This is a genomic window from Luteimonas sp. A277, from assembly GCF_054052045.1.
In genome coordinates, this window is the sequence record NZ_JBSVRG010000002.1 from 283,538 (window position 1) to 339,095 (window position 55,558).

At 67.3% G+C, this 55,558-nt stretch carries 51 protein-coding genes and 1 tRNA gene (1 of these 52 only partly in view); 35 read left to right on the forward strand and 17 right to left on the reverse strand.

The genetic code is table 11. The annotated features are described in order from the left end of the window. Together metG and rnfB are read left to right on the forward strand one after the other, a co-directional pair. On the forward strand, positions 1-1,343 hold the 3' portion of the coding sequence (metG, locus tag ACW7G2_RS03415) for a methionine--tRNA ligase (RefSeq protein WP_456972715.1). The gene continues 718 nt to the left of window position 1, outside the view; the window shows 1,343 of its 2,061 coding nt (coding positions 719-2,061); its start codon lies off the left edge, out of view; the stop codon is at positions 1,341-1,343. Further along, entirely contained in the window at positions 1,340-1,768 is a 429-nt protein-coding gene (gene rnfB, locus ACW7G2_RS03420; protein WP_456972718.1) for an Rnf electron transport complex subunit RnfB, read from the forward strand. Before metG ends, rnfB begins: the two co-directional genes overlap by 4 nt. 49 nt (positions 1,769-1,817) lie before the next feature. On the opposite strand, the gene ACW7G2_RS03425 is transcribed toward rnfB, so the two are convergent. The 6 genes from ACW7G2_RS03425 to ACW7G2_RS03450 form a co-directional block, all read right to left on the reverse strand. Further along, positions 1,818-2,813, reverse strand: coding sequence for a TraB/GumN family protein (locus ACW7G2_RS03425; RefSeq protein WP_456972720.1), 996 nt, complete (start codon positions 2,811-2,813; stop codon positions 1,818-1,820). Positions 2,814-2,836: 23 nt separating this feature from the next. Then, entirely contained in the window at positions 2,837-3,769 is a 933-nt protein-coding gene (locus tag ACW7G2_RS03430; RefSeq protein ID WP_456972722.1) for a DUF1684 domain-containing protein, read from the reverse strand. 64 nt (positions 3,770-3,833) lie between these two features. Next, positions 3,834-5,666, reverse strand: a complete 1,833-nt coding sequence (gene mutL / locus ACW7G2_RS03435) for a DNA mismatch repair endonuclease MutL (RefSeq protein ID WP_456972724.1) — start codon at positions 5,664-5,666, stop codon at positions 3,834-3,836. Between the two features lie 97 nt (positions 5,667-5,763). Then, a complete protein-coding gene (locus ACW7G2_RS03440; RefSeq protein WP_456972726.1) occupies positions 5,764-7,218 on the reverse strand; it encodes an N-acetylmuramoyl-L-alanine amidase in 1,455 nt (484 codons plus the stop codon). A gap of 81 nt (positions 7,219-7,299) precedes the next feature. Next, a complete protein-coding gene (gene tsaE, locus ACW7G2_RS03445) occupies positions 7,300-7,791 on the reverse strand; it encodes a tRNA (adenosine(37)-N6)-threonylcarbamoyltransferase complex ATPase subunit type 1 TsaE (protein ID WP_456972728.1) in 492 nt (163 codons plus the stop codon). Beyond that, positions 7,788-9,281 carry an NAD(P)H-hydrate dehydratase gene (locus ACW7G2_RS03450; RefSeq protein ID WP_456972730.1) on the reverse strand — a complete coding sequence of 498 codons (1,494 nt, stop codon included), beginning with the start codon at positions 9,279-9,281 and terminating at the stop codon, positions 7,788-7,790. Before ACW7G2_RS03450 ends, tsaE begins: the two co-directional genes overlap by 4 nt. Before the next feature lie 25 nt (positions 9,282-9,306). Between ACW7G2_RS03450 and queG the strand changes: the two genes are divergently transcribed. From queG to ACW7G2_RS03470, 4 genes are all read left to right on the forward strand, one after another. Further along, a complete protein-coding gene (queG, locus tag ACW7G2_RS03455; RefSeq protein WP_456972854.1) occupies positions 9,307-10,389 on the forward strand; it encodes a tRNA epoxyqueuosine(34) reductase QueG in 1,083 nt (360 codons plus the stop codon). Positions 10,390-10,440: 51 nt separating this feature from the next. Beyond that, positions 10,441-12,000, forward strand: a complete 1,560-nt coding sequence (locus ACW7G2_RS03460) for a phospholipase D-like domain-containing protein (protein ID WP_456972732.1) — start codon at positions 10,441-10,443, stop codon at positions 11,998-12,000. 117 nt (positions 12,001-12,117) lie between these two features. Continuing rightward, the gene (locus ACW7G2_RS03465) at positions 12,118-13,218 is read left to right on the forward strand and encodes a Glu/Leu/Phe/Val dehydrogenase dimerization domain-containing protein (RefSeq protein ID WP_456972734.1); all 1,101 of its coding nucleotides are present in this window, start codon (positions 12,118-12,120) and stop codon (positions 13,216-13,218) included. A 145-nt stretch (positions 13,219-13,363) separates the two neighbouring features. Then, on the forward strand, positions 13,364-14,533 hold the full coding sequence (locus ACW7G2_RS03470; RefSeq protein ID WP_456972736.1) for an isovaleryl-CoA dehydrogenase: 1,170 nt from the start codon (positions 13,364-13,366) through the stop codon (positions 14,531-14,533). 102 nt (positions 14,534-14,635) lie between these two features. Here ACW7G2_RS03470 and ACW7G2_RS03475 read toward each other — a convergent pair whose 3' ends face one another. Next, on the reverse strand, positions 14,636-17,482 hold the full coding sequence (locus tag ACW7G2_RS03475) for a S8 family serine peptidase (RefSeq protein WP_456972738.1): 2,847 nt from the start codon (positions 17,480-17,482) through the stop codon (positions 14,636-14,638). 184 nt (positions 17,483-17,666) lie between these two features. On the opposite strand from ACW7G2_RS03475, the gene ACW7G2_RS03480 reads away from it, so the two are divergent. The 13 genes from ACW7G2_RS03480 (at position 17,667) to rnt (ending at position 31,231) form a co-directional block, all read left to right on the forward strand. After that, positions 17,667-18,842, forward strand: coding sequence for a thiolase family protein (locus ACW7G2_RS03480; RefSeq protein WP_456972740.1), 1,176 nt, complete (start codon positions 17,667-17,669; stop codon positions 18,840-18,842). A gap of 132 nt (positions 18,843-18,974) precedes the next feature. Beyond that, positions 18,975-19,325 carry a hypothetical protein gene (locus ACW7G2_RS03485; protein WP_456972742.1) on the forward strand — a complete coding sequence of 117 codons (351 nt, stop codon included), beginning with the start codon at positions 18,975-18,977 and terminating at the stop codon, positions 19,323-19,325. Between the two features lie 184 nt (positions 19,326-19,509). After that, positions 19,510-19,917, forward strand: coding sequence for a hypothetical protein (locus ACW7G2_RS03490; protein ID WP_456972744.1), 408 nt, complete (start codon positions 19,510-19,512; stop codon positions 19,915-19,917). Between the two features lie 81 nt (positions 19,918-19,998). Beyond that, a complete protein-coding gene (locus tag ACW7G2_RS03495) occupies positions 19,999-21,606 on the forward strand; it encodes a carboxyl transferase domain-containing protein (protein WP_456972746.1) in 1,608 nt (535 codons plus the stop codon). A 195-nt stretch (positions 21,607-21,801) separates the two neighbouring features. Then, entirely contained in the window at positions 21,802-22,368 is a 567-nt protein-coding gene (locus tag ACW7G2_RS03500) for a bactofilin family protein (protein ID WP_456972748.1), read from the forward strand. After that, complete coding sequence (locus ACW7G2_RS03505) at positions 22,365-22,757, forward strand: hypothetical protein (protein ID WP_456972750.1); 393 nt, start codon at positions 22,365-22,367, stop codon at positions 22,755-22,757. Before ACW7G2_RS03500 ends, ACW7G2_RS03505 begins: the two co-directional genes overlap by 4 nt. Positions 22,758-22,859: 102 nt before the next feature. Beyond that, on the forward strand, positions 22,860-23,645 hold the full coding sequence (locus tag ACW7G2_RS03510) for an enoyl-CoA hydratase/isomerase family protein (protein ID WP_456972752.1): 786 nt from the start codon (positions 22,860-22,862) through the stop codon (positions 23,643-23,645). Between the two features lie 2 nt (positions 23,646-23,647). Continuing rightward, positions 23,648-25,663, forward strand: coding sequence for an acetyl/propionyl/methylcrotonyl-CoA carboxylase subunit alpha (locus tag ACW7G2_RS03515; RefSeq protein ID WP_456972754.1), 2,016 nt, complete (start codon positions 23,648-23,650; stop codon positions 25,661-25,663). Continuing rightward, a complete protein-coding gene (locus tag ACW7G2_RS03520; protein WP_456972756.1) occupies positions 25,660-26,568 on the forward strand; it encodes a hydroxymethylglutaryl-CoA lyase in 909 nt (302 codons plus the stop codon). The genes ACW7G2_RS03515 and ACW7G2_RS03520 overlap by 4 nt, the downstream gene beginning before the upstream one ends. Position 26,569: 1 nt before the next feature. Further along, on the forward strand, positions 26,570-29,179 hold the full coding sequence (locus ACW7G2_RS03525; protein ID WP_456972758.1) for a sensor domain-containing protein: 2,610 nt from the start codon (positions 26,570-26,572) through the stop codon (positions 29,177-29,179). 33 nt (positions 29,180-29,212) lie between these two features. Next, entirely contained in the window at positions 29,213-29,983 is a 771-nt protein-coding gene (locus ACW7G2_RS03530) for an SDR family NAD(P)-dependent oxidoreductase (RefSeq protein WP_456972760.1), read from the forward strand. 11 nt (positions 29,984-29,994) lie between these two features. After that, positions 29,995-30,561, forward strand: a complete 567-nt coding sequence (gene yeiP / locus ACW7G2_RS03535) for an elongation factor P-like protein YeiP (protein WP_456972762.1) — start codon at positions 29,995-29,997, stop codon at positions 30,559-30,561. A 22-nt stretch (positions 30,562-30,583) separates the two neighbouring features. Continuing rightward, positions 30,584-31,231 carry a ribonuclease T gene (gene rnt, locus ACW7G2_RS03540; protein WP_456972764.1) on the forward strand — a complete coding sequence of 216 codons (648 nt, stop codon included), beginning with the start codon at positions 30,584-30,586 and terminating at the stop codon, positions 31,229-31,231. Between the two features lie 138 nt (positions 31,232-31,369). On the opposite strand, the gene sugE is transcribed toward rnt, so the two are convergent. The 7 genes from sugE to pcnB all read right to left on the reverse strand — a co-directional run bounded on the left by sugE (position 31,370) and on the right by pcnB (position 37,390). Continuing rightward, a complete protein-coding gene (sugE, locus tag ACW7G2_RS03545) occupies positions 31,370-31,687 on the reverse strand; it encodes a quaternary ammonium compound efflux SMR transporter SugE (RefSeq protein WP_456972766.1) in 318 nt (105 codons plus the stop codon). 119 nt (positions 31,688-31,806) lie between these two features. Continuing rightward, complete coding sequence (gene pgi, locus ACW7G2_RS03550; RefSeq protein ID WP_456972768.1) at positions 31,807-33,339, reverse strand: glucose-6-phosphate isomerase; 1,533 nt, start codon at positions 33,337-33,339, stop codon at positions 31,807-31,809. A gap of 2 nt (positions 33,340-33,341) precedes the next feature. Beyond that, on the reverse strand, positions 33,342-33,722 hold the full coding sequence (panD, locus tag ACW7G2_RS03555; protein ID WP_456972770.1) for an aspartate 1-decarboxylase: 381 nt from the start codon (positions 33,720-33,722) through the stop codon (positions 33,342-33,344). Between the two features lie 102 nt (positions 33,723-33,824). Next, entirely contained in the window at positions 33,825-34,691 is an 867-nt protein-coding gene (gene panC, locus ACW7G2_RS03560; protein ID WP_456972771.1) for a pantoate--beta-alanine ligase, read from the reverse strand. Positions 34,692-34,702: 11 nt separating this feature from the next. After that, entirely contained in the window at positions 34,703-35,512 is an 810-nt protein-coding gene (gene panB / locus ACW7G2_RS03565) for a 3-methyl-2-oxobutanoate hydroxymethyltransferase (RefSeq protein ID WP_456972773.1), read from the reverse strand. A gap of 67 nt (positions 35,513-35,579) precedes the next feature. Next, positions 35,580-36,077, reverse strand: a complete 498-nt coding sequence (gene folK, locus ACW7G2_RS03570; protein WP_456972775.1) for a 2-amino-4-hydroxy-6-hydroxymethyldihydropteridine diphosphokinase — start codon at positions 36,075-36,077, stop codon at positions 35,580-35,582. Then, a complete protein-coding gene (gene pcnB, locus ACW7G2_RS03575) occupies positions 36,077-37,390 on the reverse strand; it encodes a polynucleotide adenylyltransferase PcnB (protein ID WP_456972777.1) in 1,314 nt (437 codons plus the stop codon). The genes folK and pcnB overlap by 1 nt, the downstream gene beginning before the upstream one ends. Before the next feature lie 102 nt (positions 37,391-37,492). Between pcnB and ACW7G2_RS03580 the strand changes: the two genes are divergently transcribed. Both ACW7G2_RS03580 and fdxA read left to right on the forward strand, forming a co-directional pair. Beyond that, positions 37,493-37,568 (forward strand) — tRNA-Glu (locus ACW7G2_RS03580). 140 nt (positions 37,569-37,708) lie between these two features. Next, positions 37,709-38,032 (forward strand): ferredoxin FdxA, encoded by a 324-nt coding sequence (fdxA, locus tag ACW7G2_RS03585; protein ID WP_456972780.1) that lies wholly within the window; start codon positions 37,709-37,711, stop codon positions 38,030-38,032. A gap of 70 nt (positions 38,033-38,102) precedes the next feature. Here the strand turns inward: fdxA and ACW7G2_RS03590 are convergent, their stop codons facing one another. Continuing rightward, positions 38,103-38,618, reverse strand: coding sequence for a hypothetical protein (locus ACW7G2_RS03590; protein WP_456972782.1), 516 nt, complete (start codon positions 38,616-38,618; stop codon positions 38,103-38,105). Between the two features lie 16 nt (positions 38,619-38,634). After that, on the reverse strand, positions 38,635-39,531 hold the full coding sequence (dapA, locus tag ACW7G2_RS03595; RefSeq protein WP_456972784.1) for a 4-hydroxy-tetrahydrodipicolinate synthase: 897 nt from the start codon (positions 39,529-39,531) through the stop codon (positions 38,635-38,637). Between the two features lie 61 nt (positions 39,532-39,592). On the opposite strand from dapA, the gene ACW7G2_RS03600 reads away from it, so the two are divergent. The 7 genes from ACW7G2_RS03600 (at position 39,593) to ACW7G2_RS03630 (ending at position 46,034) form a co-directional block, all read left to right on the forward strand. Next, positions 39,593-40,237, forward strand: coding sequence for a glycine cleavage system protein R (locus ACW7G2_RS03600; protein ID WP_456972786.1), 645 nt, complete (start codon positions 39,593-39,595; stop codon positions 40,235-40,237). A 58-nt stretch (positions 40,238-40,295) separates the two neighbouring features. Beyond that, positions 40,296-40,766 (forward strand): peroxiredoxin, encoded by a 471-nt coding sequence (locus ACW7G2_RS03605; RefSeq protein WP_456972788.1) that lies wholly within the window; start codon positions 40,296-40,298, stop codon positions 40,764-40,766. 47 nt (positions 40,767-40,813) lie between these two features. Further along, entirely contained in the window at positions 40,814-42,214 is a 1,401-nt protein-coding gene (locus ACW7G2_RS03610; RefSeq protein ID WP_456972856.1) for a PhoH family protein, read from the forward strand. A gap of 92 nt (positions 42,215-42,306) precedes the next feature. Further along, positions 42,307-42,561 carry a helix-turn-helix domain-containing protein gene (locus ACW7G2_RS03615; RefSeq protein WP_456972790.1) on the forward strand — a complete coding sequence of 85 codons (255 nt, stop codon included), beginning with the start codon at positions 42,307-42,309 and terminating at the stop codon, positions 42,559-42,561. Beyond that, on the forward strand, positions 42,558-44,246 hold the full coding sequence (locus tag ACW7G2_RS03620; RefSeq protein WP_456972792.1) for a SulP family inorganic anion transporter: 1,689 nt from the start codon (positions 42,558-42,560) through the stop codon (positions 44,244-44,246). Before ACW7G2_RS03615 ends, ACW7G2_RS03620 begins: the two co-directional genes overlap by 4 nt. Before the next feature lie 145 nt (positions 44,247-44,391). Next, positions 44,392-45,201 carry a bifunctional hydroxymethylpyrimidine kinase/phosphomethylpyrimidine kinase gene (gene thiD, locus ACW7G2_RS03625; RefSeq protein WP_456972794.1) on the forward strand — a complete coding sequence of 270 codons (810 nt, stop codon included), beginning with the start codon at positions 44,392-44,394 and terminating at the stop codon, positions 45,199-45,201. Then, on the forward strand, positions 45,198-46,034 hold the full coding sequence (locus tag ACW7G2_RS03630) for an alpha/beta hydrolase family protein (protein ID WP_456972796.1): 837 nt from the start codon (positions 45,198-45,200) through the stop codon (positions 46,032-46,034). Before thiD ends, ACW7G2_RS03630 begins: the two co-directional genes overlap by 4 nt. On the opposite strand, the gene galE is transcribed toward ACW7G2_RS03630, so the two are convergent. Further along, on the reverse strand, positions 46,024-47,109 hold the full coding sequence (gene galE, locus ACW7G2_RS03635; protein ID WP_456972798.1) for a UDP-glucose 4-epimerase GalE: 1,086 nt from the start codon (positions 47,107-47,109) through the stop codon (positions 46,024-46,026). The two genes, ACW7G2_RS03630 and galE, sit on opposite strands and share 11 nt — an antisense overlap. Before the next feature lie 186 nt (positions 47,110-47,295). Here galE and ACW7G2_RS03640 point away from each other — a divergent pair, with 186 nt between their 5' ends. Genes ACW7G2_RS03640 through ACW7G2_RS03670 form a run of 7 tightly spaced genes read left to right on the forward strand, consistent with a single transcriptional unit; the run spans position 47,296 to position 55,314 of the window. Further along, positions 47,296-47,916, forward strand: coding sequence for an XrtA/PEP-CTERM system exopolysaccharide export protein (locus ACW7G2_RS03640; RefSeq protein WP_456972800.1), 621 nt, complete (start codon positions 47,296-47,298; stop codon positions 47,914-47,916). A gap of 9 nt (positions 47,917-47,925) precedes the next feature. Next, positions 47,926-49,467, forward strand: coding sequence for an XrtA system polysaccharide chain length determinant (locus ACW7G2_RS03645; protein WP_456972802.1), 1,542 nt, complete (start codon positions 47,926-47,928; stop codon positions 49,465-49,467). A gap of 7 nt (positions 49,468-49,474) precedes the next feature. Further along, positions 49,475-50,227: a polysaccharide biosynthesis protein gene (locus ACW7G2_RS03650; protein ID WP_456972804.1), complete on the forward strand. Its 753-nt coding sequence runs from the start codon at positions 49,475-49,477 to the stop codon at positions 50,225-50,227. Between the two features lie 9 nt (positions 50,228-50,236). After that, entirely contained in the window at positions 50,237-51,583 is a 1,347-nt protein-coding gene (locus ACW7G2_RS03655) for a hypothetical protein (RefSeq protein ID WP_456972806.1), read from the forward strand. A 37-nt stretch (positions 51,584-51,620) separates the two neighbouring features. Beyond that, positions 51,621-52,823 (forward strand): glycosyltransferase family 4 protein, encoded by a 1,203-nt coding sequence (locus ACW7G2_RS03660; RefSeq protein WP_456972808.1) that lies wholly within the window; start codon positions 51,621-51,623, stop codon positions 52,821-52,823. Beyond that, the gene (locus ACW7G2_RS03665) at positions 52,813-53,985 is read left to right on the forward strand and encodes a glycosyltransferase (protein ID WP_456972810.1); all 1,173 of its coding nucleotides are present in this window, start codon (positions 52,813-52,815) and stop codon (positions 53,983-53,985) included. The genes ACW7G2_RS03660 and ACW7G2_RS03665 overlap by 11 nt, the downstream gene beginning before the upstream one ends. Before the next feature lie 9 nt (positions 53,986-53,994). Continuing rightward, the gene (locus tag ACW7G2_RS03670) at positions 53,995-55,314 is read left to right on the forward strand and encodes an O-antigen ligase family protein (RefSeq protein ID WP_456972812.1); all 1,320 of its coding nucleotides are present in this window, start codon (positions 53,995-53,997) and stop codon (positions 55,312-55,314) included. The last annotated feature ends 244 nt before the right edge of the window (positions 55,315-55,558 follow it).

Genomic DNA, 55,558 nt, shown 5'->3' on the forward strand with positions numbered 1-55,558 from the left:
TCGAGATCCCCGGCCATCCGGGCAAGTTTTTCTATGTCTGGCTGGACGCGCCGATCGGCTACCTGTCCAGCCTGCAGGCGCTGAGCGAGCGCGAGGGGCTGGATTTTGAAAGCTTCCTGGTGCCGGACAGCAAGGCCGAGCTGCACCACTTCATCGGCAAGGACATCGTGAATTTCCACGGCCTGTTCTGGCCAGCCGTGCTGCACGGAGCCGGCAAGCGGGCCCCCAACCGCCTGCACGTGAACGGATACCTGACGGTGGACGGCGCCAAGATGTCCAAGTCGCGCGGCACCTTCGTGATGGCCCGCACCTACCTGGACAGCGGCCTGCGCCCGGAGGCGCTGCGCTACTACTACGCGGCCAAATCTTCCGGAGGCGTGGACGACCTGGACCTCAATCTTTCCGACTTCGTCAGCCGGGTCAACTCCGATCTGGTGGGCAAGTTCGCCAACCTCGCCAGCCGCTGCGCGGGCTTCATCAGCAAGCGCTTCGACGGCCGCCTGGCGGCGGAACTGCCAGAGCCGGAGATGTACGCGCGCTTCGTCGAGGCGCTGGGCCCGATCCGCGAAGCCTATGCCCGCAACGAGGCCGCCACGGTCCTGCGACGCACCATGGCCCTGGCTGATGAGGCCAACCGCTACATCGACGACCACAAGCCGTGGGTGATCGCCAAGCAGGAAGGGGCCGACGCCCAGCTGCAGGCGGTGTGCACACAGGGATTGAACCTGTTCCGGGTGCTGGCCGGCGCGCTGCGTCCGGTGCTGCCCGGCGTGGCTGCGGAGGCCGAGGCCTTCCTCAACGCGCCCGTTACATCCTGGGCGGACCTGGACTCACCGCTGCTGGCCCATGACGTGTCCAGCTATGCCCCCCTGTTCACCCGCCTGGACCCCAAGCACATCCAAGCCATGATCGACGCCAGCAAGGACACCCTCGCCCCCGCAGCCGACACTGCCGCCACCGCCACCCCGGAAAAGAAAGCCGACGGCAAGGCCAAGGCAAAGGCGGACGACGACTTCATCAGCATCGACGACTTCGCCAAGCTGGACCTGCGTGTCGGCAAGGTCCTGGCATGCGAGCTGGTGGAAGGATCGGACAAGCTGCTGCGCTTCGAACTGGACGCTGGTGAACTGGGCAAGCGCCAGATCATCTCGGGCATCCGCGCCAGCTACGGCGAGCCGGAAAAGCTGGTGGGGCGCAGCGTGGTGTTCGTGGCCAACCTGGCGCCGCGCAAGATGCGCTTTGGCGTCAGCGAAGGAATGATCCTCTCCGCCGGTTTCGATACCGGTGAGCTGGCCCTGCTGTCCGCCGACGAGGGTGCGCAGCCGGGCATGCCGGTGCGGTGAGTCCGCCGGGCCTGGTCGAGCGCATCGACCGGATCCTGCCGCAGACCCAGTGCCGCCAGTGCGGCTTTGATGGCTGCCGCCCCTATGCCGAAGCGCTGGCTCGTGGCGAAGCGGATATCGACCACTGCCCTCCCGGCGGCGACGCCGGGGCACGCGCCCTTGCCAACCTGCTGGGCGCGCCAGCCAAGCCCTACGATCGCGCCCGCGGCAGCCACAAGCCGCCGCAGGTGGCGCTGGTGATCGAGGCGGATTGCATCGGCTGCACCAAATGCATCCTCGCCTGCCCGGTGGATGCCATCGTCGGCGCGAGCAAGCACATGCATGTGGTGATCGAACCCCTCTGTACCGGGTGCGAGCTTTGCGTGCCTGCCTGCCCGGTCGACTGCATCGTCATGCTCACGGCTACCGGTTCACCGCTCCCGTAGGAGCGCGCCATGCGCGCGGCGCGCTCCTACAAGACCAGGGCGGCCTGGATCATTCGGAACAGGCGGTGCAGATCCTCTCCAGCTGGTAGCCCTTGGCCCCCAGCTTTTCCACCACGCCATCCTCACCCAGCAGGTGCAGCGCACCGACTACGACAATGGTGTTGCCAGTGCCATCACCATTCAGCATGGCCTCGATCTGCGGCACCCAGGCGTCATTGCGTTCAACGTTGATGCGCTGGTAAAGGGCCGGGAACTCCTCGGCCATTTCCACCGCCATGCCATCCCAGATGGCCTGCGCATCACCACTGCGCCAGGCGTCGTGGAGCTTGGCGATTTCCACCTGCCCTTCTTCCCCGGTGCCCTCCAGCGACGACTGCAGGAACTGCAGCTGCTCCTGGTCAGACATGCCGGTGAAAAAAGCGATCTGCTGGTCGGCGGTTTCAAGGCCCGAGGTGCGCTTGCCTGCCTCTGCAGCGCGCTTGGCCATGTGGTTGTCCAGCCCGATTTCCGGATCCAGTCCGAACTTGCCCATCTCGGTCACGGTGACCATCAGCGAAACGAACCAGGGCTGGAACATCTGCAGCACCTGCGGTGCCAGCTGCATCTGCTGCAGCTGCGCGGCGTTGTCCGTGGTCCAGGCATCCAGCGCGGCCACGGTCTCCTCGGGCAGCGCGCTGTTGAGCGGGGTGCCGTCGGTGCGCATCGCCGCCTGGCCCATCTTCATGCCGAGCTCGGGCGACTGCAGCTGCTCGGGTGGGATCTCGAACACCACCGCTTCCGAATCGGCAAACGCGGCGTCCACGTCCGACGACAGCGGGTAGTCATCCGGCTTGAGCAGGTGGAAGGAGCCCAGCAGGTAAACCACACGTTCGCCGCTGCTCGCCTTCCACAGCAGCGGGACCGGCGGCTGATGGCCGACCGCCGGCCCGGTGGCAGCAGCGGTCTGCGGCTGATCGGCCAGTGCAGCAGCGCAAAACAGGCCGGCCGAGACCAGCAGCAGGGTTGATAGGGTCTTGCGTCCAGCCAGGCGTGTCATCAGCTTCATCTGGATCTCCAGTTGGTGATTGGTCAGCCTGCCGGGGCCTGGTAAGCCTTTTCACCGGCAGTAATGGCCAGGTCCAGGCGATTCTCCAGCGGCGGCAGCGGGCAGGTGGCGTAGTTGGTAAAAGCGCAGGGGGGATTGTAGGCACGGTTGAAGTCCAGCAGGACGCGGCCATTGGCATCCGGTGCGCCGGCGTCCAGATACCGGCCGGCGCCGTAGCTGCCCTGCCCCGAGGTGCGGTCGGCCAGGATCAGCAGCAGTCCATCGGCACCGTCATCCAGTGCCTGCAGGCGGAATACCTGTCCATCGCGGTCGAATTCGACCACCCCCGGATTGCCCATTCTTTCGGTACCGCCGATGAGTGACGCCACTTCAAGCATCTGTCCCGGCGGATGGGCTGAAAACCGCCCTTCGATCAACCATGAAGCATCGACCGGCCAGTAATCGATGCCGGCAAAGCGCAGCCGCGAGTCGGCGTCGAGGTGCCGCACGCGGAGCGCCCGGCGACCACCGCGTTCGATCACGCCGATCTGTCCCTGCCCGGCATCGAAATCGATCAGGGTCGGGGTGCTGCTGCGATCCGAATGCAGTTCCGCACGTCCGGTCAGACGCTCGCCGTCCACCGCCAGCTCCACGCCGCGCTCCGGGGTGAAGTACAGCCGCCCCTCGCGCTGCTGCAGCATTCCCAGCCGTGGCGGCCCCTTCGCCAGGCGCATGCCGCTTTCGCCACTGCTGCCAATGTAATGCGCGTTGAGTTCAATCCAGTGCAAGCCCACCAGCGTGGTCCAGCCGTCCGGCGCAAGCAGCCGGTCGCGGCGCTCGGCACGCCAAGCCTCCTGCCCGGTAACAAAGGCCGCATCGGCCGCGGCCGTGGCGACGGCGTCCTTCGCATCTTCGCTGCGATCGCCACTGCAACCGGCCACCGTCAAAGTCGTGCCCAGCAGCAGCGCGGCAAACATCCGGCCCCTCCCCCTGTCCAACAGCCTATCCAACAACATTTCCCCTTTATCGCGAAAGCGGCGCTCAGCGTCCGCGCATGAACCAGCGATCGATCTCGGCCAGGCTGAAGCGCGCCCAGGTCGGACGCCCATGGTTGCATTGTCCCGAGCGTTCGGTCTCTTCCATCTGCCGCAGCAGTGCGTTCATCTCGGGAATGGTCAGGCGCCGGTTGGCGCGCACGGACCCGTGGCAGGCCATGGTGGACAGCAGCTCGTCGCGGGCACTGGCCACCCGCAGGCTGTCGCCATGCTCACGCAGGTCTGCCAGCACATCACGCAGCAGCGCCTCTGTATCGCCCTCGGCCAGCAACGCCGGCACGCCGCGCAACAGCAGCGACTGCGGTCCGGTACGCGACACCTCGAAACCCAGCGCCTCGAGGATGGCTGCCCCGCTTTCGGCCACGTCCGCCTCGCGCTCGGCCACGGCCAGGGTCTGCGGCACCAGCAGCGGCTGCATGCGCAGGCCTTCGCTGTCATGAGCGCGCTTGAGTTTCTCGTAGCCGATACGCTCGTGCGCGGCGTGCATGTCGACCACGATCAGGCCGTCCGCACACTGGCTGAGGATATAGATGCCATGCAGCTGCGCGATCGCATAGCCCAGCGGCGGCGCAGTCGTAGCATCGGCAGCCGGCAGCGACGACAGGCTGCCAGCGTCCATGCCCGGTGGCTGCGATGCGACAGGCCAGGACTCCGGCGCCGCGGCAGGCGATACGTCGCCGTACAGGGCCGCGTAGCCGGCACGGGCTTCATCGGTACGCAGCGCCAGACCTGATTGCGCGGCCATCCACTGCTCCGGCCGCGCAGGGGCCGCACCACCGAAGGCACCTGCCCCGGCCGTTTCCGCAGCCGCGGCCTGCTGGCCGGCACGGGTCCCGGCCAGCACCTCGTGCAGGGTGCGGCGGACGAAGTCGTAGATCAGGCGGGACTCGCGGAAGCGCACCTCATGCTTGGCCGGGTGCACGTTCACATCCACCCGGGCCGGATCCATTTCCAGAAACAGCACGTAGGCAGGCTGCCGGCCGTGATAGAGCACGTCGGCATAGGCCTGCCTGACCGCGTGCGCCACGCTGCGGTCGCGCACGCTGCGGCCGTTCACGTACAGATACTGCTGGTCGGCGCTTGCACGTGAATAAGCAGGCTGGGCGATCCATCCATGCAGTCGCAGCCCGGCACCTTCCTGCTCCACCCGCAGCGCATGGCGGGCGAACTCCGCGCCCAGCGTTTCATGCAGGCGTTCGTCGGAAAACAGTTCGGCGCTGCCCTTGTAGCGGCGGGAAGGCTTGCCGTTATGGCTGACCCGCAGCTCCACATCCGGCCGGGCCAGCGCAAGCGAGCGCAGCCACTCTTCGATATGCCCGGTTTCGGTCCGTTCGGCACGCAGGAACCGGCGCCGCGCGGGCACGTTGTAGAACAGCTCGCGCACTTCGATGGTGGTGCCGTGCGGGTGCTGGCGCGGTTCCACCTCGCCTACCGTGCCGCCTTCCACCGCCAGCGCGCTGCCGTGATCGTCTTGCGCCTGGCGCGAGACGATCAGGAACTGGCTGACCGAAGCAATCGAGGGCAGCGCCTCACCACGGAAACCCAGCGTGGCCACCGACTCCAGGTCATCGAGCGAAGCGATCTTGCTGGTGGCGTGGCGCGAGACGGCAAGCGGCAAGTCCGCAGCCGGGATCCCGCCGCCGTTGTCACGGATCCGGATCAGGCGAACGCCGCCTTCCTCCAGTTCGATGTCCACGCGGGTGGCGCCGGCATCCAGCGCGTTTTCAACCAGTTCCTTGACCACGGACGCAGGCCGTTCCACGACCTCGCCTGCGGCGATCTGGTTGATGAGGACGTCGGGAAGCTGCTGGATGCTCACTGCGGGCGGCGCGCGGCCGTCGTTGATACCGGTCAGCGATGATACCGGGCCGCGGCGGCGCCTGTATGCAGCGCGGCCCGCAGCGTATCCCTGTCTGTCAGGGGCTGCCGCCGGAAACAGCCGCGGCCTGGCCCGCCGCTTCCGCCCTGGCGCGCGCGGCAAACAGGGTGCCCGGCGGTGGCTGGTCGGAGAAGTAGGTGTTTACCCCGTCCAGGACGGCACGTGCCACGGTGCGCTGGAATTGCGGATCGATCAGCCGCTTTTCCTCTTCCGGATTGGAAAGAAACGCGGTCTCCACCAGCATCGACGGCATGTCCGAGGTGCGCAGCACGGCAAAATTGGCCCGTTCGATATGCGGCTTGTGGTTGTTGCCTATGCGCTTGAGACCGTCGAGGATGTGCCGGCCAGCGTCTTCCGAGGCCTTCATCTGCCCGCTCTGGGTCAGATCCAGCAGCACCGAGGCCAGGGTGTCGTCGGTTTCCTCAAGGCGCACGCCACCAATCAGGTCGGCAGCGTTCTCTTTGTCGGCCAGCCACCGCGCCCGTTGCGAGGACGCGCCGCGCAACGACAGCACGTACACCGATGAACCCTGGGCATTGCGATTGTGGGCGGCGTCGGCATGGACGGAAATGAACATGTCCGCCCCGGCCTCACGCGCGAGCCGGGCGCGGTGGTTGAGGGGAATGAACACATCGGTGTCGCGGGTCAGGTAGGACTTCAGCCCGGGGGTGGTATCCACCTGGCGCGCCAGCTCGCGGGCAATGGCCAGGGTGACGTCCTTCTCGCGGGTCCCGCTGGGACCGACGGCACCGGGATCCTGCCCGCCATGGCCGGCATCGATCGCGATGACCAGCGGACGCATCACGGCCGCGGGCTGCACCGGAACAGGCGCCTGTTGTACAACGGCCTGCTGTACGACGGGAGGCGGAGGAGTGTCGATCACAGCGGGTGGCGGCGCTGCGGCCGTGGCTGCAGGCGGTGCCGGCGTCGGCACGGACGCCGCAGGCGTCGAGACGGCCGACACCTGGGAAACCAGCCGGTCGGTCGCCGCCCGGGAAGCCGCGGAAGGATTGGCAGGCGGCTGTGCAGCCGTGTCCGGCTGGGATACCTGGGCGATGATCCGTCCGATCGGATCGGCTCCGGCCGGGCCGTCACCAGGCCATTCCACCACCAGTCTGGCCCCCTCGGCCGAGGGTTCCATGCGCGGCCCGATCGCCGCCACGCTGGTGGCCAGGTCAAAGACGATCCGGGTCACGCCGGGCTCAGGCTGTCCATTACGCACGGCCTTGACCAGCCCGGCGGCCGCCGGAAGCCGGAAACCGCTGGCCAAACGGGCACCCGGCAGATCAATCACCAGCCGATCCGGGTTGGACAGCCTGATCACCTTGAATTCCGTCTCCCCGGCCAGCGCCAGCTCTGCACGCGTGCCGGTGGGACCGCTATCGAGGCGCAAGTGATTGATTTCCGTTGCCTTGGCAACGTTCCACACCAACCCGGCCAGCAGCGCTAGGCCGAGCAGCAGTTCCTGGAGTCTGGCGCCGCGAATTCGCATGGGGCCCAGTCAATCATTCCAGCCCCCCCATTGCAAGCACTTTCTCCTTGTAAATCGGGCACCTGCCGTCCCTTCCTGCAGTTACGGTTCAGGAAAGGACGCCAACTCGTCTTCGTCTGCCAAAGCTGCCAGCCAGCACTCGCCCAGCGGACTGCTTGCGACAAGCCTGGCGCTGCGGCCTGGACCATGGATCGCCAGTGCGATCGAAAGGTCGGCCGGAGGCAACCCGCCCGCCCCGCGTTCCGGCCATTCCACCAGCCACAGCCGGGCCGGCTCATCGTCCAGGCCGAGGAATTCAAGCTCTCCACCCGATCCGATGCGGTACAGGTCCAGATGCAGCGCCTCCGAGTCACCCAGCGGGTAGCGCTCCACCAGCGTGTAGGTGGGGCTGCGGATGGTTCCGGTGACACCCAGGCTGCGCAACCAGGCCCGGGCCAGGCTGGACTTGCCCGCACCCAGGTCACCTGCCAGGTACACCACACCCGGTCCTGGCTGGCTGGCTGCCAGCAGGCGCGCCAATCGCGCGGTTGCCGCCTCGTCGGGCAACACCAACTGCAGGGACGGTCCGCTCATGCGTTTACCAACCGGCGCAGCGGGGCGAAAAGATCCGAGGCAAGCATTCCGCGCTCTCCTTCCTGTGCGGCCATATCGCCGGCGACGGCGTGCAACAGCGCGCCCGTGCAGGCTGCTTCGAACGCCGGGTAACCCTGCGCGCGCAGCGCGGCAATGATGCCGGTCAGCACATCACCGGTGCCGCCGGTCGCAAGGCCCGGGTTACCTGCGCCAATCACCCGCGGTGTTTCATCCGGTGCCGCCACCACCGTGCCGGCCCCCTTGAGCACCACGACGCAGCCGAACTGTTCGCACATGGCGCGTGCAGCCACCAGGCGATCAGCCTGCACCTGGGCGGTGGTGGTTCCGAGCAGACGTGCAGCCTCGCCCGGGTGCGGTGTCAGCACCGTGTCCGCCGCAAGTTCCGGGCGGTCCCGCTTGGCCAGCAGGTTCAATGCGTCTGCGTCGAGCACCAGCGGCTTGCCTCCACCCAGGGCCACTCCGAACTGCGCCGAACCCCATGCTCCCTGTCCCAGCCCGGGGCCGATGGCGATCACGTTGGCGCGTTCGATCAGCTCCCGCAGCGCCCCCGCGCCTTCTACCGCCCGGGCCATCACCTCCGGTCGGCGGGCCAGCATGGCGGCCACGTGCGCGGCGCGCGTGGCCACGCCCACCAGTCCAGCGCCGCAGCGCAGGGCCGCTTCGGCCGTGAGCAGTACGGCTCCTCCAGTGCCCTCGTCTCCTCCGATACACAGCAGGTAACCGGCATCGCCTTTGTGCGCACCGCGGCGCCGCGGCGGGAAGCGGCCGGCCAGATCCGCCGGGCGCAGGCACACGGCAGCGGGTTCGATTGCGGACAACAGCTGTTCCGGCAGATCCAGCGTGGCTACCGAGGATTCGCCAGCCCAATCGAGCGCTGCCCCCGTGTGCAGGCCCACGTGGGCACCGATGAACTGCAGCGTCGCCTGCGCCCGAATCGCTGCGCCGGGCACCGCGCCGGTATCGGTGTCGACGCCGCTGGGCGCATCCAGCGCCAGCACCGGTGCGCCGCTGGCGTTGATGGCCTCGACCAGCCGCGTGGCATCCGCCTCCAGCGGGCGCGACAGGCCGATGCCGAACAGGGCATCCACCCATATATCCGCCGCCGGCAGCCGGCCCTTGAATTCCGCGACACTGCCGCCCGCAGCAACGTACTCACGGCATGCGCGCCCTGCCAGTTCCCCGCGCGGCTCGTGCCCCGGCAATCGCAGCACGGTCACCCGCCGCCCCGACTCAAGGGCCTGGCGCGCCAGGACATAGCCGTCGCCACCGTTGTTCCCCGGGCCGCAGACCACCACGACCTCCTGCGCCTGCGGCCAGCGCTGCAGCAGCTCGCGCCAGGCGGCCTGTCCCGCCCGGGACATCAGCGCAAAGACATCGCCGCCCAGGTGCGCAGCAGCAGCCACCTCCAGCGCGCGCACCGCCTCGCGTGTGTACAGAAGACCTGACCAGGCTGGCGGGGGCGCACTCATGGCCCGGATTCTATACTTGGCCATCATGTCCAGCCCCGACGCCATCGCCGGTTCCTGCGATCCGGCGGCAATTGCCGCGCGGATCCGGGCGCTCGCCAGCGCGGCCGGGTTCCAGCGCTGCGGTATCAGCGGCGTTGAACTCGGTGAAGACGAGGCCCACCTGCACAGCTGGCTGGCCGAGGGCCTTTACGGGGACATGGACTGGATGGCCCGCCACGGCAGCAAGCGCTCGCGCCCACAGGAGCTGGTGCCCGGCACCCTGCGGGTGCTGTCCGTCGGCCTGGATTACGGGCCCGACAGTCACGACGAGGCCTGGGCCACCCTGGCCGACAGTGAGCGTGCCTACGTGGCCCGCTACGCTTTAGGGCGCGATTATCACAAGCTGATGCGCAACCGCCTGCAGAAGCTGGCGGCACGGATCGCCGATGAGATCGGCCCGTTCGGCTTCCGCGTTTTCGTCGACTCCGCACCGGTGCTGGAACGGGCCCTGGCGCGCAACGCCGGCCTGGGCTGGATCGGCAAGCACACCTGCCTGATCGACCGCGATGGCGGCTCCTGGTTTTTCCTCGGCGAGATCTACCTCGACCTGCCGCTGCCGGTCGATACGCCCGCCACCGCGCACTGCGGCAGCTGCACCCGCTGCATCGATATCTGCCCGACGCAGGCCATCGTGGCTCCGAACCGGCTGGACGCGAGGCGCTGCATCTCCTACCTGACCATCGAGCACGAAGGGTCGATCCCGGAACCGTTGCGCCCCGCCATCGGAAACCGCATTTTCGGCTGTGACGACTGCCAGCTGGTCTGCCCCTGGAACAAGTTCGCCCGCCGCACCGACGAGCCCGACTTTCGCGCCCGTAACAATCTGGATACCGCCAGCCTGGCCGAACTGTTCGCCTGGGAAGAAGACGAATTCCTGCGCCGCACCGAAGGCTCGGCGATCCGCCGCAGTGGCCATCGCCGCTGGCTGCGCAACATCGCCGTGGCCTTGGGCAACGCCCCCACCACGCCCGAAGTACTGTCCGCCCTGCGCTCGCGCGCCGACAGCGAAGACCCGCTGGTGCGCGAGCACGTCGCATGGGCCCTGGCCCGCCACCACCGCCCCGCGTAGGAGCCGTTCTCCCTACAATTGGAGCGCTGCCCGGGGAACATGCGACCGATGATGACCAAGCGAATCAAAAGGATCTTTGGCTGGAGCCTGTTTACCCTCGGCACGCTGGTGCTCAGCGGCATCCTGCTGGCCGATCATTTGACCCCACCCGCCACTGGCACACCCAGCCATGCCCTTCCGGTCCAGGCCGACCAAACCCTGCTGGACCAGGAGCTGGCGCCGCTGCTGGCCCGCCGGCCCGGGCAGAGCGGCGTGGTGATGCTGATTGACGGGCGCGACGCGTTCGCCGCCCGCGCCATCGCTACCCGCCGCGCCGGGCGCAGCATCGACCTGATGTACTACATCTGGCAGGACGACCTGGCCGGGCACCTGCTGCTGGGCGAGCTGCGGGAAGCCGCCGAACGTGGGGTCCGAGTGCGGATGCTTCTCGACGACATCAATGCCAAGGGCAAGGACGGTGCCCTGCTGGCAATGGTGGAACACCCGAACATCGAGGTGCGGGTCTACAACCCGTTCCGCAACCGCGACGGCATCGGCCGACTGCTGGAGATGGTGCAGCGCAGCTGGAGCATCAACCACCGCATGCACAACAAGGCGTGGATCGCCGATGGCCGGGTGGCCGTGGTGGGCGGGCGCAACGTGGGCGTGGAATATTTCGACGCCGCCGAGGACACCAATTTCCGCGATCTGGACGTGGCCCTGTTCGGCCCGGCGGTTGAAGAGGCCAGCGCCATCTTCGACACCTTCTGGAACAGCGAGCAGGTGGTGCCGATCTCGGCCCTGAACCGCAAGTCGCGGCGCACCCTGGAAGCGGTGATGGAACAGATCCGCGAGGAAACCCGCAGCCCGCAGGCGCGACGGTTCCTGGACAAGGTGGACACCTCCGACAACGTGCGCCGCTACATCACCCAGACCCTCACCCCGTACTGGACTGATCGCATCCGGGTGCTATCCGATCCTCCCGACAAACGCCCAAGCGAAGACCGCTCGCAGTGGCTGATCCACGCCATCCTTGAGGATCTGGCGTCTGCCCGGCACAAGGCCCTGCTGATCTCGCCCTATTTCGTCCCCGGCAGCGAGGGCGTGGTCGCCCTTGCCAACGCCGCGCGGCGCCATGACGCCCACGTAGGCGTGATCACCAATTCGCTGGTCGCCAACGACGTGCTGGCCGTGCACAGCGGTTACAGCAAATACCGCGAACTGCTGCTCAAGGCCGGGATCCACCTGTACGAAACCAAGGCCGATGTCGCCACCGATTCCAGCCTGTTCGGCAGCAGCGGCGCCAGCCTGCACACCAAGGCCTATCTGGTGGACGACCGGCGCGGGTTCGTGGGCTCGTTCAACATGGATCCGCGCTCGATTAACCTGAACACCGAAATGGGGGTGCTGTTTGACGATCCCGAGCTGGCGGGCGCACTGCGCGAGGAGTACCTCACTCTCTCGAGTGCGGAACTGAGCTACTGGCTGTATCTGGACCAGAAAAACAGGCTCCGCTGGCTCGACGGCGCTACCGATCCACCCACCGTCCACACCAGCGAACCGGGCGCTTCACTGCTGCAGCGCAGCATTGTTCGCGTGCTGCGCTGGCTGCCGATCGAATCGCAGCTGTAGCCGCGGGAGCGTAGAATACCGACCCTATCGGCGCCCCTGCGGCGCCGCGCTCACGTTCAGATTCCACCCACCAGACACGCCGGTCCGTGCAGATCACGGGCCGCCACGGAGCCAGCAATGATTTTCGAACAACTCGACACTTCCGGCCACGAACAGATCGTGTACTGCCACAACAAGGACGCGGGCCTGAAGGCCATCATCGCGATCCACAACACCGTGCTGGGCCCGGCCCTGGGCGGCACCCGCATGTGGCCCTACAAGAGCGAAGCCGAGGCCCTGAACGACGTGCTGCGCCTGTCGCGCGGCATGACTTACAAGAACGCCGTAGCCGGCCTGAACATCGGCGGCGGCAAGGCCGTGATCATCGGCGATCCGGCCAAGGACAAGTCCGAAGCGCTGTTCCGCGCCTTCGGCCAGGCCGTGGAATCGCTGGGCGGGCGCTACATCACCGCCGAAGACGTGGGCATCGATGTCAACGACATGGAGTTCGTGTTCCGCGAAACCCAGTACGTGACCGGCGTGCACCAGGTCCACGGCGGCTCGGGCGATCCGTCGCCGTTCACCGCCTACGGCACCCTGCAGGGCCTGCTGGCCACCCTCAACCGCAAGCACGGCAACGAGGAAGTGGGCAATTACAGCTACGCCGTCCAGGGCCTGGGCCACGTGGGCATGGAGTTCGTGAAGCTGCTCAAGGAGCGCGGCGCGAAGATCTTCGTCACCGACATCCATCAGGGGCTGATTGACCAGGCCGTGTCCGAATACGGCGCCGAAGCTGTGGCCCCGGACGAGATCTACGACGTCGACGCCGACGTGTACTCGCCGTGCGCGCTGGGCGCCACGGTCAACGAGGACACAGTGCAGCGTCTGAAGGCGAAGATCATCTGCGGCTCGGCCAACAACCAGCTGGCCAACAACGAGATCGGCGACGAACTCGGCAAGCGCGGCATCCTCTACGCCCCGGACTACGCGGTGAACGCGGGCGGCGTGATGAACGTGTCGCTGGAGATCGAAGGCTACAACCGCGAACGCGCCATGCGCATGATGCGCACGATCTACCACAACCTGACCCGCATCTACGAAATCGCCGAGCGCGACAGCATCCCGACCTACAAGGCGGCCGACCGCATGGCAGAAGAGCGGATCGAGCTGATCGGCAAGCTGAAGCTGCCGCTGGGCCGCGCGGCACCGCGCTTCCAGGGTCGCGTCAAGGGAAGCTGATCCCAGGCTTCGCCTGGATCAGCCCAAAGTTGCTTTGCAACTTCGGGTCCCGCTTTGTGCTTCCAAAACCCCGCCGCTTCGCGGCGCCCCCTTTACTAAAGGGGGCTTGGGGTTCCCAGCTTCACCGAGAGATTTGAGGTCGTATATGCGAGCGTTTCCGCTGGGCGAAGAGATTGATGCACTACGCGATGCGGTGAGGCGCTTCGCAGAAGCGGAGATCGCCCCTCGCGCGGAAGAGATTGACCGCGACAACGCGTTCCCCCAGGAGCTGTGGCTGAAGCTTGGCGAGATGGGCCTGCTGGGCATGACCGTGCCGGGCGAGTTCGGCGGCAGCGAGATGGGCTACCTCGCCCACCTGGTGGCGATGGAGGAGATCTCCCGCGCCTCCGGATCGGTCGGGCTCAGCTACGGCGCCCACTCCAACCTCTGCGTCTCCAACCTCTACGCCAACGGCAATGAAGCCCAGCGGCAGAAGTACCTGCCCAAGCTGTGCAGCGGAGAGTGGAAAGGCGCGCTGGCAATGAGCGAGCCGGGTGCCGGCTCCGATGTGGTGGGCTCGATGGCCTGCCGCGCGGAATTCCGCCGTGAAGCCGGGCGTGACGGCGAGTGGATCGCCAACGGCAGCAAGATGTGGATCACCAACGGCCCCGAGGCCGACGTGCTGATCGTCTACATGCGCACTGCCGGCAAGGAGGCAGGCAGTCGCAGCATGACCGCGTTCCTGGTGGAAAAGGGCATGCCCGGCTTTTCCACCGCGCAGAAGCTCGACAAGCTCGGCATGCGCGGCTCCAACACCTGCGAGCTGGTGTTCGAGGACTGCCGGATTCCACAGGAAAACGTGCTGGGCGAAGTCCACCTTGGCGTCAAGGTGCTCATGCGCGGACTCAACACCGAGCGCCTGGTGCTCACCGGCGGACCGCTGGGACTGATGCAGGCGGCGATGGACATCGCCCTGCCCTACGTGCGTGATCGGCGGCAGTTCGACGTCGCCATCGGCAGCTTCGGGATCATGCAGGCCAAGATTGCCGACATGTACACCGCGCTGCAGTCCAGCCGCGCCTTTGCCTACCAGGTGGCGCGGGATTTCGACGCCGGACACAGCTCCCGCGTGGATGCCGCCAGCTGCCTGCTGCACGCCTCGGAGTCCGCCGTGCAGGTGGCACTGGAGGCCATCCAGTCGCTGGGCGGCAATGGTTACATCAACGAATACCCTACCGGCCGGATCCTGCGCGACGCCAAGCTCTACGCCATCGGCGCCGGCACCAACGAAATCCGCCGCATGCTCATCGGCCGCGAGCTGTTCGAGGACCGGTAATGCGTCGGGGGCGTAGCCCCGACCTATGTAGTCACGCTGAGGGCCACGGTCCCGACCGGGTCAACCTCGCAGGTCGGGGCTACGCCCCCGACGCGGCTGGTTTCAGAACCCTAGCGCGTACCTCAGCGACACCATGCGTGCATCGCCACGCGGGCCGAACCGCTGGTCATAGCCCAGCGTGACCAGGCCGCTGCGTCCGACCGGCGCATCCAGGCCCAGCCCGAACAGCCCGCCCGAACGCGCCGGCTGCAGCCCCATCAGCGGCGCCCAGGCATCGACGCCGGTAAAGCCGGCCTCCAGGTCGAGCCCCTGCGCGGACAGGGTCTGCTGCCACTCTGCATAGCCCTGCAGCCTCAGCCCCGACAGCCACTGACGCTCCCCGCGCAGGCCGGCCATGGCCTGACTGCGGCTTGAACTCCAGGCATCAGCACGCAGACCCAGTCCGTCCCCGCCCAGCTCGTTGAACCCATCGCTGCGGATGCGGCTGTATTCGACGCCCACATACGGGGTGACTCCCGCCTCCGCGTCGCCCAGCCGATAGCCCGACTCCAGGCTGGCAGTCATGAAATCGCCCGCGTAGTTGCTGAACACCCCCATCGAACGCTGGCCGGTGAACAGATGGCGCTCCAGCTGGCGGTCGAAGCGGCCAAACCCGACCTGGCCCAGTGCGTAGGCCTGGCTGCCGGCAATACCGGCATACATCAGGCTCTGCGCCTGGCGGTCGCGACCACGGTCGCGGCTGCCCGCGCGGCGACTGTCGGCCGTGGTTTCTCCGAAGGCAAAGCCGGCGATGGCATTCCCCAGGCGCACGTCGCGGCCGATCATCCAGCCATCCATCGCCTGCTCGCTGCCGGAGAACCCGCCCTGGCCCCCTCCTCCAAGCTGCCGTGCCCAAGCCGCCGGCCGCTCGACAAGGTTGGCCCCCGAAGCAAATTGGTCGGACAGCGCCCGCCGGTTCATGTCGATCGCGTCGAACGTGGTCGAAGACGCCACCGCGTGCAGCTCGCCGGACAGGCTGGCCAGTGAAACGTGCGCCATCCGCGCATCGGCAATCCGCTGGAACTCGCCGGCCGCACGGATCAAGCCGCTGGCCACCGGTCCGTCCCCTGACTGCTGGCCGTCCAGCTCACGGAACGCGTTCTCGACCCGTTGGGCCGAAGACAGCGAGGCGGCCGTAGCGTTGGCCAGGCGGGCCGCGGTGGCATGCACGTCCAGGCGGGCAATATCCAGCCAGACATTCTGCAGGTCATAGGCCAGGTGCGCCTGCAGAAACATGGTGTCGGCGTTGTAGGTGAGCTCTTCGAAATAGCCGTTCATTTCGCCGTACACCTGCAGGACGTGCTCGCGGTCGCTGGTGACATAGCTGTCGCTCACTCCGGCCACGTGCACGCTGCCACCGTCGATATCCGCATCGCCATTCACCACCAGCGGGCCATGTCCCAGCACCAGCGCCAGGGTCGCGCCGTTGGCATGCGTGTAGTTGCCGGTGATCTCGAACTGATCCGCCCGACCGATATCGCCCTGGTTGACCAGCACCGTGCCGTGGTTGGTGACGCTGCCGAAAACGGTCCCGCCGCCGCTGAGGGTGCCATCCGAGCCAACGGTCACGCCCGATCCCGCGACCGAGCCGCTGACGTGCAGCGTGCCCCCGTCAACGCGCGTCGCACCGCGATAGGTGTTGGCCCCGGACAGTTCAAGCGTGCCGCTTCCACGCTTGGTCAGTCCGCCCGCACCGGCGATATCGTTGGCCCAGATCGACGTCTGGTCGCTGAAGTTCGCAGTCACCGTGCCCCAGTCGAACCTGCCCGGCCCCTGCACCGCCTTGCCGACATCCAGCAGCCCGTAGCCGAAGATCTCATCTACCCCGGCCGGGCCGATGTCCTTCGCGGTGCCAAGGATGGTCTGGCGCACCAGGTCGTTGTTGAACCAGGGGAAAGCCTCCCACACCAGCGCCGCCGCGCCGGACACCTGCGGGGCTGCAAACGAGGTCCCCTCAGAGATCCAGTATTCCGGCGAATCCGGAGCATCATCAGTGCCGGTGAAAACCACCTGGCCGGGTGCGGCCAGGCAGTAGTTCATCGCGACACCGCAGGCGTTGGAATATTCGGCCAGCAAGTCCGGGTCGTCACCGTCCAGGGCCACGACTGTCAGCCAGCCAACCTCCAGGTCCGCGCCCGGCGTGCTGCCGCCGGTGCCCTGCTGGCTCGGCAGCGCAGCCATGTCGGTCGGGTCGTCACGCCCCACGTTGCCCGCCGCGAACACCACCAGTCCGTCATGGCTCAGGATGAAGCGCCGGTACTCGGCCGCGATCGGCGAGGTGGCCGCCGGATTGCTCCAGTACAGCCCGCCCCAGGAGTTGTTGAGGATCTTCACCCCGCGGGAAATCATGTCGTTGTGGATCGGCTCGAGACCCAGGGCGCCGCCCACCTCATTGCCGTCACCGCTGCCATCATCCTCGGGCGGTTCGTCATTGATGATCCGCGCTGACACGATCTCCGCGCCCTGGGCGATGCCCCCCGGCCACTGTCCGAACGGCTTGCCGGCCGCAATCTGCGCGACCGAGGTACCGTGTCCGTCCTTGTCATCCACAGACATGTCGTTGGTGTTGCGGTTGATGTAGATCAGGTTATCCACCACCCGACCGGCCAGTGACGGATGGTTGCGATTGACACCGGTATCGATGACGCCGATCCGGACGCCCTCGCCGGTCAGCCCGGCATCGATCGCCGGCTGGGCGTTGGTGAGCGTGATGTGGTCGCTGTAGGCGGGGTTGGCCGGCTCCACCACCGTTGGCGGAGGGCTTGGTGGCGGCCCCGCGGGCGGTGGATCCGGGCGCAACGGACCGCCTCCACCTCCTCCACAAGCACTGAGTGCCAGCCCTACAGCTGCCGCAAGCAGCGAACGCTGCGCGGCCCGCGATTTCGCCACTCCCTCCCAAACACCAGTCATCGATCAACTCCCTCTGTGGGTCAGATGCGCATACCTATACCGCAACGCGGCAGCCCACGATATGCCATGGTTCCCAGAATCGCACTGAATGCAGTGCACGGTTCCCACGGCGGTTTGCCGCGTGGGAGCGCAGGCACGATAATCGGACGCATTCCATACCCCCACACCCAGGTGGAGCAACTTCATGAGCGACATCATCATCGCCGGTGCCAAGCGCACCGCCATCGGCTCTTTCCTCGGCCAGTTCAACGGGGTCCCGACTCCGACCCTGGGCGCGACGGCCATCCGCGGCGCGCTCGAGCACGCCGGCCTTTCCGCCGACAAGGTGGACGAGACCATCATGGGCTGCGTGCTGCCCGCCGGCCTCGGCCAGGCACCGGCGCGCCAGGCTTCGCGCGCAGCCGGGATCCCCGATGCTGCCGGTTGCACCACCATCAACAAGGTGTGCGGATCGGGCATGAAAGCGGTGATGTTCGGCCATGACCTGATCCGCGCCGGATCGGCAAAGGTGGTCGTCGCTGGCGGCATGGAATCGATGACCAATGCCCCGCACCTGCTCAACGGCTCGCGCAACGGCGTGCGGTACGGCAGCGCCGAATTCCTCGACCACATGGCCTGGGACGGCCTGACCAACCCCGACGATGGCAAGGCCATGGGCGTGTTCGGAGATGAAGCCTGCCGCAAGTACGGCTTCAGCCGCGAAGAGCTGGACGAGTTCTCGGCTGAAAGCGCCAAGCGCGCCCAGGCGGCGATTGCCGACGGTTCATTCAAGGACGAGATCGTTCCGGTCACCGTCAAGACCCGCAAGGGCGAGCACGAGGTGGACACCGACGAGGAACCGGGCCGGATCGACCTGGCACGGATCCCGACCCTGCGCGCCGCGTTCGGCAAGGAAGGCCTGCTGACCGCAGCGTCGTCCTCGAAGATCTCCGACGGTGCTGCCGCGCTGGTTCTCACCTCGGCCGAGGAGGCATCGAACCTGGGACTGACCCCGCTGGCCCGGATCGTTGCCCATGCCGGACACGCCCACGAACCGGAATGGTTCACCACTGCGCCGATCAAGGCGATCGACAATGTGCTCAAGCGCGCCGGCTGGACTGTGGACGATGTGGACCTGTTCGAGATCAACGAAGCCTTCGCCTGTGTGGCCATGGCACCGATGAAAGACCTCGGAATTCCCCACCAGAAGCTGAACGTGAATGGTGGTGCCTGCGCCCTCGGCCACCCCATTGGCGCCAGCGGCGCACGCCTTATCGTGACCCTGTTGCATGCGCTAAGAGCCCGTAATCTGAAGCGTGGCGTGGCTTCGCTGTGTATTGGTGGAGGCGAGGCCACTGCGATTGCAGTGGAGCTGATCTGACCTCGTTAACATCCTCTTTACTTAAAAAATCAAACAGATACTTGACAGCGATTGCGCGACCGTCATGATGTTTCCCGGCACGTGCTAACCAGCGCGTTTGTCACTTTGATTACAACGACGAGGAAATCCACAATGTCCATCAACAAGGCTCTGCTGGCCCTGACCATGGGTTTCGCCCTGGCTGCGTGCTCGAACCAGGACGCCGCCCAGGACGCAGCTGCTGACGCTGCTGAAGCCGCTGCCGAAGCGCAGGCCCAGGCCGATGCCGCCTACGGCCAGTTCGAAGATACCGCCCAGGCCGCTGCCGACACCGCTGCCGAAGCCGCTGACCGCGCCACCGACGCCGCTGCCGACGCAACCGACGCGACCAGCAACGACATCGAAGACGCTGCTGCCGACGCTGCCGAGACTGCAGCCGACGCTGCCGAAGAAGCTGCCGACATCGCCGAAGACGCTGCTGACGCGGCCGACGACGAGATCTGATCCAGCCGGAAGCCTTCGGGTTTCCAGCAAGGGAAAGATCGAAGGACCGCCGGGCAACCGGCGGTCCTTTTTTTATGCGCCCGAGAAGATCGGCGGGCCCGTGCCATGGTGAAGTTTCAGTTCCACGCCTCCTTCACTCTCCCGGCCCAACACTTGCGTCGTCCCCACAGCAACAGGTTTCGCCATGAACAATCGCTCCCTTGTGTTGATTGCCGCCGGTGTGCTCGCCCTGAGCGCGTGCAGCAACGATCCGCCCTACGAGACCCAGGAAGGCGCCGAAGCCGCCGCTGCCGCGGAGCGCGCGCGTGCCTCCGCCGCTGAGACGATCGATCACACGGGCACTGCGATCTCCGAAGGCGCTGATGCCGCCGCAACGCGCACCCGCGCCGCCGCCGATGACGCTTCAGAGGCTGCACGACGCGCAGCCGACGACGCCGCTGCCGCAGCGGACCGGGCCGGCAATGCGGCACGCGAGGCTGCCGCCGATGGCACCGAAGCAGCTGGCCGGGCGGCCGATTCCACTGCCGACGCCCTGGATCGTGCCGCTGAGCGCGCAGAACGCCAGGCCGAGGAAATCCGCCGCGACGACTGAACCTGACAGGCCCCGGCCAGTCCGGCCGGGGCCTGTCATCGCGGGTATCCTGTGCGGTCCATCCACCTCACGATGCCGAGCATGCCCGCACTGAAGACCCGCTTGGACCCAGGCTCACAGGAATTCATCGACAACTCCGCCTACCACCGCGAACTGGTGGACGAACTTGACCGCCGGCTGGCCCGGGCCGCGGACGGCGGCGGTGAGAAGGCACGCGACCGGCATCTGTCGCGAGGCAAACTGCTGGTCCGGGACCGCATCAGCGCGCTGCTCGACCCGGGCTCGCCCTTCCTTGAAATCGCTCCGTTGGCAGCGGAGGACATGTACGACGGGGATGCCCCTGCAGCCGGCATGGTCTGCGGCATCGGCCGGGTCATGGGCCAGGAAGTGGTGGTGGTTGCCAACGACGCCACCGTCAAGGGAGGCACCTATTTCCCGATCACGGTGAAGAAGCATCTGCGCGCGCAGGAAATCGCCCGCGAGAACAACCTGCCGTGCATCTATCTGGTCGACTCGGGCGGCGCCTTCCTGCCGCTGCAGGACGAGGTGTTTCCGGACAGGGAACATTTCGGCCGCATCTTCTACAACCAGGCCCGGATGAGTGCGGAAAGCATTCCGCAGGTGGCCGTGGTCATGGGCAGCTGCACCGCCGGCGGCGCCTACGTACCGGCCATGAGCGATGAAAGCATCATCGTCCGGGACCAGGGCACGATCTTCCTTGGTGGCCCTCCACTGGTGAAGGCGGCTACCGGCGAAGTGGTGGACGCCGAATCGCTGGGCGGCGCCGATGTCCACACCGCGGTGTCGGGCGTAGCCGACCACCTGGCCGAGAACGATCATCACGCTCTGCAGGTGGCGCGCGACATCGTTGCCAACCTCAATCGAACCAAGGCGCTCCCGGTAGCGCTGCAGGAACCGGCAGCGCCCCTGTATCCGGCCGAGCAGCTGTACGGGATCGTGCCCCGCGACACCCGCCAGCCGTTCGATATCCGCGAAGTGATCGCCCGCATTGTCGACGGCAGCGACTTCCAGGAATTCAAGGCGCGCTACGGCAAAACCCTGGTGACCGGCTTCGCCCACATCCACGGCTGCCCGGTGGGCATCGTGGCCAACAACGGCATCCTGTTTTCCGAGTCCGCGCTCAAGGGCGCGCACTTCATCGAACTGTGCAACCAGCGCGGCATCCCGCTGGTGTTCCTGCAGAACATCACCGGGTTCATGGTGGGCAAAAAGTACGAGAACGCCGGCATCGCCAAGGACGGGGCCAAGATGGTCACCGCCGTGGCGTGTTCCAGCGTGCCCAAGTTCACCGTGGTGATCGGTGGCAGCTTCGGCGCCGGCAACTACGCCATGTGCGGGCGCGCCTACGGGGCCCGCTTCCTGTGGATGTGGCCCAACGCGCGGATCAGCGTGATGGGCGGCGAGCAGGCCGCCAGCGTGCTGGCCACGGTGCGCCGGGACGGTATCGAAGCGCGCGGCGGGCAGTGGAGCGGCGAAGAGGAAGAGGCCTTCAAAGCGCCCATCCGCCAGCAGTATGAAGACCAGGGCAGCCCCTGGTACGCCACTGCCCGGCTGTGGGACGATGGCATCATCGATCCTGCCGATACTCGGCGGGTGCTGGGACTTGCCATTTCCGCCTCGCTCAATGCCCCGATCGAGCCCGCCCGATTTGGCGTATTCCGCATGTAATCCATCGACGGGTCCTGGTCCCGTCGCCTGACCCCTTTAGCGCAGCCGTCTGTACCCGGAATCAGTGAGTGGGGTCACAACAAGGCCCCGCATGCCACGTGATAGGCTCGTGAAATACGACCCTGTCGTTGCCGCTCCGGCCCCCGCGGCCGGTGATCCTGCCCGCGTTGCACCCAGTTCCAGGAGTCCCCCGTGATGGCCATTTTCAACCCGTCCAGCCAGCCCAAGAAGGACGCCAGCCCCTTCGCCTCCGACCAGTCCGCGGCGCCCGGGCGCGATGAGCGCCCGGCAGTCGCCGATTTCAATCCCACTTCGACCCCGCCCCGCCAGGCGCCCGCAGCGGGCTCCAGTGCGAGTGCCAAGGAGTCGCTGATCGCGGCCAACCTGACGATCGAAGGCAAGATCGAGGGCACCGGCCACGTCCGCATCGCCGGCCAGTTCAAGGGCGACGTCAACGTCAAGGGCGATCTGACGATCGAGCGCGGCGCCAAGCTCAACGGCAGCGTCCGCGCCGACAAGGTCACCGTGGCCGGCGACCTGGAGGGCAATATCGAATCAGCCGAGCGCGTTGAGCTGCTGGACAGCGCCGTGCTCAACGGCGACCTCAAAGCCGGCACCCTCACCGTCGCGGCCGGATCCCGGATCCGCGGACACATCGACTGCGGCTGGGACGAGGCGGACGCCCGCTCCGGCAAGGCCTCGGCCGATGCGAAGGCCGCAGGCAAGTCGGACAGCAAGACGGGCGTCGAAGCCGTCTCGTGAGCAAGGGCCGGCCGGGCGCGGCGGGCGCCACCCGCACCTGTCCACACTGCAAGACCACGATCCTGCAGAGTGCTGCGATCTGCCCGTCCTGCCGGCATTACCTTCGTTTCGATGCATCCGCTCCGACCACCGGGGACGCCGGAAATGCCGAAGCCGAATCCACCAATGCGCTGCAGGTGGAAGGCACCATCCGTCATCCGGCGGAGGGCGGCGCCTGGGAGTACTCGGTGGTACTGGTGGTGCGCGACGGCGACGGCAAGGAAATCAACCGCCAGGTGGTCGGCGTGGGCGCGATGTTTCCCGGTGATGAACGCAGTTTCAGCCTTGCCGTTGAGGTCACTCCCACAGACGATCATCGCCGTCCCGGGCGTCGTCGCCTGCGGCACTGAGCGCGCCATCATTGCAGCACCACGCACCCCGCGTGCGGGCGGCCGTCCCCAGCTGAACCGGTATCATGGCCGGCCGTCCACTTCCACGGTGAGCTGACGCCCATGTCCGATGCCCTGACGATCAAGCGCGAAGGCCCGGTCGCCCGATTGCGACTCGAACGGCCCGAGCTGCACAACGCATTTGACGCCGCGCTGATCGACGCACTGACCACCGCACTTGAACAGCTTGCAGGCGATGCTGGCGTGCGCGTGGTGGTGCTGGAAGGCGCCGGACGATCGTTCTCGGCGGGCGCCGACCTCAACTGGATGCGCAGCATGGCCTCCGCCGGCGAGGCGGAGAACCGGGAGGACGCGCTGGCGCTGGCACGGCTGATGCGCACGCTCGACGAGCTGCCAAAGCCAACCATCGCCCGCGTCCACGGCGCCGCGTTTGGCGGCGGCGTGGGCCTGATGGCCTGCTGTGATATCGCCATCGGCGTACCGGAAGCGAAGTTCGGGCTGACTGAAAGCCGGCTCGGCCTGCTACCGGCGGTGATCTCCCCCTACGTGATCGCCGCCATCGGTGCGCGCCAGGCCCGCCGCTGGTTTTCCACCGGCGAGGTGTTCGACGCCGCCCAGGCCGAACGCTTCGGCCTGCTCCACCAGGTGGTTCCAGCCGAAGCGCTGGACGGCGCCGTGCAGCACCAGATCGACCTACTGCTCAAGGCCGGACCGGTGGCTGCGGCCCAGGCCAAGACCCTGATCCGTTCGGTCCAGCCGCATATCAACCGCGACGCGCTGGACGGCGCCACCGCCGACCTGATCGCCGCCCTGCGCGTGTCGCCGGAAGGCCAGGAAGGCCTGGCCGCCTTCCTCGACAAGCGTGCGCCGGCCTGGACCGGGGGCTGACCATGTTCGAAAAGATCCTGATCGCCAATCGCGGCGAAATCGCCTGCCGGGTCATCCGCACCGCGCGCCGCATGGGCATCCGCACCGTGGCGGTGTTCTCCGAGGCCGATGCAGACGCGCAGCACGTGCGCCTGGCCGACGAGGCCTACCCCGTCGGCGGTCCGCGGCCGCAGGACAGCTATCTGCGCGCCGACACCATCCTGGAAGTGGCCCGGCGCAGTGGCGCCCAGGCCATCCATCCGGGCTACGGCTTCCTGAGCGAGAACGCAGACTTCGCCGAAGCCGTGGAAGCGGCCGGGATCGCTTTCATCGGCCCGCGCGCGGCATCCATGCGCAAACTCGGCAGCAAGGCCGGGGCCAAGGATCTTATGCAGGCGGTCGGGGTGCCCGTGGTACCGGGTTACGCCGGGGCAGACCAGTCGCCGCAGCTGCTGGCAGAGGAAGCTGCGCGGATCGGCTTCCCGCTGATGATCAAGGCGGCCCACGGCGGCGGCGGCAAGGGCATGCGGATCGTCCACGACGCCAGCGGTTTCGAAGCCGCGTTGGACAGCTGCCGGCGCGAAGCCGCGAACGCGTTCGGAAATGATCGCGTGCTGCTGGAGCGCTATATCGAATCGCCACGCCACATCGAGTTCCAGGTGTTCGGCGATGCCCACGGCAACCTCATCCACCTCAACGAGCGCGAATGCTCGGCCCAGCGCCGCTACCAGAAGGTGCTGGAAGAATCGCCTTCGCCATTCCTCACCCCGGATGCGCGCCAGCGCATGGGCGAGGCTGCGGTGCAGGCCGCGGGCGCGATCGACTACGTCAACGCGGGCACGGTGGAGTTCATCGTGGCGCCGTCGGGCGAGTTCTGGTTCATGGAAATCAACGCCCGGCTGCAGGTGGAACATCCGGTCACCGAGATGGTCACCGGTCTGGACCTGGTGGAGTGGCAGCTGCGGGTGGCCGCCGACGAGCCGCTGCCGCTGGCCCAGGACGCAATTCCCCGGCATGGCCACGCCATCGAGGCGCGCCTTTACGCGGAAGATCCGGAGGCCGGCTTCCTGCCCGCTTCCGGCCGGCTTGAGCGTCTGTCACTGCCCGAGCCATCCAGCGGGGTGCGCATCGACTCGGGCGTGGTTGAAGGCGACACCGTCACGATCTTCTATGACCCGATGATCGCCAAACTCATCGTCCACGCCGACGACCGGCCCGGCGCTCTGGCGCGCATGCGCGAAGCCCTGGCTGCGTGCACGATCAGCGGGCCGAAATCCAACATCAGCTTCCTGGAGCGGCTGGTCCGCCATCCCGTGGTGATCGGGGCCAGCATTGATACCAGCTGGCTTGACCGCAATCCGGACGCGCTGCTGCCCTCGTCGGAGCCACCCTCGCCCGCCACCGTTGCAGCGGCTGCCGTGACGGCGCTGCTGCAGCAGGAACACGCCAGCCTGGCGGCCGCGGCATCCACCGCGGAGCCGCATTCCCCGTGGGCGCACGCCGACGGTTGGCACCTGGGCCATGCGGGCGAGCGCCTGCTGCGGTTGCAGCAGGGATCCGTGCACCACGAAATCCATGCATCGGGCAGCAACGGCACCTATCGCCTTCGCAGCGGCGGGCATACCCAGCTGGTGCAGAGTGCCAGTCGACAGGGCCACCTGCTGGTACTGCGACTGGACGGCGAGGCCCGCCGGTTCCGCGTTGACGGCACTGCCGCCCAGGTGGTGGTTCATGACGGCACCCGGCGCCTGGCGTTCGACCATGTCCCGGCATTCCAGCCGGACACTGCCGCCGAGTCCACCGGGGACGGCCGCATTGGCGCACCGATGCCTGGACGCGTGGTGCTGGTCAGGGCTGTCGTGGGTGATACGGTGGCAGAAGGCGATGAACTGCTGGTCATGGAGGCAATGAAGATGGAACTGACGCTGCGCGCCCCGCGTGACGGCACGGTGGCTGAAGTCCGCGCCGCGGCCGGCGATTTCGTTGAGGCAGACGCCGTGCTGGTCACCCTCGAGCCGGAGGCGGAAGCCACGCCATGAGCCGCCTGCCCGCCGCCGTACGCATCGTTGAAGTCGGCCCACGCGACGGGTTGCAGAATGAAAAGGCCATCGTGCCCACCGCTGACAAGGTCGAGCTGATCAATCGACTGTCCGCGACCGGGCTGCGGTCGATCGAGGCCACCAGCTTCGTCAGCCCGAAGTGGGTTCCGCAGCTGGCCGATGCGGCCGAGGTGTTTTCCGGCATCGAACGGCTTCCGGGCGTCTCCTATCCGGTGCTGGTTCCCAACGAGACCGGCTATGAGCGGGCCCGTGCGGTGGGTGTGGAAGAGATCGCGGTATTCAGCGCGGCCTCGGAGGCGTTCAACCGCAGGAACATCAACGCCTCGATCGACGAATCACTGCGCCGCTTCGAACCGGTGCTGGCCCGTGCGCGGGAAGACGGCGTGCGCGTACGCGGCTATGTTTCCACCGTGCTCGGCTGCCCCTATCAGGGCGAGGTGCCGGTGGCCGACGTGGTGCGGGTTTCGCGTGTACTGCACCAGATGGGATGCCAGGAAATCTCCTTGGGCGACACGATTGGAACCGGCACGCCAGGCGCGGCCCGGGCGATGCTGCGCGCCGTGGCCGAAGAGGTTCCGATGCAGGCACTTGCCGTGCATTTCCACGACACTTACGGCCAGGCGCTGGCCAATATCCTCGCCTGCCTGGAGGAAGGCGTGGCGGTGGTGGATGCGGCGGTTGCCGGTACCGGCGGATGCCCCTATGCCCGCGGCGCCAGCGGCAACGTCGCCACCGAAGACGTGGTGTACATGCTCCAGGGCATGGGTATCCACACCGGCGTCGACCTGCCCGCCCTGGCCGCCACCGGCCGCTGGCTGGCGGAGCGGCTGGGACGCGAAACCGGCAGCCGGGTCGGACGCGCCATGACAGCGGGCAACGACTGAAATGGATCGCCCGGCTCGCCGCAGGCCCGACGCCCTGCCAGAACCGGACGACCCCCAGCGCGTTGCCGCTGCCCTTGAGGCCGCCTGCGGCAACCCATCCCTGCCCAGTGATCTGCGTGAGCTGCTGTCATCCGCCCGCAGGGCCCTGGAATCGGTAACCCGCGATGCTGAAGGCGCGGATCTCCGATACCGGGCATTGTTTGATGCGGTGCCCGATCCGGTCAGCATCCTGGATGAGCAGGGAATCGTGCTTGACCTCAACAATGCGGGCATGGCCGCCTATCGCCGCCCGCACGAAGAAATCGTGGGCCAGCCGATCGAAGTGCTCAACCCCGATCTACCCAAGGATCACATGCAGCCGGTGCTTGAAAAGCTGCGCCGCGGCGAGACCTACGTGATCGAAGTGACCAACATGCGCGCCGACGGCAGCCGCTTCCCTGTGGAAGTGCACTCGGCCGGGTTCATGCACGACGGGCGCCGCTGCGTGGTGGCGGTGGCACGCGACCTCAGCGCCAGGCGCGAGGCGGAACTGCGCTACGGCCAGCTGCTGTCGGTAATCGACAAGGGCGTGCTGGCGCTGGATGCCGATGGCCACGCGCTGCAGGCCAACGCCGCCGCGATGCGCATCCTGGGCGCACGGCCGGACGACAGTCTGCGAAACATGCTGGATCCCGCGATCTGGACCCTGCTGGACGAGTCCGGTCGCAGCATCGGTTTCGAAGACCTGCCCAGCCAGCGCACCCTGCGTACCGGCCAGGCCACGGAAAGCACCGTGATCGGCATGTATCACAAGCCCGAACGGCGCTTGCGCTGGCTCTCGGTCACCACCGTGCCGCTGTTTGCCCCCGGCGGGCATGCGCCCTACGAGGTGATTTCCCTCTTCAGTGACGTCACCCGCCTCAAGCGCGACAGCGCGCTGTTCAGCCGTGCCCAGGCACTGGCGCGGATCGGCGGCTGGGAATGGGAAGTCGGGCGCGATGCGCTGTACCTGACCGACGAGGCCATCCGCATCCTCGGCCAGGCGTCTCCTCCGGCCACCATGGAAGGGCTGCTGATGTGCCTGAGCATCGGCGACCGCGTGCGCCTGGGCGAGGCCCTGCGCGTGGCCGCGGAGCACTCCGTGCCCATTGACCTGGAGCTGCAGGGCCTGCGCCGGGACGGACGGGCGCTGTGGATCCGGATCATCGGCGAGGCCGAGACCGATGAATCCGCCAACGTCAGCATCACCGGCACCCTGCAGGACATCAAGGAGCGCAAGCAGGCCGAGGAAAGCCTGCGCGTACAGGCACGCACCGATCCGCTCACCGGGCTGCTCAACCGCGACGCAATCCTGGGCGAGATCGGCCAGCGCATGGACGATCCCTTGCAGGCCCGGCTGGCTGTGCTCTACATCGACCTGGACCGCTTCAAGATGGTCAACGATGGCCTCGGCCACGCGGCCGGGGACCAGCTGCTGTGCCATGCCGCCCAGCGCATCCTTGCGGCGGTGGACGACGACGGGCTGGTGGCCCGCTTCGGCGGTGACGAGTTCCTGGTGCTGTGCCAGCTGGAAGGCGGGGACGCCCTGCCCGAACAGATCGCGCAGCGGATCGTGGACGCCTTTGATGCCAGCTTCCACCACGGCAGCGAAGAGTTCCACGTGACCGCCAGCATCGGCATCGCCCTTGCGCCTCACGATGGCGACCGCCCCCAGACCCTGATCCAGAATGCGGACGCGGCGATGTACGACAGCAAGCGCCGGGTCCGCAACGGCTGGCTGCTGTACTCACCCGCCCTGCAGGAATCGCGCGAAGACCGGCTGCGGCTGGAAACGCACCTGCGCCGCGCCGTCGACAACGGCGAGTTCCATCTTGTCTATCAGCCCCAGGTGTGCCTGCGCAGCGGCGAGATCATTGCCGCCGAGGCGCTGATCCGCTGGAGCAATCGCCAGCTGGGAGAGATGCGGCCGGACCACTTCATCGGCCACGCTGAAACCAGCGGCGACATCGTGCGCATCGGTCGCTGGGTGCTCAGCGAAGCCTGCCAGCAAGTGGCCGCGTGGCGTGATGCCGGGCACGGGATCGTGCGGGTGGCGGTGAATGTGTCCTACCGCCAGTTCCTGGGCGATGACCTGGCCGGGTCGGTGCGCACCATCCTCGAGGAGTACGAGCTGCCGGGCAACGCGCTGGAGCTGGAGTTCACCGAGCGCGCCCTGATCGAGGATTCGGCCGACACCCTGCACGCCTTCGCCGAGCTGCGGGAGCTGGGGGTCATGCTGACCATCGATGATTTCGGCGAAGGCTACAGCGCCCTCAATTACCTGCGTCGGCTGCCCATCCACGGGCTCAAGCTCAGCCAGCTGTTCGTCGGGGGTGCTCCCCGCGACCGCTCCGACGTGGCCGTATGCCAGGCGATCGCAGGTATCGCCCGGAGCCTGGGTCTTGGGCTGGTGGCCGAGGGCGTGGAATCGGAGGCCCAGCGCCAGTTCCTGCTGGAGCTGGGCGTGCGGGTGGGCCAGGGCTTTCTGTTCGCCCCGGGCCTGATGCCGGCCGAGTTCAGCCGCCGCCTCGCTGCCGGCCACCGCCATGCCCGGCTTGCCGAGAGGATCAGCGCGGTGGAGCCCACCAGTTAGAATAGTGGGCTTTCCGCACCCGCAGGAGCGTCCATGCAGCTTTCCGATATCCGCGCCATCGTCACCGGCGGCGTGTCCGGCCTTGGCCTGGCCGTGACCGAACATCTGGTCGCCCACGGCGGCAAGGTGGTGATGTTCGACGTGAACGATGACAAGGGCGCGGCCGCTGTGTCGTCGCTGGGCGAGGACAAGGTCCGCTACGTGCGCACCGATGTCACCTCCGAAGACGGCGTGGTCGCCAGCGTGGACGCCGCCAGGGAGTTCCTGGGCGGGCTGGACGTGCTGGTCAACTGTGCGGGCATCATCGGCGCGGCCCGGGTCCTGGGCCGTGACGGCGCGATGCCGCTGTCCACGTTCTCCAACACCGTGATGGTCAACCTGGTGGGCAGCTTCAATGTGGCCAAGGCCGCCGCCGCGGTGATGCAGCAAAACGAGGCCGGCGAAGATGGCGAGCGCGGGGTGATCGTCAACACCGCCTCGGTGGCCGCCTACGACGGCCAGATCGGCCAGGCCGCCTACTCCGCCTCCAAGGGTGGCGTGGTGAGCATGACCCTGCCGATGGCGCGTGAACTCGCACGCTTCGGCATCCGGGTGAACACCGTTGCCCCGGGCATTTTCCACACGCCGATGGTTGACGGCATGCCTGAGGAAGTGCAGCAGTCGCTGGGCGCTTCGATCCCCTTCCCCTCACGCCTGGGCCGCCCGCAGGAGTTCGCCGATCTGGTGGGCTACATCCTTGGCAACCGCTATCTCAACGGCGAAACCATCCGCCTGGACGGCGCGGTACGCATGGCACCGCGCTGAGGAACTGACAGATGAGAGCAAGCGACGCGAAAAGGGGCAGCGTGGTCGAACACGACGGAGGCACCTGGCAGATCCGCGATATCGACCGCAGTTCGCCCCAGGGACGTGGTGGCAACGTCCGCTTCCGTTTCACCATGTACAGCGTGCCGGGCGGCAACCGCATCGACGCCAGCTTTGACGCGGACGAGGAGCTGCGGGAAGTGGAGCTGTCGCGCCGCGCGGCCAGCTATTCCTACCGGGATGGCGACGCGTTCGTGTTCATGGACGACGAGGACTACACCCAGTACGTGCTGGATGCCGACGCCGTTGGCGATGCCGCCGGCTACATTACCGACGGACTGGGCGGATGCCACGTGCAGGTCATCGATGACCTGCCGGTAGGCGTGCAGCTGCCGCAGACGGTCGCACTGGAAGTGGTGGAAACCCCGCCCGAGCTCAAGGGCGGCACCGCCACCAAGCGTCCAAAGCCCGCCAGGCTGAGTACCGGGATCGAGATCCAGGTGCCCGAATACATCGCCAACGGCGAGCGGGTCCTGGTGAACACCACCAGCGGCGAATTCGCCGGCCGGGCCGGCTGAGCTCCACTTCGTCCAGGACAGCATGCAAATGAACGACAACGACACCGCCGCTCCGCCGGCCAGCCCCCTCGCCCGCCGCTTCCGCGGCTACCTGCCAGTGGTGGTGGACGTGGAAACCGGCGGCTTCGACTGGAACCGGCACGCGCTGCTGGAAATCGCCGCGGTGCCGATCGACCTGGATGAAGACGGTCGCTACGTGCTGGGGGAAACCACCAGTGCACACGTGATCCCTGCTGAAGGCACCGAGATCGATCCGCAATCGCTGGAAGTGACCGGGATCGACCTGGATCACCCGTTCCGCCTGGCCAAACCCGAACGCGAAGCGCTCAACCACGTGTTCGGCCCGGTACGCGCTGCGGTGAAAAAGCACGGCTGCCAGCGTGCGATCCTGGTCGGGCACAACGCCCATTTCGACCTCAACTTCCTCAACGCCACGGTGAACCGCTGCGGGCATAAGCGCAATCCGTTCCACCCCTTCAGCGTGTTCGACACGGTGACCCTGGGCGGCGTGGCCTATGGCCAGACGGTACTGGCCCGCGCGGTGCAGGCGGCGGGCTTTGAATGGGACGCCGCCGAAGCGCATTCGGCCGTGTACGACGCCGAACAGACCGCGCGCCTGTTCTGCGCGGTCCTCAACTCCTGGCCCTGGCCCCCCGCACAACAGCTGTAGGAGCGCGCCATGCGCGCGAAGCCGCGTGACATCGATCGGCACCGCGTGGCTTTGGCCCTGACGCATTCGCCGAAGCTTCTCCGCGAACCATGATTCACGCGGCTTCGCGCGCGTGGCGCGCTCCTACGGGACAGCGGATCAGGGGGAGGCGAGCTTGAGGCCGATGATGCCGGCCACGATTAGTCCCAGGCTCACCAGCCGGCCGGCGTTGGCCGGCTCCTGGAACAGGAAAATCCCGAGGATGGCGGTACCCACCGCCCCTACGCCCACCCAGACGGCGTACGCCGTGCCCAGCGGCAGCGAGCGCATGGCGATGGCCAGCAGGTAGAAACTCACCCCCATCGCCGCCAGCGTGCCCAGGCTCGGCCACAGCCGGGTGAAACCTTCCGTGTACTTCAGGCCCACGGCCCACGCGACTTCAAACAGACCGGCAAAAAACAGGATCAACCAGGGCATGACAGCCTCCGCGATTGCTGGGGCCGTCCCCGGAACGATGTGGAGCGGCGGGGTCGTCCCCGCTTCCTGAGCGCCAGATTATCGCAAGCAGGCGATGACCCGGATGTAACCCGCAGCGGCTAGATCCTGCGCTCTTGGCGGATTTCGGCCAGCAGCGCGCGAGTGACCGGATCGTCCACTTCCACATCTTCTCCGCGCACCGCTGGCAGCAGCCTGCCCGCGATCCGCTTGCCCAGCTCCACGCCCCACTGGTCGAACGCATTGATGCCCCACAGCACCGACTGGGCATACACGCTGTGCTCGTACATCGCGATCAGCGCACCCAGCGAATGCGGGGTCAGCGCATCCACCAGCAGCATCGTGGAGGGGCGGTTTCCGGGATAGGACTTCTGTGGGTCGGCGTCCTCGTGCCCGCGGGCCAGCGCTTCCGCCTGTGCCAGCAGGTTGGACAGCAGCGCATCGTGATTACCGGCATGCGTGTGCGCTGGATTCACCACCCCGATGAAGTCCGCCGGCACCACCTGGGTCCCCTGATGCAGGGCCTGGAAGAAACTGTGCTGGGAAGTACTGCCCGCCCCGCCCCACAACACCGGCACGGTGTCCACGGGGACCGCGCTACCCTCTGGCGTGACCGACTTGCCCAGGCTTTCCATGACCAGCTGCTGCAGGTACGAGGGCAGCAGTTCCAGGCGCTGGTCGTAGGGCAGTACTGCGTGCGCAGGCAGGCCCAGTCCGTTGCGGTTCCACACCGCGGTCAGCGCGTGCAGCACCGGCAGGTTGGCAGCGAGCGGGGCCTGCAGGGCGTGCGCGTCCATTTCCGCCGCGCCCGCCAGCAGTTCCTCAAAGCGCTCCATACCAACCGCCAGGGCAATGGCAAAGCCCACCGCGGACCACAGTGAAAAGCGCCCGCCCACCCAGTCCCACATCGGCAGCACGCGTTCAGCGGACACCCCGAATGCCTGCGCTGCGGGAACACTGGCACTGACGGCATACAGGCGATCGCCACCGCCCATCCAGTCGCGCAGCAGCGCACCGTTGAGCAGGGTTTCCTGGGTGCCGAAGCTCTTGGACACCAGGATCCCCGCAGTGCGCCGCGGGTCGAGGCCCGCCAGCGTGTGCTGGACAGCGCTGCCGTCCATGTTGGCCACGAAGTGCAGGCGGAACCGGCCGTCGTGGAAGTCCTTGAGCGCGTCGACGATCAGCCGCGGGCCCAGATCGGAGCCGCCCACGCCCACGTTGACGATGTCGGTGACGCCGGAGCCTGCCAGTTCCGCCACGAGAACGGCCATGCGTGCACGCGCGGCCGCAGCCAGACTGCTCGCTTCCCTCGCCGTCGCGCTGTCACCCAGCGAGGAACGCAGCGCCACGTGCAGCGCGGGACGATCCTCGGAAGCATTGACCTTGCCCCCGTCGAACAGCTCAGCGAACGCTGCCGGAAGGCCCGCACCGGCAGGCCCGGCCAGGTCCAGCAGGGCTGCCAGCGCCTGGCGGTCATAGCGCTGCCTGGCGAAGCTGGCATACAGCGGGCCGACCTTCAGCGAAAAGTCGATGGCTCGCGCCGGATCGGCATCCAACATGTCTGTCAGACGCACGCCCGACAACCGCGCTGCGTGTGGCGCCAGCGTACCTTCCAGGTCCGGCGCCGCCGGCATCCTCAGGGCACCTGGGTGGGGATGGAGTCGTTGGTATGGGTCATGCGGTTTTCGCGGTCCACGTAGACCAGGCTCGGCTTGAACTTCGACACTTCCGCCTCGTCGAGCATGCCGTAGGCGCAGATGATCACCAGGTCGCCTGGTGCGGCCTTGTGCGCGGCGGCGCCGTTGACCGAAATCACGCCGCTACCCTCCTCGGCCCGGATCGCGTAGGTGGCAAAGCGCTCTCCGTTGTTGATGTTGTAGATCTCCACGCGCTCGTATTCACGGATGCCCGAAATATCGAGCAGGCGACCGTCGATCGCGCACGAACCTTCGTAGTGGAGTTCGGCGTGGGTGACGGTGGCACGATGGATTTTGGCTTTGAGCAGGGTCAATTGCATGATCTGGCTGCCGGTTCACGGCAAAAACGGGCGGTGGGGCGCCACGGAACAGGAAAGTATAGGGACCATCTGCCGCATCGCAACAATCGGCCCCCGGACCGCTCAGGTGGCGGCCATCTCGAACTCGAGGTTGTCGATCAGCCGGGTACTGCCCAGCCGCGCCGCGATCAGCAGCACCCGCGCTCCGGCGTCGTTACCCGGCTCCGGCTCCGCCAGCTCGGGGGTGCGCACCACGGCATATTCAACCGCGAACCCGGCGGCCTCCAGCCGCTGCAGGGCCGAAGCTTCCACCTGACCTGCCTCATCGCCGGCAAGCAGGCGTTCACGCATGGCCTGAAGGCTGCGATGGATCTGTGAGGCCTGCTCCCGTTCCGCCGCGGAGAGATAGCGGTTGCGCGAACTCATCGCCAGGCCGTCCGCTTCGCGCACGGTTTCCCCTGCCAGCAGTTGGATGGGGAATGCGAGATCGCACACCAGATAGCGGATCACCGCCAGCTGCTGATAGTCCTTGCGCCCGAACGCGGCGACATCAGGCTGCACCTGGTTGAACAGGCGCGAGACCACCGTGGCCACGCCGTCAAAATGCCCCGGACGGCGCTCGCCCTCCAGCACGTCCGTCACCCCGGGAACGCGCATCTGCACCGCGTTGGCCGCGCCAAACGGATACATGGTCTGCACCGACGGCATCCACACCGCGTCGCAGCCGGCCGCTTCCAATCCGGCAGCATCGTCTTCGGGGGTGCGCGGATAGCGGTCGAAATCCTCATCCGGCCCGAACTGGGTCGGGTTGACGAACACGCTGGCCACCACCCGGTCAGCGTGCTCCCGGGCCAGGCGCACCAGCGAGTGGTGTCCGGCGTGCAGGTTGCCCATGGTGGGCACGAACCCGACCCGCAGCCCCTCACGCTTCCATCCGTCCACTCGAGTGCGCAACGCACCCAGTGCCGTGATCGTCTCGATCCTGCTCATTCCCTCGCGCCTCAGCTGTAGGAATGCGCGTCGTCGGGGAACGAGCCGTCGCGCACTGCCGCCACGTAGGCCCGCACCGCGCCGGCCACCGAGCCACCTTCGGCGAGGAAGTCCTTGACGAACTTCGGCCGGCGCTGGCCCGAGTCCAAGCCCAGCATGTCGTGCAGCACCAGCACCTGGCCATCACAGCCGGCGCCGGCACCGATGCCAATGGTGGGGATCGGGCTCTCGGCGGTGATGCGGGTAGCCACATCCGCCGGAACGCCTTCCAGCACCACCAGCGCCGCGCCGGCTTCCGCCACGGCACGGGCCTCGTCCATCAAACGCTCGGCGGCTGTCTCGCCGCGGCCCTGCACCTTGAAACCGCCAAAGCGCAGCACCGACTGCGGGGTCAGCCCCAAATGGGCACAGACCGGGATCTCGCGCTCCACCAGATAGGAAATCGTTTCCAGCTTGTGGCCAGCCCCTTCCAGCTTGATCATGCCGGCGCCGGCCTGCAGCAGCCGCGTGGAGGCATCCAGGGCCCTCTCGGGGGTAGCGTCTGCCTGGAACGGAAGATCGGAAACCAGCAGTGCGCGCGACAGGCCACGGGCCACGCAGCGTGTGTGATAGACCATGTCGTCCACTGTGACCGGCAGGGTCGAGTCGAGCCCCTGCACCACCATTCCCAGCGAGTCACCGACCAGCACCAGGTCGATGCCGCTGGCGTCCAGCGTGCGGGCGAAGCCGGCGTCGTAGACGGTCAGCATGGTCAGTTTGCGCCCTTCTTGGCGGGCGGTGGAAAGGTCGGGAACGGTAACGGGGCGTGTGGGAGTATTCATCCCGATAGTATGGCCCGGACGCGGTTACGGTTGCAGGAATGTGGCGCCCTGACCTTGCGCGACAGTCCTACAGTCGCTGGATATCGCCGGCATCCAGCGCAGCCAGCGCCGCGCGGGCCGTGCCGATGTCCGGAATGCGCGCATCCGGCACCACATCCAGAAGCGGCACCAGGGCAAATGCGCGCTCGTGCAAACGGGGATGCGGTACCCGCATTCCGGGCGCGTCGATCACCGCGTTACCGTACAGCAGCAGGTCCAGATCCAGGGTGCGCGGCCCCCAGCGGTCGCTGCCATCAGCGGCACGGACACGGCCGAAATCACGTTCGATCCCAAGCAGCGCGTCCAACAGCGCCTGCGGCTCCAGGGCGGTCTGGATTGCCGCCGCCGCGTTGATGAAGTCCGCCTGGTCCTCGACACCCCAGGCGGGCGTGCGGTACAGCGCCGAGGTGGCCAGCACAGTACTGTGCGACAGGTCTCCCAGCGCGAGGAAGGCGCGGCGCAGCGTCTGCTCGCTGTCGCCCACGTTGCCGCCCAACCCAACGACGGCAATCACCGGGAGTTGCATCAGCCGTTCACAGGCCGGCGTCGGCGCCGCCGGCGCGGACGCGGGTCCTGCCCGGCATCATCCATCGGCGGATGGGCAGCGATCGCCAGGTCGGGATCCTGCTGCGCCTCGCGCCAGAACTCCACGTCTTCGGCATGCTCACTGGAAGCGCTCTGGCGCAGCATCAGAAAATCGAACGCAGCGCGGAAGCGTGGGTGCGCCAGGGTACGCATGACCCGCTTGCGCTGGCGCAGGGGGAAGCGCGTCTGCAGCAGCCAGATCTCCTGCATCGGCAGCGAGAACCGCCGTGGCAGGGCCACGGTGGACAGCTGGTGCACGGTGACCCGGTCGGCGGCACGACGCTGGGCCTCAACCGGTTGGACATCCTGGGCCTGCAGCGCCATCAGCGCGCGGCAATAGGCCGGCCACAGCAGCAGCGCGAACAGGAACGCCGGCGAGACCGGCTCCTCCGCCGCCACCCGCGCATCGGTGTTCTTCAGGCCCGCGATCACCATCCGCCGCAGCGCGCCGCTGCGATTGGCCGCCAGCGCAGCCGCCGACTCCGGAAACAGCGCCTCCAGCAGGCCATACCTCTCCAGCCCCAGAAAGCTGCGTTCAGCGTGGCCTGACAGGAACAGCTTCAGGCACTCCTCGAACAGGCGCGCCGGCGCCGCCTCGGCGAGCAGCCCGGCCAGCCTCGGGATCGGCGCGGCGGTGCCCTGCTCTATGCTGAACTCGAGCTTGGCCGCCAGCCTCACGGCGCGCAGCATCCGCACCGGGTCTTCGCGATAACGCAGCTCCGGATCACCGATGAGGCGCAGCACCCGGTCCTGCACGTCCTCGAAGCCGCCCACGTAATCACGCACCGAGAAATCCTCGATCGTGTAATAGAGCGCGTTGGCGGTGAAATCGCGCCTCACCGCGTCTTCTTCGATCGTGCCGTAGATATTGTCCCGCAGCAGCATGCCGTCCTCGTGCTGCTGGCGATCGCCGCTGCCGTCGTCCACGTTGGCGCGGAAGGTGGCCACTTCAATGACTTCACGCCCGAACAGCACGTGCGCCAGGCGGAACCGCCGACCGATCAGTCGGCAGTTGCGGAACAGCGACTTGACCTGCTCGGGCGTGGCGTCGGTGGCAACGTCGAAATCCTTGGGTTTGACTCCGGCCAGCAGATCGCGCACCGCGCCGCCGACCAGGTAACCCTGATGGCCGCCCTCCTTCAGCCGGTAAAGCACGCGCAATGCGTTGGGACTGATGTCCTTGCGGGAGATGGGATGGCTGTCGCGGGCAATGCTGCGAAGCTGCGGGAAAGCGGGTGCGTTGTGGGTTGGCATCAAGTCTTGGATCGACGGAAAGCCTGCTATACTACCAAGCTGCTCGGCCGTTCAGGCCCGCAGATTGGCAGACAATGCCAAAAGGGGCCCGGCCCCAGCTCCGCTCCCTTCGTCTAGCGGTCCAGGACGCGGCCCTCTCAAGGCTGAAACACGGGTTCGATTCCCGTAGGGAGCGCCATATCGCGCGGGACACCCCGCAACCGGTCCGCCCCTGGCGCGGACCGGGCGCAACAGCCCGGCTCCGGCCGGGCTGTCCGTTTCCGGACCCGTGCCGCGCTGTCCTACAATAGTGCCAGTACCACAGGGATCCGAACCGCAATGGCTTTCGTCGTTACCGAGAACTGCATCAAGTGCAAATACACCGACTGCGTGGAGGTGTGTCCGGTCGACTGTTTCCACGAAGGCCCGAATTTCCTGGTGATCGATCCGGACGAATGCATCGACTGCACCCTGTGCGAGCCCGAATGCCCGATCGGCGCCATCTACCCTGAAGACGACGTCCCCGCCGGCCAGGAGCAGTTCATCGCCCTCAACGCCGAACTGTCACAGGAATGGCCGGTGATCACCGAGCGCAAGGACGGTCCTGCCGACGCCAAGGAATGGGAAGGCAAGCCCGACAAGCTCAAGCACCTGGAGCGCTGACGGCAAACGGCGGGCCTGGGCCCGCCGTTTTCATACCTTCTGCTGAGCGGGCCCGCGCCCGCCCCGCCTGTTATCCGCCGATCTGCGCGCGCAGTACTTCGATCAGCTTGCGCGCAGCGTCGCCCTGCGCCGGCTGGCCGCGCGGATCCACCGCACTGACGTACGACCCGTCTTCGGCTGTGACGATCCGGATCATGAAGTTGCTGTCTTCATAGCTCAGGTCGTAGGTGCCCAGCAGCTTGGCACTGCTGACCACGCTCAGCCCTTCGGTGGCAGCCAGCACCTGGCCTACCTGTTCGTACACCGCATCACGTTCGCCGGCGACGCCAAACCCGACGGCGCTGCTCGCGGCTGACTGCTCCGACATGCCGGAGCGGGTCACCGAGCCGGGTCCTTCTGGAACCACCATCCCCCCGGCCGCGCTGGGGCGATCCAGATCCGGCGGCACTTCCAGCGGCCTGTTCTCCGGGCTGGCTGCATACAGAGGGTTCTCTTTACGGAACCAGCCGCAGCCGGAGGTGGCCAGCACGGCGACCGCCAATGCGGACAGCACGCCGGTGCGCAACACATGGGGACGAACGGACATCTTGTCTCTCCTGAAGTCAGGCCGCGAGTGTATCGCGACAGTCATGTTCAATTTGCTCCAACAGGCCCAGAATGCGCGCGGCTTCCGGCTGCAGTTCCTGTGACAGCGGCATCAGCGGCAGACGCAGCCCGTGCCCGATTCCCTGGCGGGTGAGCAGGGCCTTGATCGGGATCGGATTGGGCTCGATCCCGGCGAACGCGTAGAGCGCTGCCAGCTTTTCATCCAGCTCCGCCGCCTTGCTTTCGCCGGCCAAGCGGCATAGCAGGCGCATCGCGTGGGGCGCCACGTTGGACACGACCGACACCACGCCCTCGGCTCCGGCCTGGATGGAATGCGCGCAGCTTGGATCATCGCCGCTGAGCACGGTGAAATCGGGGCCGCGCAGGGCCACCAGGGCCTGGATCCGCTCCGGCTCGCTGCGGGCCTCCTTGATTGCAATGATGCGCTCGTGGCCAACGAGCCCCGCCACCGTTTCCGGCAACAGATCGCATCCGGTACGCGGGGGAACGTTGTAGAGCACCACCGGCAGCGCGCCGTCATCGGCGACACCCCGGTAATGCGCAGCCAGTCCCGCCTGGGTCGGGCGCACATAGGGAGGGGTCACCACCAGCGCCACGTCGGCGCCCAGGGCAGCCGAGCGCCGGGTCTGCTCGATGGTGCGCGCGGTGCTGGACTGGCCGGTACCGGCGATCACCGGAACCCTGCCCGCCACCACTTCCACCGCGGTGCGCAGCAGCAGATCGAATTCGGAGTGGAACAAAGCCGCCCCTTCGCCGGTGGAACCGGCCACGACGAGCCCGTCGATACCCGCATCCAGCTGCTGCTGCAGCAGCCTGCGCCAGGCTGGGAGGTCGACTTCGCCAGCCAGCGTGAACGGGGTGGCCAGTGCGGTGATACAACCTGTGAGTCGCAAGCCTGTGGTTTCCTGAGCGGGTGCCAACGATCTTACTTGCGGCTCCAAAGCGCGGGCAAGTATGCTGGCAGGTGGCAGCGGCCCGGCACCGGGCTGCTGTTCAGGACCAGAGCGAGACCCCTTTCCCCCGGACGCTGCCTTGACCGAACCCGACATCGTTGCCAGGCCTGCGCCGAACGAAAACCTCCTGATCATCAACGCCTACACGACGCATCCGCAATCACCGTTGCTGATGCTCAGCCGGCGCATCGCCGACAGCGGCTGCAACCTGGCCGATGCCCGCCTGTCCACGGTGGGGCGCGATGTATCCATGACGGCGCTGGCGGTCGGCTCCTGGGATGCGGTAGCCAAGCTGGAATCCATGCTCACCCGGCTGGACCGCGAGGAAGGCCTGAAGCTGGTCTGGTACCGCACCGGACCCAAGGCGCTGCAGTCCAACCTGCTGCCTTATGTGGTGGAGGTGATCGCGGCCGACAAGCCCGGCATCCTGTTCCAGCTGGCGGACTTTTTCGACCGCCAGGGCATCACCATTGAAAGCCTGCATTCCTCGCGCTACCAGGCAATGCAGACCGGCGCGGACATGTTTTCCGCCCAGATCACCATCGGCGTGCCGGCCGACATGCACATCGCCGCCCTGCGCGATGATTTCCTCGAGTTCTGCGACCATCTCAACCTGGACGCGATCATGGACCCGATGAAGTTCTGATCGTGCAGGATCGACGGCACTCCGCCACGACCCACCCCGCAACACAGGGACACGATCCATGAACGAAGGCGACATCCTCGGCCAGGACATCCTGGACCTGCCGCTGAATCTTTCCGGCGGCGCCACTGCCACCCTCGGCGATTACGCCGGCAAGTGGCTGATCCTCTACTTCTATCCCAAGGACTCCACCCCCGGCTGTACCACCGAGGGCAGGGACTTCAATGCCCTGCTACCGGCGCTCGAGGAACACAACGCCGCCGTGCTGGGCGTCTCGCGTGACTCGGTGAAGTCCCATGACAGCTTCTGCGCCAAGCAGGGTTTCAGGTTTCCGCTGGTCAGCGATTCCGATGAAGCCCTGTGCCGGGCCTTCGACGTGATCAAAGAAAAGAGCATGTTCGGCCGCAAGGTGATGGGGGTCGAGCGCAGCACCTTCCTGATCGACCCCGAAAGCCGCATTGCGGCTGCATGGCGCAAGGTGCGCGTGCCCGGGCATGCTGACGCGGTCTTCCAGGCCCTCAAGTCAATGTAACCAGGGCCCTCCGGCCCCAACGCCCAGTCACGGAGCTCCAGCGGATGATGACCCAAGGCAAGCGCGTGTACGTGCTCGACACCAACGTGCTGATGCACGACCCCACGGCGCTGTTCAAGTTCGAAGAGCACGACGTGTACCTCCCGATGCAGGTCATCGAGGAGCTGGACAACGGCAAGAAAGGCCTGACGGAGTCATCGCGCAACGCACGCCAGGTCAGCCGCTTCATCGATGAGCTGATCGAAAGCCAAGGCGCGGACAGGATCACCACCGGCCTGCGCCTCACCCCGCCCAGCGGCCTGCTGCTGCGGGGCGAAGAAGCCATCGGCTTCCTGCGCTTCCAGACCACGGTGCCGAAGGAGGACAAGACCTCGTTCGGCGCGGTGGCCCCTGACAACCGCATCCTCGGCGCCATCCTCGCGCTGCGTGCTGAGGGTGGCGACACGCCGGTGGTGTTCGTTTCCAAGGACATCAACCTGCGGATCAAGGCGGCGATCGCCGGCATCCCCAGCGAGGATTATGAGAACGACCGCGCGCTGGATGACTTCAGCCTGCTCTATACCGGCGCCGCCGCCCTGCCCGAGGACTTCTGGCAGCGCCATGGCCGCGATCTGAAGTCCTGGACCGACCGCGGCCGCACCTTCTACGAACTGGACATGGCCGAGGGCGATGACTGGCAGACCAACCAGTTCCTCTACCTGCCTGGCGACGAGCAATCGGAGTTCCAGGTCACGCGGGTGGAGGGTGGCAAGGCCACGCTGCAGATCGTTGACGACTATCGCACCAGCCAGCACGCGGTGTGGGGAATCATGGCGCGCAACCGTGAGCAGAATTTCGCCCTCAACGCGCTGATGGACCCGGAGATCGATTTCGTCACCCTGCTCGGCACCGCCGGCACCGGCAAGACCCTGCTCGCCCTGGCTGCCGGCCTGGCCCAGACCATGGACCAGCGCCGCTACCGCGAGATCATCATGACCCGGGCCACGGTGAGCGTGGGCGAGGACATCGGTTTCCTGCCCGGCACCGAAGAAGAAAAGATGACCCCGTGGATGGGAGCGCTGACCGACAACCTGGAGGTGCTCACCCACAACCAGGAGGGCGGCAACTGGGGCCGCCAGGCCACCAATGACCTGCTGGCCAGCCGGATCAAGATCCGCGCGCTCAACTTCATGCGCGGGCGCACCTTCCTCAGCCGCTGGCTGATCCTGGACGAGGCCCAGAACCTCACCCCCAAGCAGATGAAGACCCTGGTCACCCGGGCCGGCCCGGGCACCAAGATCGTCTGCCTGGGCAATCTGGAGCAGATCGACACCCCGTACCTGACCGAAACCACGTCGGGCCTGACCTATGCGGTGGACCGCTTCAAGACCTGGCAGCACAGCGCCCACATCACCCTGCGCCGCGGCGAACGCTCGCGCCTGGCTGATTACGCATCCGAAGTGCTGTAGATGACGTACTAAACATCATTAAAGACTCTTTTAACTTGATTAAGCGGGCCTGATCGCCAAGAATAGGGGGCGTACCCATCTTCGCCCCCAGCATGATCTCTCCCGGACAACTACGCGCCGCGCGCGCCCTCCTCGGTATAGACCAACGCTCGCTTGCCGCCATGGCAGGCGTCTCGTTGCCCACCATCCAGCGCATGGAGGCCAGCAGCGGCGACGTGCGCGGCGCCATCAGCACCCTGACCAAGGTGGTCGAGGCACTGGACGCGGCGGGGGTCGAGATGATCGCCAATGACCAGCCCAGCCAGGGCCGCGGCCGCGGCGTGCGGCTGAAGGGCCCGGCGCAGTGAAGATCGACCGCAGCTACCTGAAGATGTTCGAGCCCAAGCTCGTCACGGCTTTCCGTGAGGGCTATGGCTGGGGCGATCTGCGCGCCGATATCGTCGCCGGCCTGACCGTGGCGATCGTTGCCCTGCCGCTGGCGATGGCGCTGGCGATCGCCAGCGGCACCACGCCGGACAAGGGCATTTCCACCGCCATCATCGCCGGCTTCCTGATCTCCGCCTTTGGCGGCTCGCGGGTGCAGATCGGCGGACCCACTGCGGCCTTCATTCCGGTGGTATTCGTGGTGATCGAGCGCTTCGGCTACGGCGGGCTGATCCTGTGCACGCTGATGGCCGGCCTGATGCTGATCGCCGCCGGCCTGCTGCGGCTGGGCACGCTGATGCGCTACATGCCGCAGCCGGTGATCACCGGCTTTACCGCCGGCATCGCCGTGACCATCTTCTCCAGCCAGATCATCGACGCATTGGGGCTGCAGATCGCCGAGGTGCCGGGCGACTTCATCGGCCGCTGGACGGCCTACGCCCAGCACATCGCCAGCACCCAGCCGGTGGCGGTCGCGCTGACGGCGCTCGGGCTGGCAGTGATCGTCGCCCTGCGGCGCTGGCGCCCGAACTGGCCCGGGTTCCTGGTCGCGCTGCTGGCCTGTACCGGCGTGGTGCTGGTGTTCGGGCTGCCGGCCGAGACCATCGGCAGCCGCTTCGGCGCGTTGCCCAACACCCTGCCGGACTTCAGTTTCCCGACGATCCCGCTCGAGCGCACCTTCGAAATGCTGCCGAGCGCTTTCACCATCGCCTTCCTGGCCGCGGTGGAATCGCTGCTGTCGGCGGTGGTCGCCGACGGCATGACCGGCGGACGCCACCGCTCCAACGGCGAGCTGGTGGCCCAGGGCGTGGCCAACGTGGGCTCGGCGCTGTTCGGTGGCCTGCCCGCCACCGGTGCGATTGCCCGCACCGCCACCAACATCCGCGCCGGCGCGCGCTCGCCGATGGCGGGCATCCTGCACGCCGGGTTCCTGCTGGCATTCATGCTGCTGCTGTCGCCGCTGATGGGCTACGTACCGCTCGCCGCGCTGGCGGCGGTGCTGCTGATCGTGGCCTGGAACATGAGCGAGCACGAGAACTTCCGCGCCACCATGTCGGCGCCCATCGGCGACCGCGTGGTGCTGCTGCTGACCTTCGGCCTGACGGTGCTCTTCGACCTCACCGTGGCGATCCAGGCTGGCATCGTGGTGGCCGCGCTGGTGTTCATGTACCGCATGTCGGAGTCGGTGGAGATCAGCTCCGGTATCCGCACCTTCGATGACGATCTCTACAAGGACGGGGGGCCGCAGCTGGCCGAAGGGGAGCAGCGCCGCCTGCTGCCCAAGGGGGTGGAGGCCTACCAGATCACCGGCCCGCTGTTCTTCGGCGCCGCCAATCGCCTGGACAACCTGCTCGACCAGTTCTTCAAGCCGCCCAAGGTGTTCATCGTGCGCATGCGACTGGTGCCGATGATCGACTCCAGCGGCGTACATGCGATCAAGGCGCTGGCCGAGCGCTGCCGGCGCAAGGGCATCGTGCTGATCATCTCCGGCCTGCAGGACCAGCCCAACCGGATCCTGGCCAGCATGCAGCTGCACGAACGGCCGGGCGAGCTGTACTACGCCAACAACTTCCACGCCGCCCTCAGGATCGCCCGCTCAATCGTGTAGGAACGCGCCATGCGCGCGAAGCCGCGTGACGTCCGTCGATCCGACGCTCCTTCGGCCAGCCACGTTGCTGGCCGACGCCTTTCCGCCGCTCCAATTGCCCGCGGCTTTGCGCGCCATGCGCGCTCCTACGGGGCACAATGGATGGATGAATGAACTTCCTTCCGCCCTCACCATCGCGGGCTCCGATTCCGGCGGCGGTGCCGGCATCCAGGCCGACCTCAAGAGCTTCGCCGCACATGGTGTACACGGCCTGTCGGCGATCGCCGCGCTCACCGCCCAGCACACCCGCGGCGTCACTGCCGTGCATGTTCCGCCACTGGAATTCCTGCGTGCGCAGATCGACGCCTGCTTCGACGATTTCCGCATCGGGGCGGTCAAGATCGGCATGCTGGCCAACGCCGGGGTGATCAATGCAGTGGCCGATGCGCTGCAGGCACACGGCAACCCGCCGCTGGTGCTCGACCCGGTGATGATCGCCACCTCCGGCGCCCGGCTGCTCGAATCCGAAGCTCTCGACGCACTGCGCACACGGCTGCTCAACGGCGCCGCGATCCTGACCCCCAACCTGCCCGAAGCCGAGCTGCTGCTGGGCCACCCCATCAACGACCGCCAAGCCATGCGCGACGCTGCCACCGAGCTGTTACAAGCCGGCGCCCGCGCGGTGCTGCTCAAGGGCGGCCACCTGGAAGACGGCGCCGACGACGTCATGGACCTGTTCGCCGATTCCGAGGGTCTGGTCCGTGAGTTCACGCATCCGCGCCTGCCGCAGGATGCCCACGGCACCGGCTGCACCCTGGCGGCTGCGATCGCCGCCAATCTGTGCCGCGGCCTCTCCCCGGCCGATGCCTGCGAAGCCGCCACCGGCTACGTCCACCGCGCCCTGCGCGGCGGCTACCGTCCTGGCCGCGGCGACGTACTGGTGCTTGACCACTTCGGCGCCGCCGAACCGGCGTGACGCCCGCGCACGACAGCCTGGCACTGGAAGCAGCGGACGGCCACCGCTGGCAGCTTTACGCCTGCTCCCCGGCGGAGCCCGTCGCCACCGTGCTGTGGCTGCCAGCGCTGGGCGTCGGCGCGCGCCACTACCTGCCGTTCGCCCAGGCCCTGGCCAAACGTGGCATGGCCACGTTCCTGCATGAGTGGCGCGGCGCCGGCAGCAGCAGCCTGCGCGCGGGGCACGATTGCAACTGGGGCTACCGGGAGCTGCTGGAGCTGGACATCGCCGCCAGCGCCGACGCGGTCGATCGGACCCATCCGGGTCTTCCTTCCATCATCGGCGGCCACAGCCTTGGGGGACAGCTCGCATCCTGCCGGTTGGCACTCGCGCCCGACACCGCCCAGCAGCTCTGGCTGGTGGGCAGCGGCGCGCCGTATTGGCGCGCGTTTCCGCTCCCCCACCGACCGTGGTTGCCGCTGGCCTACCGCTTCCTGCCCTGGCTCGCCGACCGCAACGGGGCGCTGCCCGGCCGCAGGCTGCGCTTCGGCGGTCGCGAGGCGCGCGGGGTGATGCGCGACTGGTCGCGTACCGCGCTGACGGGCACGTACGCTGCCGACGGCCTGGATACCGACCTGGAGGCCGGGATGGCCAGGGTCCAGGCGCAGGTGAGCGCCGTAGTGTTCGAGCGCGACTGGCTCGCCCCGCCCTCTTCGCTCCAGCACCTGCTGTCCAGACTGCCGCAGGTGGACACGCAGGTGATGTCCTTCGACGACGGCTCCCTGGGCGTGCGCGCGGATCACTTCCAGTGGATACGGGCGCCCGGTCCGGTGGCGGACTGGCTCAGCCGCTGATCGCAATGCTGGCCGCGGCCGTGGCCAAAGCTCCATCGGCCTCGAGCAGGCCCGTTTCCGGATCACTGTCATAGCCTTGGGGGTTGTGCGCCTGCCAGCGCCAGGCGTCGCGGCACATTGCATGGACATCAAGCCTGGCGCGCCAACCCAGCAGTTCCCGCGCCAGCGAAGGGTCGGCGTACACCTCGGCCACATCTCCGGGCCTGCGGGGAACAATGTCGTAAGGAATCGTCCGCCCGCTTGCCCGCTCGAATGCACTCACCAGCTCCAGGACGCTGGTCCCGCGCCCCGTGCCCAAATTGATGGCCGCACTGCGCTTCTCCCGCACGAGGAAGTCGAGCGCGTCGGCATGCGCGTGCGCCAGGTCCATCACATGGAGGTAGTCGCGCACCCCGGTGCCGTCCACCGTGGGCCAGTCGCCGCCGAACACCGCCAGCCGCTCCCGCTGGCCCACGGCGACCTGGCAGACATACGGCATCAGGTTGTCGGGAACCCCGCCGGGCGCCTCGCCTATCAGGCAGGAATGATGTGCTCCAACCGGATTGAAGTAGCGCAGGCTGACCGCATGGAAAGCCGGATCGCTCGCGCACAGGTCGGCGATCAGCTGTTCCATCACGAGCTTTGAACGTCCGTAGGGGTTGGTGACCCGAAGCGGCGCGTCCTCGCCCACCGGGACCACGTCGGGATCGCCGTAGACCGTGGCCGAGGAGCTGAATACCAGTCGGTCCACGCCATGCGCACGCATCGCCTTGAGCAGCTGGATCGTACCGCCGATGTTGTTGTCGAAATAGTCGAGGGGCCTGGCGCAGGACTCGCCGACCGCCTTCAGTGCCGCGAAGTGCATCACCGCGTCGAAGCGATGGCCGTCGAAGAGTCGCGCCAGCGCCTCCCCGTTCCCCAGGTCCACGCGGTGGCAGGCCACCGGCATGCCGATGATCTGTTGCAGGCGTTGCAGCACCCGCGGCGAGCTGTTGACGAAATTGTCGGCAATCACCACCTGATGGCCGCGCCCGGCCAGCTCCACGCAGGCATGGCTGCCGATATAGCCGGCACCGCCGAAAACCAGAATAAGCATCAGCCCCTCCCGTACGTCTTGCCCGGGATAACGCGGAAAGCGGACTTTGCCGGCAATGCACGGTTTTCGCGTTGGAACAGACACACCACTTCACCGGTCGCGAATGCCAAGGGGACACCCGCCGGAACAATGGCCGGACCGTCGACCATGTCGCGTTACATCGTAGGGAAACTGGAGAACGGACCTATGAACAGCTTGTGTTCCGCACTGCTTGGAGTCTCGCTGTCGATCCTGATGGCTGCCTGCGCCACCACCAGCGGCGACGGCTCCGGCCCGCCACCAGCACTAGACCAGTCCGCCGAGGCCTACCTCATCGGCGTGGACGACATGGTCCAGGTGTCGGTATGGGGCAATCCGGACGCGGGCGTCACCGCGCCGGTCCGCCCCGACGGGATGATCTCCGTCCCGCTGCTGGGGGACGTGGCCGCCGGGGGCCGTACCCCGCCCGAGGTCGCCCAGGACATCGAGGGACGCCTGCAGGAGTACATCAAGGACGCCAGGGTCTCGGTGATCCTGACCGAACTCAACAGCCACGAATACCTGTCCCGGATACGCGTCACCGGAGCGGTCCGGCAGCCGGTTTCGATTCCATACCGGCCCGGCATGACGGTGCTGGACGCGGTGCTGGCCGCCGGAGGGGTGACCGAATTCGCGGCCGCCAACCGTACCCGCCTGCACCGCAGGAGCGGAAACGGCACCGGAAGCTACGCGGTCATGCTGGACAACGTGCTCACGACCGGCGACCTGACGACCAACTACACCGTGGCGCCGGGCGACGTGCTCACCGTGCCAGAACGCATGCTGTAAGGGGGATAGATGACCAGTCTTGCCGAATGGAGGGCTCCCGCTCCCGGGAGCCGACCGACCATTGTCCAACTGTTGCCGGCCGCCACGAAGGAGGCCCGGCGGCGACGCTGGACGCTCGTGGGCCTGTTCGGGGCGATCGTGATCGCCGGGTTGGTCCTAGTCCTGGCCATGCCCAAGGAGTACACCGCCTCGACCACGCTTCTGGTCGAGGAAACAGACGTCATCCAGCCGCTGCTGGAAGGCCGGACGGTGCCGACCAGCGTGGTCGACCGGGCCGCGATCGCACGCGAGGTGGCGTTCAGCGGCCAGTCCATGGAGCAGGTCCTGGAGACCGGCGGCTGGCTGGCAACCGATCCCGATCCGTTGCAGCGCGCCCAGCTGGCCAGCCAGATCATGGGCCGGGCCGAGATCACCAACCCGCGTGAAAATCCCAACCTGATCAGGATCAGCTACTCCGACTCCGACCCGCGGCGGGCGCAGGCGGTCACATCCCGCTTCGGCGAACTGATCATCCAGGAGAGCCTGAGCACCCGTTCCCGGGAGAGCCGGGCCGCCTTCGAATTCATCGACTCCCAGGTGGATGACTACAGGACCAGGCTGAATGACGCCGAGGACAGGCTGGCGGAATACCGCGAGGCCCATCCTGAAGTCCTGCTCGGCGACGAGGAAAACGTCGCCCGGCGGATCAGTGAACTGCAGCTGCAGATCGACAGGTCTTTGATGGACCAGGCGGAGCAGAGCTCCCAGGCTGGAAGCTGGGCAACCCACGTGGCGCGCGAGCAGTCGATCAGCGCGGTGCAGACGCGCACCGGCCCGCTGCAGCAGCGTATCGCCGAGCTTCAGGCCGAGCGGATGACGCTGGCCGGCACCTATACCGATCAGCATCCCGACATGGTCCGGCTGCAGGCCCAGATCAACGACCTGCAGGCGCAGCTGGAGCGCGGCGGGATACCCGTCACGGCCGCGGCGATGCCCGTTGCCGCCAGCGGGAACCTTGATCGCGGCAGGCTGACCGAGGCGCGCAGCCGCAGCGTCGGTACGGCCTCGCGCATCGCTACCGGCAACCAGCTGCTGCAGGGGGAACTGCAACGCCTCAGCCGCGTGGCGGCACTGGGAAGCGACCTGGCGAACCTGACCCGCGACGTCCAGGTCAATCTCGATTTGTACCAGGATCTGCTCGAGCGGCGCGAGAACGCCCGGCTGTCGATGAACCTGGACATCCAGCGTGGTGGCCTCAACTTCCGCGTGCAGGAGCCCGCGGCGCTGCCGCTGATGGCCAGCAGCATCAGCCGGACCCATGTCGCGCTGGGCGTGCTGGCCCTGGCCATCATCGCTCCCCTGCTGCTGCTGCTGGCCTGGCTGCGGTTCGACCCACGGGTCCGCATCGCCTCCCAGATCGAAACCATCGGGCTGCCGGTGCTCGGGACGATACCGCCGGGCGGCTATTCGCGGCCCCGTCGCCGTGCACCCGGTCAAAAGGCGCTGGCTTTGACCAGCGCAGTCCTGCTGGCCCTACCCATTGCCGCCGCCGTTGCACTGATGCCGAGGTAGGACCCAGATGACCGCCAACACGCCTGCATTTGAAAACCTCCAGCCGGTCGCGGATCAGCATCCGCTCCCGCACCTGACGGAAACACGGCTCGTCCCGTCCCCGGCGTTTGGCCGCGCGCAAATGGACGAGCGGGCGACGATCTCGCGCGCCGGCATCGGCCAGCCTCACGTAGATGCGTTCAGGACCCTGCGCACACGCCTGCTGGCCGCCACCAACGGTGCTCCCAGCGCCACGATAGTGGTCGCCCCGGTCAGTCGTGGCAGCGGCGGCAGCTACGTGGCACGCAACCTCGCGGCTGCATTCGCGTTCGACGAGACCATCAACGCCGTGCTGATCGACTGCGACCTGTTCCACGGAACACAGCACGACACCCTGCGGCTGGACCCCGTCAATGGCGGCCTGGTGAACTACCTCGAGGATCCGGCGGTGCTGGTAGGCAGCATGCTGTATGAAACCGGCGTTCCGCGGCTGCACCTGCTGCCGGCCGGCACGGCGACCGGGGCCAGCGCCGAGTACCTGTCGTCCTTCCGCATGCGGCTGCTCATCGATGTTCTGCGCAGCCGCACTCCCCCGCGCCACGTGATCCTGGACAGTCCGGCCGTGAAGGACAGCCCGGATGCCCGCATCCTCGCCGACTACGCAGACCTGGTGGTGCTGGTCGCAGGCTACGGCCGCGACAGCCCGGAACAGATTTCCCGCGCTGCCGCCGAGTTCAATCCCGGCAAGTTCGCCGGCGTGGTCTTCAACGAAGGACCATGAGGAGCAACCATGAGCAAGGGACGGGGATCCGCTTATCGACTGCGCGCGCGCGCCCGCGCCGGGACCCTGCCGGGGCTGGCGCTCATGCTCGCCATATCCGGCACCTGTGCCGCGGCCGAGATCGACTATGAGCTCGGCTTGTCCGGCGCACACAGCAGCAACATCGCGCTCAGCGAGGACGCCGAAACCAGTGACACCATCCTCGCACCGAGGCTGCGTTTTGCAGTGGCTCAGCGGGGCTCGGCGTTCGCCCTGCAGGCCCGTGGCCTGGTCGAGCACCGTGACTACCTTGACGACACATTCCCGCGCGAATGGCGCGGCGAACTCGCCGGCCAGGCCGAATGGACGATCGCCCCGGACCGCTTCAGCCTGGTGCTCGAGGACTACCTGAGCCACCAGCCCGTCGATATCGGCGCCGGCCTGTCACCCGGCAACCTGCAGCGGGTCAACGTGTTCATCGCCGGCCCCACGTTCCAGACCCGCTTCAACGGAACCACCCGCGCCCAGCTCGACGTGCGCGCCGCGAAAAGCTATGCCGAGGTGACCGAGGAGTTCAACGGCGACCGGTTCAGCGCCGCCGCGCGGTTGCAGCGGGAAACGGGCTCCCTCGGCCACGTCGCGCTGAACCTGGTGGCGTCCGAGGTCGAGTTCGATGACCCCGGGCAGGACTCCGATTATTCACGCACGGACGCCTATGCAAGCTACCGCCGCGAGCTGGCACACGGCAGCTTCGAGCTGGACCTGGGACGCTCCTGGGTGGATCCGGATCGGGGGGGAAGCACCGTGTCCGCGACCCTGGCCCGCGCGGGGTTCGTTTGGGCGCCCACCGGCCGCAGCCGATTCGACCTGCAGGCCCGGTACCAGCTTGCTGACAGCGCCCAGGAACTGATCATCCGCCAGATAGACCTGGCCGAGCCTATGATCCAGGAACTGTTCGCTTCCACCCTGGAGGTCAACGCGGATGTACATCGCCAGAGAAGGCTGCAGCTCGATTACAGGTTCCGCGGCGATCGCTTGGAGCTGAGGCTGCGGCCCCGCTACCGCAGCTACCGCTATCTGCAAAGCACGCTCAGCGATCGGGAAGATGTCAGTGGATACGCGGAGCTCGCCTATCGCATCCGTCCGCGCACCACGCTGGCCATCCATGCCACGGCGCTCAACCGCGAGTTCATGACTACCCAGCGCAAGGACCGGGACCGCATCTACGGGATCAGGGCCGAACACCGCTGGACCCGTCACCTGACCACCCAGGTCGGGTTCCACCGCAACACCCGCGACTCGACCACGTCCGGTTTCAGCTATGGGGAGAACGTAGCCACCATCACCCTCCTCTGGGTCCGCTCCAGTGGACGGTGAACGGGCCGGTGCGCCCGCGCCGCGGCGCGTGCTGTACGTGGTTTCGCTTTTTCCGATCCTGGCGGAAACCTTCATCGTCCGTGAGATCCAGGCGCTGATCGACAGCGGCGTCGACGTACGCATTCTTTCGCTCAAGACCCCGCGCGGCCAGACCATCGTGCATCCCGAGGCGTCCGCCCTGCTGGACCGCGTCCGCCAGCCGCAAGCCCCGGCCGTCGCATTCTGGAACACCTTGCGCGCCGCGCTCTCCCACCCGGTCGGGGTGATCCGCGATGCCGCCATCATCGCGGCGGGCACCTGGCGCACGCCGGTGGCCATGATCAAGTCGCTGGTAGCGATGGCCCGGGGGCTGGAACACCTGTCGTGGATGCGCGACTTCGACCCGGAGTTCATCCACGCCCATTGGTCGACCTACCCTTCAACCGCCGCCTGGGTCCTGTCACGGGCCGCGGGGCGCCCGTTCGGCTTCACCTGCCACGCCCACGACATCTTCGTCGATCGGCACATCCTGGCCCGCAAGATCGCGGACTCCGCCCTGGCGGTCACCATCTCCCGGCACAACGTCGACTGGATCGACCGGAACGTTTCGCCGCTGACGCGGCACAAGCTGAAGGTTGTGCACTGCGGCGTGGACCTGGCGCAGCTTCCATGGTCGGGCAACGGCAGGGACGGGGCCCACATCCTCGCCATCGGCCGGCTGGTTGCGCAGAAAGGGTTTGGAACGCTGATCGACGCGCTCGCGCTGATGCATGCCAATGGAACCGGCTTCCGCTGCACGGTGGTCGGGGATGGACCGCTGCGAAAAGACCTGCAGGCACGGATTGACCGGCTCGGTCTCGGGGACAGGGTCGAGATGGCCGGCGCGCTTTCGCAGCAGGCGATCCGCGCCAAGTTGCAGAAAGCCACGATCTTCGCCCTGCCCTGCGAGGTCGCCCCCGACGGCAACCGCGACGGAATCCCGGTCGCGCTGATGGAAGCCATGGCCGCCGGCTGCCCGGTGGTCAGCTGCGCGGTCTCCGGCGTGCCCGAACTCATTACCGACGAGGTCCACGGGCTGCTTGCAGCCGAGTACGACCCGGCCGCGCTGGCCCGGGCGCTGGAGCGGCTGCTCCACGACCCCGGACTTCGAATGCGGCTCTCGCTTGCCGCCCGCCAGCGCATCGAGCTGGAGTTCGACGCGCGCAAAGAGGCCTTGAAGCTGCACCGGCTGATGGCGGAGGCACTGTGCAATGCGACCTGAGCGCCTGCTGCTGGTGGTCGACGAAATGGAGGTGGGTGGCAGCCAGCGCCAGATCCAGCACCTGCTGGCCGGCCTGGACCGCGAACGCTGGGCGCCGGAGCTGGCGTATTTCCGCAGTGATTCGTTCCTGCTCGGAGCCATCCAGCGCAGCGGCGTGCCGGTGCACCACCTGCCCAAGCGCGGGCGGATCGATGCTCGCTTCCTGCTCGCGTTCACCCGGCTGCTGCGGCGGCGCAACTACGCCCTGATCCACGCGTTCTCGCAGACCGCGGAAATCTGGTCGGTACTGGCCAGCGGCCTCTCCAGGCGCACCCCGGTGCTGATCGCTTCCGAACGCAGCTTCGCACCCGACAAGCGCGCCAGGCATTGGGTGCTCAAGCGCGTCGTGGTTGCGCGCAGCGCGGCGGTCATCGCCAACTCCCGCGCCGGGGCACGCTCGACCGCACGCCATACGCGCATGCCCGAGGCGAAGTTCGCAGTCATCGGCAACGGAGTGGCGCTGCCGCCGGCGATGTCCGCGGCGGAGCGCGCCGCCCTGCGGCGCACGCTCGGCGCACCGGCAGGGCGCGCAGTCGGGCTGTTCGTGGGGCGGCTGGTGCATGCGAAGAACCTGTCCTGCCTGATGGAGGCCGTGGCATCGCTGCCGCCCGGACATCGGCCATGGATCGCACTGGCCGGCGAAGGACCAATGCGCGCTTTGATCCAGGCCCAGGTCGCAGCGGCTGGCATATCCGACAGCGTGTGCCTGCTCGGGGAAGTGGAAAACGCGGTGCAGCTCATGCAGGCCGCCGACTTCCTGGTGCTGCCGTCCCACTTCGAAGGCCAGTCCAATGCGCTGCTGGAAGCGATGGCTGCAGGCTGCCCGGTCATCGCCTCCCGGGTCGGCGGCACCCCGGAACTCGTCGAAGACGGCCGCACGGGCGTGCTGTTTCCCCCGGGAGACGCGCGCGCCCTCGCGGCCGCAATGGCCAGCCTGGCGTCAGAGCCGGACCTGCGCAAGCAGCTTGCGGATGCGGCCCGGGAGTTCGTGGCCCGGCATCACAGCGCAGCCGCCCTCGCCGCCGCCACGTCGGCCGTTTACGAGCGCTGCCTGGCCGCGGGCGGCAGGAGACCAGGCCGGGCGGCCGGCGGGCTCATTCCTTCGCCGCGCCAGCGTGAGTAGGAACAACCGATGAACCTGCTCTACGCCCTGCCGATCATCCTGCTGCCGTATTCGCTGTTCCTGCCGCCGGACGTGGGCGTGGGCGCGTCCGTGCTGCTGCTGCTGTGGGCAAGCATGTTCGGCCGGCGCGATCCGCACGGGCTGCCCCGCACCAGCCTCCTGCTGCCGCCACTGGTGGGCCTGTTCCTCGCCTTCCTGCTGGGCTGGTTCATTGCAATCAGCCGCGATCCCTCGAGCCCCGGCGCAATCGTGCTGCAGGCGAAGTACGCGTTGACCTACCCGTTGCTCTACCTTGCCTACCGCCATTGCGGCCTGGATGCCAATGGCACCCGCCAGCTGATCATGCTCACGCTGGTTGTCGCTGCGGTCGCAGGGCTCCAGGCGGTATCGCAGGGGCTCCAGTTCGACCCCGCGCAGTTCGCGGACGGACAGCGGGCAACCGGCCCGTTCGGTGCAATCAGCGCCGCGAACCGCGCCGGCGTGTACTTCGCCATGTTCCTGCCCATGTTCGTTGCACTGGCACTGCAGCCCGACTGCCAAAAGCCGCTGCGGCTGATGGCCGTGGCTGCCGGCGCGGTGCTCGTGGCAGCGATTCTGTTCACGTTTTCCCGCCAGTCCTACGTGATCGCCGCACTCGGGATCACGCTGCTTCTGTTTCATCGCAGCTTTACGGCGGCGGCGCTGGCCATGCTGGTGATAGCGATCATTGGTGCCAGCGTGTTGCCGGACAGCGTGATCCAGCGGATCGATGAAACGCGACAGATGAACGCCGGCGGCGTGGCGTCATTCGACGGCAGCACGGCGAGCCGGCTGGAGATCTGGAAAGGAGCGCTTGCAATGCTGGCCGACCACCCGGCTGGCGTGGGCCTGGGACGTTTTCGCGAGCACATCGGTGACTACACCGTGTATCCGGGCATGGATGCACACAACGGATTTGTGCGCGCGCTGGCCGAATGCGGCCCGTTGGCCCTGGCGATGATGCTGTGGCTGGTCTGGCGGCTGTGGCAGCTCGCCCGCAGGGCACGGAGTGCCACCCGCGACAGCAACCCGGCTTCGCGCGCTTTGGGCGTTGGCCTTGCAGTGGCGGTGATCGCGATGGTGCTCGGCAATCTGTTCGGCAGCCCATATTTCGACGGCCTGGTGATGCACAGCTTCTGGATTCTGTGCGGGCTGATGGAACGCTACGCGGTCATCCAGGCCCACGCTCCGGGTACCCGTGCCGACGCCGGCCGCTCCGCGCAGGCCGCGGTCGCAGCAAGTCGTTTTCCCGCCGCGGCCCGGATATTTCCGGGCCTGGTGCGCAGACCGGACCCGGGGCCGGGTGAGTGATCCGGCTGCGGCGCCTATGGTCCTCGTTGATGGCCAGGTCCGCGCTGGTAGTCGCCGGGACGGCGTGCATGGCGGCATGTCACGCAGTGGACACACCCGATACCGTCACGTGTTTCCAGGTGCAGCCACCGTTGCCGGCGCCCACGGAGGCAGCAGCCAATCGCGACCGCCGAGGAGCCACCTACCACGTCCGTACCGACGGCGGCACCGCCAGCCAGTGCACCGGCCGCGCCGACGCGCCCTA

Coding starts and splice junctions, on each gene's coding strand:
- panB (WP_456972773.1), bottom strand. CDS start 35,512: ATGAATACTCCCACACGCCCCGTTACCGTTCCCGACCTTTCCACCGCC.
- sugE (WP_456972766.1), bottom strand. CDS start 31,687: ATGCCCTGGTTGATCCTGTTTTTTGCCGGTCTGTTTGAAGTCGCGTGG.
- pcnB (WP_456972777.1), bottom strand. CDS start 37,390: ATGCCAACCCACAACGCACCCGCTTTCCCGCAGCTTCGCAGCATTGCC.
- ACW7G2_RS03500 (WP_456972748.1), top strand. CDS start 21,802: ATGGCCATTTTCAACCCGTCCAGCCAGCCCAAGAAGGACGCCAGCCCC.
- ACW7G2_RS03475 (WP_456972738.1), bottom strand. CDS start 17,482: ATGACTGGTGTTTGGGAGGGAGTGGCGAAATCGCGGGCCGCGCAGCGT.
- yeiP (WP_456972762.1), top strand. CDS start 29,995: ATGAGAGCAAGCGACGCGAAAAGGGGCAGCGTGGTCGAACACGACGGA.
- ACW7G2_RS03610 (WP_456972856.1), top strand. CDS start 40,814: ATGACCCAAGGCAAGCGCGTGTACGTGCTCGACACCAACGTGCTGATG.
- ACW7G2_RS03450 (WP_456972730.1), bottom strand. CDS start 9,281: ATGAGTGCGCCCCCGCCAGCCTGGTCAGGTCTTCTGTACACACGCGAG.
- ACW7G2_RS03515 (WP_456972754.1), top strand. CDS start 23,648: ATGTTCGAAAAGATCCTGATCGCCAATCGCGGCGAAATCGCCTGCCGG.
- ACW7G2_RS03525 (WP_456972758.1), top strand. CDS start 26,570: ATGGATCGCCCGGCTCGCCGCAGGCCCGACGCCCTGCCAGAACCGGAC.
- ACW7G2_RS03495 (WP_456972746.1), top strand. CDS start 19,999: ATGCCCGCACTGAAGACCCGCTTGGACCCAGGCTCACAGGAATTCATC.
- ACW7G2_RS03430 (WP_456972722.1), bottom strand. CDS start 3,769: ATGTTTGCCGCGCTGCTGCTGGGCACGACTTTGACGGTGGCCGGTTGC.
- thiD (WP_456972794.1), top strand. CDS start 44,392: ATGAATGAACTTCCTTCCGCCCTCACCATCGCGGGCTCCGATTCCGGC.
- ACW7G2_RS03600 (WP_456972786.1), top strand. CDS start 39,593: ATGCTGGCAGGTGGCAGCGGCCCGGCACCGGGCTGCTGTTCAGGACCA.
- ACW7G2_RS03670 (WP_456972812.1), top strand. CDS start 53,995: ATGAACCTGCTCTACGCCCTGCCGATCATCCTGCTGCCGTATTCGCTG.
- ACW7G2_RS03530 (WP_456972760.1), top strand. CDS start 29,213: ATGCAGCTTTCCGATATCCGCGCCATCGTCACCGGCGGCGTGTCCGGC.
- rnt (WP_456972764.1), top strand. CDS start 30,584: ATGCAAATGAACGACAACGACACCGCCGCTCCGCCGGCCAGCCCCCTC.
- fdxA (WP_456972780.1), top strand. CDS start 37,709: ATGGCTTTCGTCGTTACCGAGAACTGCATCAAGTGCAAATACACCGAC.
- ACW7G2_RS03650 (WP_456972804.1), top strand. CDS start 49,475: ATGACCGCCAACACGCCTGCATTTGAAAACCTCCAGCCGGTCGCGGAT.
- ACW7G2_RS03590 (WP_456972782.1), bottom strand. CDS start 38,618: ATGTCCGTTCGTCCCCATGTGTTGCGCACCGGCGTGCTGTCCGCATTG.
- ACW7G2_RS03615 (WP_456972790.1), top strand. CDS start 42,307: ATGATCTCTCCCGGACAACTACGCGCCGCGCGCGCCCTCCTCGGTATA.
- panC (WP_456972771.1), bottom strand. CDS start 34,691: ATGAGCAGGATCGAGACGATCACGGCACTGGGTGCGTTGCGCACTCGA.
- ACW7G2_RS03665 (WP_456972810.1), top strand. CDS start 52,813: ATGCGACCTGAGCGCCTGCTGCTGGTGGTCGACGAAATGGAGGTGGGT.
- ACW7G2_RS03605 (WP_456972788.1), top strand. CDS start 40,296: ATGAACGAAGGCGACATCCTCGGCCAGGACATCCTGGACCTGCCGCTG.
- panD (WP_456972770.1), bottom strand. CDS start 33,722: ATGCAATTGACCCTGCTCAAAGCCAAAATCCATCGTGCCACCGTCACC.
- ACW7G2_RS03470 (WP_456972736.1), top strand. CDS start 13,364: ATGCGAGCGTTTCCGCTGGGCGAAGAGATTGATGCACTACGCGATGCG.
- ACW7G2_RS03485 (WP_456972742.1), top strand. CDS start 18,975: ATGTCCATCAACAAGGCTCTGCTGGCCCTGACCATGGGTTTCGCCCTG.
- queG (WP_456972854.1), top strand. CDS start 9,307: ATGTCCAGCCCCGACGCCATCGCCGGTTCCTGCGATCCGGCGGCAATT.
- ACW7G2_RS03460 (WP_456972732.1), top strand. CDS start 10,441: ATGACCAAGCGAATCAAAAGGATCTTTGGCTGGAGCCTGTTTACCCTC.
- ACW7G2_RS03425 (WP_456972720.1), bottom strand. CDS start 2,813: ATGAAGCTGATGACACGCCTGGCTGGACGCAAGACCCTATCAACCCTG.
- ACW7G2_RS03490 (WP_456972744.1), top strand. CDS start 19,510: ATGAACAATCGCTCCCTTGTGTTGATTGCCGCCGGTGTGCTCGCCCTG.
- tsaE (WP_456972728.1), bottom strand. CDS start 7,791: ATGAGCGGACCGTCCCTGCAGTTGGTGTTGCCCGACGAGGCGGCAACC.
- ACW7G2_RS03655 (WP_456972806.1), top strand. CDS start 50,237: ATGAGCAAGGGACGGGGATCCGCTTATCGACTGCGCGCGCGCGCCCGC.
- ACW7G2_RS03465 (WP_456972734.1), top strand. CDS start 12,118: ATGATTTTCGAACAACTCGACACTTCCGGCCACGAACAGATCGTGTAC.
- pgi (WP_456972768.1), bottom strand. CDS start 33,339: ATGCCGGCGGCGCCGGACCTGGAAGGTACGCTGGCGCCACACGCAGCG.
- ACW7G2_RS03480 (WP_456972740.1), top strand. CDS start 17,667: ATGAGCGACATCATCATCGCCGGTGCCAAGCGCACCGCCATCGGCTCT.
- ACW7G2_RS03640 (WP_456972800.1), top strand. CDS start 47,296: ATGAACAGCTTGTGTTCCGCACTGCTTGGAGTCTCGCTGTCGATCCTG.
- ACW7G2_RS03645 (WP_456972802.1), top strand. CDS start 47,926: ATGACCAGTCTTGCCGAATGGAGGGCTCCCGCTCCCGGGAGCCGACCG.
- folK (WP_456972775.1), bottom strand. CDS start 36,077: ATGCAACTCCCGGTGATTGCCGTCGTTGGGTTGGGCGGCAACGTGGGC.
- ACW7G2_RS03510 (WP_456972752.1), top strand. CDS start 22,860: ATGTCCGATGCCCTGACGATCAAGCGCGAAGGCCCGGTCGCCCGATTG.
- ACW7G2_RS03440 (WP_456972726.1), bottom strand. CDS start 7,218: ATGCGAATTCGCGGCGCCAGACTCCAGGAACTGCTGCTCGGCCTAGCG.
- ACW7G2_RS03520 (WP_456972756.1), top strand. CDS start 25,660: ATGAGCCGCCTGCCCGCCGCCGTACGCATCGTTGAAGTCGGCCCACGC.
- galE (WP_456972798.1), bottom strand. CDS start 47,109: ATGCTTATTCTGGTTTTCGGCGGTGCCGGCTATATCGGCAGCCATGCC.